The sequence below is a fragment of the Streptomyces sp. TBY4 genome, from assembly GCF_024213195.1.
GTDB lineage: Bacteria > Actinomycetota > Actinomycetes > Streptomycetales > Streptomycetaceae > Streptomyces.
Window position 1 is genome coordinate 224,570 of record NZ_JANAVF010000010.1, and the last position, 57,232, is coordinate 281,801.

Annotated in this window: 47 protein-coding genes, 2 pseudogenes and 2 riboswitches (2 of these 51 cut by a window edge); of the genes and pseudogenes, 23 read left to right on the forward strand and 26 right to left on the reverse strand. The window is 72.1% G+C overall.

Annotation, left to right across the window (positions count from 1 at the left end; all coding sequences use genetic code 11):
* From NLX94_RS24255 to NLX94_RS24270, 4 genes are all read left to right on the forward strand, one after another.
* Positions 1-305, forward strand: partial view of a serine/threonine-protein kinase gene (locus tag NLX94_RS24255; protein WP_254385131.1) — the 3' portion only. Its footprint begins 1,630 nt before the window's first position; the window shows 305 of its 1,935 coding nt (coding positions 1,631-1,935); its start codon lies beyond the left edge, outside the window; the stop codon is at positions 303-305.
* A 150-nt stretch (positions 306-455) separates the two neighbouring features.
* Positions 456-1,004, forward strand: a complete 549-nt coding sequence (locus tag NLX94_RS24260) for a hypothetical protein (RefSeq protein ID WP_254385132.1) — start codon at positions 456-458, stop codon at positions 1,002-1,004.
* Between the two features lie 295 nt (positions 1,005-1,299).
* On the forward strand, positions 1,300-1,812 hold the full coding sequence (locus tag NLX94_RS24265) for a hypothetical protein (RefSeq protein WP_254385133.1): 513 nt from the start codon (positions 1,300-1,302) through the stop codon (positions 1,810-1,812).
* Positions 1,809-2,750, forward strand: a complete 942-nt coding sequence (locus NLX94_RS24270; RefSeq protein ID WP_254385134.1) for a hypothetical protein — start codon at positions 1,809-1,811, stop codon at positions 2,748-2,750. The genes NLX94_RS24265 and NLX94_RS24270 overlap by 4 nt, the downstream gene beginning before the upstream one ends.
* Here NLX94_RS24270 and NLX94_RS24275 read toward each other — a convergent pair.
* From NLX94_RS24275 to NLX94_RS24295, 5 genes are all read right to left on the reverse strand, one after another.
* Positions 2,716-3,519 (reverse strand): phosphatidate cytidylyltransferase, encoded by an 804-nt coding sequence (locus tag NLX94_RS24275; protein WP_254385135.1) that lies wholly within the window; start codon positions 3,517-3,519, stop codon positions 2,716-2,718. The two genes, NLX94_RS24270 and NLX94_RS24275, sit on opposite strands and share 35 nt — an antisense overlap.
* A complete protein-coding gene (locus NLX94_RS24280; RefSeq protein ID WP_254385136.1) occupies positions 3,516-5,297 on the reverse strand; it encodes a histidinol-phosphate aminotransferase family protein in 1,782 nt (593 codons plus the stop codon). Before NLX94_RS24280 ends, NLX94_RS24275 begins: the two co-directional genes overlap by 4 nt.
* 93 nt (positions 5,298-5,390) lie before the next feature.
* On the reverse strand, positions 5,391-6,494 hold the full coding sequence (locus tag NLX94_RS24285) for a hypothetical protein (RefSeq protein ID WP_254385137.1): 1,104 nt from the start codon (positions 6,492-6,494) through the stop codon (positions 5,391-5,393).
* Between the two features lie 184 nt (positions 6,495-6,678).
* Complete coding sequence (locus tag NLX94_RS24290; RefSeq protein ID WP_254385138.1) at positions 6,679-10,068, reverse strand: Ig-like domain-containing protein; 3,390 nt, start codon at positions 10,066-10,068, stop codon at positions 6,679-6,681.
* Between the two features lie 213 nt (positions 10,069-10,281).
* Positions 10,282-10,731, reverse strand: a complete 450-nt coding sequence (locus NLX94_RS24295) for a helix-turn-helix domain-containing protein (RefSeq protein WP_254385139.1) — start codon at positions 10,729-10,731, stop codon at positions 10,282-10,284.
* Between the two features lie 145 nt (positions 10,732-10,876).
* Between NLX94_RS24295 and NLX94_RS24300 the strand changes: the two genes are divergently transcribed.
* Entirely contained in the window at positions 10,877-11,794 is a 918-nt protein-coding gene (locus tag NLX94_RS24300) for an NADP-dependent oxidoreductase (protein WP_254385140.1), read from the forward strand.
* A gap of 79 nt (positions 11,795-11,873) precedes the next feature.
* Positions 11,874-12,266, forward strand: coding sequence for a DUF4267 domain-containing protein (locus NLX94_RS24305; RefSeq protein WP_254385141.1), 393 nt, complete (start codon positions 11,874-11,876; stop codon positions 12,264-12,266).
* Positions 12,267-12,282: 16 nt separating this feature from the next.
* On the opposite strand, the gene NLX94_RS24310 is transcribed toward NLX94_RS24305, so the two are convergent.
* Positions 12,283-12,474 (reverse strand): hypothetical protein, encoded by a 192-nt coding sequence (locus NLX94_RS24310; protein ID WP_254385142.1) that lies wholly within the window; start codon positions 12,472-12,474, stop codon positions 12,283-12,285.
* Between the two features lie 228 nt (positions 12,475-12,702).
* Here NLX94_RS24310 and NLX94_RS24315 point away from each other — a divergent pair, with 228 nt between their 5' ends.
* Positions 12,703-13,578 (forward strand): hypothetical protein, encoded by an 876-nt coding sequence (locus tag NLX94_RS24315; RefSeq protein ID WP_254385143.1) that lies wholly within the window; start codon positions 12,703-12,705, stop codon positions 13,576-13,578.
* Between the two features lie 96 nt (positions 13,579-13,674).
* Here the strand turns inward: NLX94_RS24315 and NLX94_RS24320 are convergent, their stop codons facing one another.
* Complete coding sequence (locus NLX94_RS24320) at positions 13,675-14,280, reverse strand: helix-turn-helix domain-containing protein (RefSeq protein ID WP_308402508.1); 606 nt, start codon at positions 14,278-14,280, stop codon at positions 13,675-13,677.
* A gap of 122 nt (positions 14,281-14,402) precedes the next feature.
* Here NLX94_RS24320 and NLX94_RS24325 point away from each other — a divergent pair, with 122 nt between their 5' ends.
* The 3 genes from NLX94_RS24325 (at position 14,403) to NLX94_RS24335 (ending at position 19,063) form a co-directional block, all read left to right on the forward strand.
* On the forward strand, positions 14,403-15,329 hold the full coding sequence (locus NLX94_RS24325; protein ID WP_254385144.1) for an NmrA/HSCARG family protein: 927 nt from the start codon (positions 14,403-14,405) through the stop codon (positions 15,327-15,329).
* Positions 15,326-16,225, forward strand: coding sequence for a TIGR03620 family F420-dependent LLM class oxidoreductase (locus tag NLX94_RS24330; protein ID WP_254385145.1), 900 nt, complete (start codon positions 15,326-15,328; stop codon positions 16,223-16,225). The genes NLX94_RS24325 and NLX94_RS24330 overlap by 4 nt, the downstream gene beginning before the upstream one ends.
* A gap of 582 nt (positions 16,226-16,807) precedes the next feature.
* Positions 16,808-19,063: a S8 family serine peptidase gene (locus NLX94_RS24335; protein ID WP_308402510.1), complete on the forward strand. Its 2,256-nt coding sequence runs from the start codon at positions 16,808-16,810 to the stop codon at positions 19,061-19,063.
* Positions 19,064-19,353: 290 nt separating this feature from the next.
* On the opposite strand, the pseudogene tnpA reads toward NLX94_RS24335, so the two are convergent.
* Positions 19,354-19,644, reverse strand: a pseudogene (tnpA, locus tag NLX94_RS24340) (IS200/IS605 family transposase); the annotation flags it as partial.
* Positions 19,645-19,708: 64 nt separating this feature from the next.
* On the opposite strand from tnpA, the pseudogene NLX94_RS24345 reads away from it, so the two are divergent.
* The 4 genes and pseudogenes from NLX94_RS24345 to NLX94_RS24360 all read left to right on the forward strand — a co-directional run.
* Positions 19,709-20,911 (forward strand): annotated as a pseudogene (locus tag NLX94_RS24345) (RNA-guided endonuclease InsQ/TnpB family protein); the annotation flags it as partial.
* 34 nt (positions 20,912-20,945) lie between these two features.
* Positions 20,946-22,283 (forward strand): TROVE domain-containing protein, encoded by a 1,338-nt coding sequence (locus NLX94_RS24350; protein WP_374684018.1) that lies wholly within the window; start codon positions 20,946-20,948, stop codon positions 22,281-22,283.
* 62 nt (positions 22,284-22,345) lie between these two features.
* On the forward strand, positions 22,346-22,897 hold the full coding sequence (locus NLX94_RS24355; protein ID WP_254385146.1) for an ABC transporter ATP-binding protein: 552 nt from the start codon (positions 22,346-22,348) through the stop codon (positions 22,895-22,897).
* Positions 22,894-25,095, forward strand: coding sequence for a YhgE/Pip domain-containing protein (locus tag NLX94_RS24360; protein WP_254385147.1), 2,202 nt, complete (start codon positions 22,894-22,896; stop codon positions 25,093-25,095). The genes NLX94_RS24355 and NLX94_RS24360 overlap by 4 nt, the downstream gene beginning before the upstream one ends.
* Positions 25,096-25,138: 43 nt before the next feature.
* Here the strand turns inward: NLX94_RS24360 and NLX94_RS24365 are convergent, their stop codons facing one another.
* Positions 25,139-26,314, reverse strand: coding sequence for a hypothetical protein (locus NLX94_RS24365; protein ID WP_254385148.1), 1,176 nt, complete (start codon positions 26,312-26,314; stop codon positions 25,139-25,141).
* Between the two features lie 116 nt (positions 26,315-26,430).
* Complete coding sequence (locus NLX94_RS39425) at positions 26,431-27,330, reverse strand: helix-turn-helix transcriptional regulator (protein WP_254385149.1); 900 nt, start codon at positions 27,328-27,330, stop codon at positions 26,431-26,433.
* 307 nt (positions 27,331-27,637) lie between these two features.
* Between NLX94_RS39425 and NLX94_RS24375 the strand changes: the two genes are divergently transcribed.
* Positions 27,638-28,228: a hypothetical protein gene (locus tag NLX94_RS24375; protein WP_254385150.1), complete on the forward strand. Its 591-nt coding sequence runs from the start codon at positions 27,638-27,640 to the stop codon at positions 28,226-28,228.
* 173 nt (positions 28,229-28,401) lie between these two features.
* Here NLX94_RS24375 and NLX94_RS24380 read toward each other — a convergent pair whose 3' ends face one another.
* The gene (locus tag NLX94_RS24380; RefSeq protein ID WP_254385151.1) at positions 28,402-29,025 is read right to left on the reverse strand and encodes a DJ-1/PfpI family protein; all 624 of its coding nucleotides are present in this window, start codon (positions 29,023-29,025) and stop codon (positions 28,402-28,404) included.
* Positions 29,026-29,115: 90 nt separating this feature from the next.
* Between NLX94_RS24380 and NLX94_RS24385 the strand changes: the two genes are divergently transcribed.
* Together NLX94_RS24385 and NLX94_RS24390 are read left to right on the forward strand one after the other, a co-directional pair.
* Positions 29,116-30,453, forward strand: a complete 1,338-nt coding sequence (locus tag NLX94_RS24385) for a PLP-dependent aminotransferase family protein (protein WP_254385152.1) — start codon at positions 29,116-29,118, stop codon at positions 30,451-30,453.
* Positions 30,454-30,510: 57 nt separating this feature from the next.
* Positions 30,511-31,272: an isocitrate lyase/phosphoenolpyruvate mutase family protein gene (locus NLX94_RS24390; protein WP_254385153.1), complete on the forward strand. Its 762-nt coding sequence runs from the start codon at positions 30,511-30,513 to the stop codon at positions 31,270-31,272.
* Between the two features lie 10 nt (positions 31,273-31,282).
* Here the strand turns inward: NLX94_RS24390 and NLX94_RS24395 are convergent, their stop codons facing one another.
* The 3 genes from NLX94_RS24395 to NLX94_RS24405 are packed head-to-tail and all read right to left on the reverse strand — an operon-like array spanning position 31,283 to position 34,214.
* Positions 31,283-32,545 (reverse strand): HAMP domain-containing sensor histidine kinase, encoded by a 1,263-nt coding sequence (locus NLX94_RS24395; protein ID WP_254385154.1) that lies wholly within the window; start codon positions 32,543-32,545, stop codon positions 31,283-31,285.
* A 22-nt stretch (positions 32,546-32,567) separates the two neighbouring features.
* A complete protein-coding gene (cseB, locus tag NLX94_RS24400) occupies positions 32,568-33,308 on the reverse strand; it encodes a two-component system response regulator CseB (RefSeq protein WP_254385155.1) in 741 nt (246 codons plus the stop codon).
* Positions 33,309-33,353: 45 nt separating this feature from the next.
* Complete coding sequence (locus NLX94_RS24405; protein ID WP_302170427.1) at positions 33,354-34,214, reverse strand: endonuclease/exonuclease/phosphatase family protein; 861 nt, start codon at positions 34,212-34,214, stop codon at positions 33,354-33,356.
* 444 nt (positions 34,215-34,658) lie between these two features.
* Here NLX94_RS24405 and NLX94_RS24410 point away from each other — a divergent pair, with 444 nt between their 5' ends.
* A complete protein-coding gene (locus NLX94_RS24410; protein WP_254385156.1) occupies positions 34,659-35,855 on the forward strand; it encodes an alpha/beta hydrolase in 1,197 nt (398 codons plus the stop codon).
* Positions 35,856-35,860: 5 nt separating this feature from the next.
* On the opposite strand, the gene NLX94_RS24415 is transcribed toward NLX94_RS24410, so the two are convergent.
* From NLX94_RS24415 to NLX94_RS24430, 4 genes are all read right to left on the reverse strand, one after another.
* Positions 35,861-36,469, reverse strand: coding sequence for a GNAT family N-acetyltransferase (locus NLX94_RS24415; protein WP_254385157.1), 609 nt, complete (start codon positions 36,467-36,469; stop codon positions 35,861-35,863).
* Positions 36,462-37,079 (reverse strand): hypothetical protein, encoded by a 618-nt coding sequence (locus NLX94_RS24420; RefSeq protein WP_254385158.1) that lies wholly within the window; start codon positions 37,077-37,079, stop codon positions 36,462-36,464. Before NLX94_RS24420 ends, NLX94_RS24415 begins: the two co-directional genes overlap by 8 nt.
* Positions 37,069-37,719 (reverse strand): TetR/AcrR family transcriptional regulator, encoded by a 651-nt coding sequence (locus NLX94_RS24425; RefSeq protein ID WP_254385159.1) that lies wholly within the window; start codon positions 37,717-37,719, stop codon positions 37,069-37,071. Before NLX94_RS24425 ends, NLX94_RS24420 begins: the two co-directional genes overlap by 11 nt.
* A 77-nt stretch (positions 37,720-37,796) precedes the next feature.
* A complete protein-coding gene (locus tag NLX94_RS24430) occupies positions 37,797-38,666 on the reverse strand; it encodes an AraC family transcriptional regulator (protein WP_254385160.1) in 870 nt (289 codons plus the stop codon).
* Positions 38,667-38,798: 132 nt separating this feature from the next.
* Between NLX94_RS24430 and NLX94_RS24435 the strand changes: the two genes are divergently transcribed.
* Positions 38,799-39,368, forward strand: coding sequence for a carboxymuconolactone decarboxylase family protein (locus NLX94_RS24435; RefSeq protein WP_254385161.1), 570 nt, complete (start codon positions 38,799-38,801; stop codon positions 39,366-39,368).
* Between the two features lie 70 nt (positions 39,369-39,438).
* Here the strand turns inward: NLX94_RS24435 and NLX94_RS24440 are convergent, their stop codons facing one another.
* Together NLX94_RS24440 and NLX94_RS24445 are read right to left on the reverse strand one after the other, a co-directional pair.
* Positions 39,439-42,912, reverse strand: coding sequence for a S8 family serine peptidase (locus NLX94_RS24440; RefSeq protein ID WP_254385162.1), 3,474 nt, complete (start codon positions 42,910-42,912; stop codon positions 39,439-39,441).
* Positions 42,913-43,138: 226 nt separating this feature from the next.
* Positions 43,139-43,831, reverse strand: coding sequence for an SMI1/KNR4 family protein (locus NLX94_RS24445; protein WP_254385163.1), 693 nt, complete (start codon positions 43,829-43,831; stop codon positions 43,139-43,141).
* Positions 43,832-44,034: 203 nt separating this feature from the next.
* Between NLX94_RS24445 and NLX94_RS24450 the strand changes: the two genes are divergently transcribed.
* Both NLX94_RS24450 and abc-f read left to right on the forward strand, forming a co-directional pair.
* Positions 44,035-45,075, forward strand: coding sequence for a glycoside hydrolase family 26 protein (locus NLX94_RS24450; RefSeq protein ID WP_254385164.1), 1,041 nt, complete (start codon positions 44,035-44,037; stop codon positions 45,073-45,075).
* Positions 45,076-45,304: 229 nt separating this feature from the next.
* Entirely contained in the window at positions 45,305-47,002 is a 1,698-nt protein-coding gene (gene abc-f, locus NLX94_RS24455; RefSeq protein ID WP_254385165.1) for a ribosomal protection-like ABC-F family protein, read from the forward strand.
* Here the strand turns inward: abc-f and eno are convergent.
* Positions 46,969-48,276 carry a phosphopyruvate hydratase gene (eno, locus tag NLX94_RS24460; RefSeq protein ID WP_254385166.1) on the reverse strand — a complete coding sequence of 436 codons (1,308 nt, stop codon included), beginning with the start codon at positions 48,274-48,276 and terminating at the stop codon, positions 46,969-46,971. The two genes, abc-f and eno, sit on opposite strands and share 34 nt — an antisense overlap.
* 161 nt (positions 48,277-48,437) lie before the next feature.
* On the opposite strand from eno, the gene NLX94_RS24465 reads away from it, so the two are divergent.
* Positions 48,438-48,872 carry a MarR family winged helix-turn-helix transcriptional regulator gene (locus tag NLX94_RS24465; protein ID WP_254385167.1) on the forward strand — a complete coding sequence of 145 codons (435 nt, stop codon included), beginning with the start codon at positions 48,438-48,440 and terminating at the stop codon, positions 48,870-48,872.
* Between the two features lie 47 nt (positions 48,873-48,919).
* Here the strand turns inward: NLX94_RS24465 and NLX94_RS24470 are convergent, their stop codons facing one another.
* From NLX94_RS24470 to NLX94_RS24490, 5 genes are read right to left on the reverse strand one after another with little or no spacing between them, the layout of a single operon-like run.
* A complete protein-coding gene (locus tag NLX94_RS24470) occupies positions 48,920-49,774 on the reverse strand; it encodes an ECF transporter S component (protein WP_254385168.1) in 855 nt (284 codons plus the stop codon).
* Positions 49,771-51,423, reverse strand: coding sequence for an ABC transporter ATP-binding protein (locus NLX94_RS24475; RefSeq protein WP_254385169.1), 1,653 nt, complete (start codon positions 51,421-51,423; stop codon positions 49,771-49,773). Before NLX94_RS24475 ends, NLX94_RS24470 begins: the two co-directional genes overlap by 4 nt.
* Entirely contained in the window at positions 51,420-52,607 is a 1,188-nt protein-coding gene (locus NLX94_RS24480; protein ID WP_254385170.1) for an energy-coupling factor transporter transmembrane component T, read from the reverse strand. Before NLX94_RS24480 ends, NLX94_RS24475 begins: the two co-directional genes overlap by 4 nt.
* A 4-nt stretch (positions 52,608-52,611) precedes the next feature.
* Positions 52,612-53,535, reverse strand: coding sequence for a hypothetical protein (locus NLX94_RS24485; RefSeq protein ID WP_254385171.1), 924 nt, complete (start codon positions 53,533-53,535; stop codon positions 52,612-52,614).
* A complete protein-coding gene (locus tag NLX94_RS24490; RefSeq protein WP_254385172.1) occupies positions 53,532-56,279 on the reverse strand; it encodes a prenyltransferase/squalene oxidase repeat-containing protein in 2,748 nt (915 codons plus the stop codon). Before NLX94_RS24490 ends, NLX94_RS24485 begins: the two co-directional genes overlap by 4 nt.
* A 192-nt stretch (positions 56,280-56,471) precedes the next feature.
* Positions 56,472-56,542, reverse strand: a riboswitch (cobalamin riboswitch).
* A 162-nt stretch (positions 56,543-56,704) separates the two neighbouring features.
* Positions 56,705-56,781: riboswitch (cobalamin riboswitch) on the forward strand.
* A 117-nt stretch (positions 56,782-56,898) separates the two neighbouring features.
* On the opposite strand from NLX94_RS24490, the gene NLX94_RS24495 reads away from it, so the two are divergent.
* A protein-coding gene (locus NLX94_RS24495; protein WP_254385173.1) for a hypothetical protein crosses the window boundary here: on the forward strand, positions 56,899-57,232 show its start. Its footprint extends 1,085 nt past the window's final position; the window shows 334 of its 1,419 coding nt (coding positions 1-334); the start codon lies at positions 56,899-56,901; its stop codon lies off the right edge, out of view.

Sequence of the window (57,232 nt, forward strand, 5' to 3'; positions counted from 1 at the left end):
TCGGATTCCCGCAGGCGTGCGTGGAGGCCGTCCAGACGGCGGACCGGCACGGGATGGACACCGAGAAGCTGGCCTACAGCGATCAGATCTTCCTCGCGTGTTCCATGGACCGGGACGAAACCCGGCTCGCCACCGAGAAGCCGGTGTTCCCCGGCAAGGTGAACACCCGCACCCAGGCCCAGTGCCTGACCCTGGTTCACCTGGCGACCGACATTCTCGCCAACCGCCTCTCGGACGCCGAGGTCAAGCGCAAGGCCGCCCTCTACGCACAGAAGCGGAACCTCTGCGACATTCCGCGGGGCTGAGTTCTGACGGTGGGGAATGTTCGGCCTCGCGCCGAAATGCCACGGCCTGAAGACTTTCATCCGCATGCCCTGCTTTGGCATCATGATCATGTCCTGAACAAGCAGGACGTTTTATTCCTGACATTCCTGTCATTCCCTGGGGGGATCCCGATGTCCCGCATGCACCTGCTGGCCGCGCCCGTACTGGCCGCAGGCCTGGCGTTCGCCGCCGCGCCGAGCGCGAGCGCTGCCACCACGGCCACCATCAGCAAGGCCGAGTACGACCTGATCAAGCTCGGTACCACCACGTCCAACATGCACAGCATCGCCGACAAGGGCGCCTGTAAGCTCACGAGCAGCAGCAACACCGGCGGGATGTCCTTCCGGTACTACGAGTGCAAGGGCAACAAGCCCTACAGCAGCGCTTCGTTCGCCTTCACGAACGGCAAGCTGGACATCAAGAGCCAGGTCTTCCTGGACGGTCTGAAGTCCAACGGCAAGATGACCAAGGCCAAGTACGGCAAGGTCCGGGTCGGCAACACGGTCGCCCAGATGCACACGGCCGCCGGCACGGGCACCTGCGTGCGCATCTCTCAGACCCACAGCCGCACCGGCAACATGGCGATCTACAACTGCGAGCAGGCCAGCACCTTCGGCTCCGCGAGCTTCTTCTTCGAGAACGGCAAGATCACCTCGCGCTCCCAGTACGGCCTCCGCTGACCTGACGCGGTGTGACATGAAATGAGGGGGTGGTGGCGCCACGGCGCCACCACCCCCTCACGCATGTGGCGAGCAGGTCTTCCCGGTCCGCGGGTGCACCATGGGGAGGAACGGCGGGACGCCCTGCACGCCGCGGCCGGCCGGTATCGGTTCTTGCGCGCGACAGCAGGTGATGACCCGGGCCGCCTCGGTGGACGTTCCTGGCGGGCCTGGCCTGGGCGTTCGGCCCGAACGCGGGCAGCATCGCGGTGATGAACGTCGTGATGATGGTCGCCACCGCCCCCTGCCCACCGCGATGTCCACCTCGCTCGGCCAGGCGGCCCTGGCCTTCGCCGGCGGCATGGCGCCCGCACTGATGGTCGTCCTGTTCCCGGTCCGGCGCTGGGCCCCGCACCGCGAAGCCCTCGCCGACGCCCTGGCGGCCGAGGCCGACTACGCCCGGCGACTGCGCGAGGACCCGGCCGCGCCCTTCGACCCGAAGCCGTTCGTCCGGGCACGCGCCGCCGCCACCCCGCCCGGCCCGCTCCGGTCCCGCTACCGGCCCACCCAACTCCACGGCCCCCGGTCCCTGGTGGAACGACTGCGCCCGGTCCTGGCCGGCCTCGCGCACCCGGCGCTCACGCCCGCCGCCGACGAGGAGCGTGCCCGCGCCCTGCTGGCCACGGCCGCCACGGTCCTGGACGCGGCCGCCCCATCGAGCTTCCCCCGGGCACCTCGACGACATTCCGCAGTGAGGAGGCCGACATCGCGTTCTCCGCTCCCGCCCCGGACGCCGCAGTCCGACTCGGCGTGTTCCTGCGCGAGTTGACGGAGGCCGTGGACCCCGCCGTCCGCGGACGGGAGGACACCCACACTGCCCGCTCCCGCTCCCGCCCCTCGGACCTGTCGACGGCCGCCCGGTACACGCTCCGGCTCCAGCTGCGGGCCGACCCGCCCGTACTGCGCCACGCCGTCCTGGTCCACCCCCGGCCGGTCCTGGCCGGAATCCTGGCCGCCCTCTGCGCGACGCTGGTCTTCCTCCTCATGGGCTCCGGCTACCTCGTCGCCCAGACCCTCGGCTGCTGCTACGTCGTCCTCACCCTCGGCATGGCCGGCGAACCATGGACCCGCGCCGCACCCGAACGCCTCACCCTCACCCTCACCCTCATCGGCGGGGCCCTCGCCATGCTCGCCTACGCCGCCTACGCCGCCTACGCCGCCTGGGAAACGCCCCGCCTGCGCCTGCGCCTCGCCGACTGGCTCCAGGCAGACCTCGGCTACGCCGCCGCCGTCATCGCACGCTGTGCCGACACCACCCCGAGCGCCGACCGGCAGCTCCGCCAAGCCCTGCTCGCCGCCCGCAGCACACGCATGGCCTGGCAGGAACCAACCCTGCGCGCCGGGAACGAACCCGTACGGTCCGGCGGACTGCCCCGGGAGACGGAGTACGAGGCCCAGCAGGCGCTGGCCGAAGTCGCCCGCGTCGCCCTCCTCCTTGAAGCCCGCCTCCCGCGAACCCCACAGGACGCGGATCCCGCCGCGGCCGCTCTGGCCGGCGCCCTGCGCGACACCGCCGAACGGGCGGCCACCGCACTGCGCGAGCAACGCGTCCCCGACTGGCGGCCGATCGAGGAGGCCCTCGGCGCCCGGACCCCGGACAGCGCCACCGCCCGGACCGTCCAGCACGCCGGACAACTCCTCCTCGCGCCCCTCCGCCGACTCTCCGAGGCCCTCAGCCCAGCACCAGCAGCACCGCCACCGCGATGAGGAGGGAGTCGATCCGGTCCAGCAGACCGCCCGAACCGGCCAGCCAGCTACCGGCGTCCTTCGCGCGGGCCCCCCGCTTGACCATCGATTCCAGCAGGTCCCCGAGCGGACCCCCGACCGCCACGGCCAGCGCCGTCTGCCACGTCAGGGACGACAGCACGGCGAGCGCACCGAGACCGGCCGCAGCCCCCGCCAGCGTGCCGCTCCACCGCTTGGCGGGCGACAGCGGGGAGAGCCGCGGGCCGCCGAGCCGCCGGCCCGCCGCGTAGGCGACGATGTCGGCGATCGACACGGCCACGAACAGGACCAGGCCGACGGCGCCCAACCGTACGAGACCGGCCAGGACGCCCAGCCACACGAGCCCGAGCAGGCCCGCCTGCACACGGCGGAGCCCGTGCTCCGCGTCGCCCGACAGCAGGGGCACCCCGGCGATCGCCAGAGCCCCGGCCGCTGCCGCCCGGAGCACTTCCCCCGGGGCCAGCCATGCGGTCAGTACGAGCCCGACGACCGCCGCGCCGAGCACCACGCGGTCCACCGGGCCCAGCCGCAGCAGCCCGCCGTACTCCGCCACGGCGACCACCCCGACCACGGCCGCGAGGACCGCGATCCCCGGCGGGCCGAGCCAGAACGCGGCGGTGACCAGCGGTACGCCGAGCGCCCACACGCACCACCGCACCATCAGCTCACGCTGCCGGCTCGCCGCCACCGCGAGCCCTCCGGCGGCCAGGGCCCCGCCGAGGTACGGCACGAGACCGCCGACCGTCGTCACCGGGAGACCCGCCGGCCGCCCGGCACACCCGCCGCCCCGGCCTCCGCATCCGCCTCGCGCAGCGCCTCCAGGGCGCTCCGGCACGCCGCCACGATCCGCTCGTTCTCCGCCGTGTCCCGGACGGCGACGCGGAAGGTCCGCCCCTCGTACGCCGGGGACATCGGCGACAGGTCCCGCAGGTACACGTCGTGACGGCGGCACTCGCGCACCAGTCGGGCCGCGCTCGGCCCGTCCGGCGGCAGGGTCACCGTGAGGAAGTTGGCCACCCCCTCGTCCACCGAGGCGAACCCGTCGAGCTCCGCGAGCCCGCCGGCGAGCGACCGGCGCAGCACGGCGGTGCGCGCCCAGCGTTCCGCGTAGTACGCGGGATCGCGCAGCGCCGTCACGGCGGCCAGCTGCGCCGGCAGGCTCACCGGCCACGGCGGAGTCCAGCGGCGCAGCTCCCCGGCCGTGTCCGGGGCGGCCACCAGATAGGCGGCCCGCATCCCCGACAGCGCGTACATCTTCGACAGCGAGGTGCAGACCACCACCCGGGGATCGACGGTGGCGAACCCGGCCAGCGAGTCCGCCGGATCGACGTAGCCCAGGTACGCCTCGTCGATCCACCACCGGGTCCGCGCGGGCGAGGCCTCGATGACCGCGCGCAGGGCGTCGGCGGGAGCGTGGCGGCCGGTCGGGTTGTTCGGGTTGACCACCACCACGAGGTCGTACCGGCCGCCGCGGGTGGCCTCGGCGAGCCGGGCCGGATCGAGGAACCAGTCGTCCTCCGGGCTCAGCCGGAGCCGGTCCACCTGACAGCCGATCACCCGCTCGGTGACGTGGGCGTACTCGCCGTAGCCCGGGTCCAGCAGGAGCACCCGGCTCCCCGGCGTCAGCCACCGCCCGAACGCCCGGAAGATGAGGTCGGACGAGCCCGCCCCGACGACCAGCGACTCCACCGGCAGCCCGCGGACCCCGGCGATCTCCGCGAGCAGCCCTTCCGCGCCGGTCGGCGGCGAGGTCCGCGCCGCCCACCCCGGATCCTGCGACAGGACCGCGCGGACCCCGGGGGCCGGCGGGAACCAGGCGTCCAGGACATCGGCGGCGACCACCTCGTGCCGGCGGTCCAGAGTCCGGAAGTCCGTACCGATCGCCGAGAAGAACGCACCACCGTGCTCGCAGCCGTCCGCGCGCGGTGCGAACGGCACGTCCAACTGCCAGTCGAGCCCCGCCCGCAGCCGCTCCAGGGTCCGACCGTGGCGCTCCGCGACGGTCCTCGTCAGCTCGGCCACGGAACCGGTCAGCACCTCGAAGGAGACGGCGCCGGAGCGGACCGTGCGCCCCACCGGCCGCAGTCCGGCCGCGAGGTACATCCCGAGCAGCTCCGTGCGCCCCATCGCCACGACCCGGCGTCCGCCGCGCGCCGCGGCCCAGCGCAGCGCCGCGTACATGAGGAGCGGCGCCGCCGCCGTCGACCGCCAGCGCTCCTCGACGGTCAGGACGCGGATCTCGAACGGAGCCTCCTCCGTCAGGACCGGCAGCTCCTCGCGCGTCAGGTACTTGTCCAGCGAGTAGCGGCCGACCCACGGCGGGGTGAGGCTGACGAAGCCGATCCGGGCCTCCCCGCGCGCGGCCACGAGATACACGTTCTCGCCGTCGAGCCCGTCGCTCAGCCGCCCGGACGGATCCACCGGATGCTGCCCCAGTTCCTCCGCGTACACGCGATGGCGCAGCTCGTGGATCCAGTCGCGATCGCGAGGCGTGGCAACGCGCAGTTGGAGGGTCAGGGCGTGGTCCATGCATATCCCCTTGAGCTGGTCCGGCTGTCGCGCACCAGCATGGGGGAGTCCGGCGGACGGCACCTGAGTACGCGTACTCACCGGACGGCCCCCCTAGGACCGCGTGGCCCTCCAGCATCCGTCTCCGGAGGAGTCGCCCGACCCGGCCGTGACCGGGATGCTGCGGTCGTACGGGTCCACCTCCGTGCCGCCATGGTCCGCCGGGCGGTCCTTGCCGAAGGGCGGGACGAGGTATCCGGTGGGGGCGCCGCAGCCGCCGTTCGTCATGGTGAAGTTGTAGGAGACGATCGAGAACGTGCCCGGCTCGGTGCGCACCTTGGCAGGGTTTTCCCAGCTCAGGACCATCTCGCGCCGGACGATCGTGCGTACGATCTCGCCGTCGCCGCCGCCCGCACCTGCGCGGGTGACCGGGTAGACGAAGGTGACGTCGGCGGTCACCTGGAGCGCACCGCGCTCGCCCTCCTGGTAGGAGAGCCGGCCCAGGGTCCTCACGTCCTCACCGACCAGCCGGGTCCGGGAGGGCTCGAAGCGGCTGAAGAGCAGGAGGGGGTTGTGCTGCTCGCTCGGGGTGCGGAACGCGGATGCCAGGAGGTCCTGGACGTCCTTCTGGTGCGGGTTGATCTGAGCGATCGGCTTCTCCGGGCGCTCGCCCCGCAGCACCCCCCGGTCCAGGTTGGACGCGACGAGGAAGTCCCGGGTGCCGGCCAGGGCCTGCTCGACCTGGGCCGCGCTCATCCAGCCGACCGCCGCGGCCTCCGGCACGGTGATTCCCGCGGCTCCGCTCGCCCAGTCCGCCGCCGGCGAACCGCGGAACGGCTCGGCCTCGGTGGGGCGTTGGGCGATCTCCGTCGGGGGCGCCCCGGCCGGCCGGGTGGTCTCGGCGACCGGCACGGGGGAGTCGGATCCGGTGAACAGGTCCACTATTCGCTCCGGGGCGAGCGCCACCAGCAGCAGCGCCACCGTGGCCAGCAGGCCGACCACGTACCAGCCCGTCCGCCGCCTGGGCCGTGCGGGCGTGTAACCGCGCCAGGCCGGCGGGCCGCCGGCAGGCTCCGCGCGGAGCCGCCTGGCCACGTCACGGGCCCGCGCCGACGGCTCCTTGGGCGCGTCGGCGGCACCCTCCACCGACTCCCGCAGGAACTGCTCCCATTCGGCGTCCGACCTGGACGAACCGTCCGGCTCCGTACCCGCACCCATCTCCAACCCCCCGTTGCTCATCACTGGATCGCGGCCCACTCCCCTGAGCCACGTCCGAATGGTGGCACAGCAGGCTGACAGTGATCCCCCGGGTCCGGGACGGCGGTTCCGATGACGGCGCCCCCGTACCCGGAGTGCAGGTACGGGGGCGCCGTCGTGGTGCGGACGTGCAGGCGGGTGGGGACTAGTCCTCGCCCTTGCCGTTGCCCTTGTGGTCGCTGCCCTTCAGGGTGATGTCCTCCGTGTCCGTGAAGTCGATGTGCGTCTGGGCGTGCGTGGTGTGCGGGTAGGCGACGAGGACCGAGCCCTGGCCCGACTTGCCGGAGTAGTCCTCCTTCAGCAGGCCCTTGGGAGAGCCGGCGCGGACGATCAGCTCGTCACCCTTCTCGGGCCGGACCTTGGACGGGTCGCCGCCGTCGACGGAGAGGTGGGTGCTGACGGTGTCCTTGACGAGGAAGTCGATCGTGTCCTTGCCGCCGCGGGCGAGGACACCGATCCGCTCCGTCTGCGCCGTGGTGATCCGCAGGCCGAGCAGGGCCACGAGCGGCGCCGGCTTGCGGACCAGCGGCAGGGAGTCGACGTGGAGCGTGGTGAAGGTGTCCACGACGCCCCGGATCCGGTCGCCCCGGGTGGTGCCCACGACGGTGACCTCGTCGTCCCCGCCGTCGGTGCTGATCCCCACGTCACCGGTGACGTTGAAGAAGTTCAGCACCTGAGTGGAGTCCGCGCGGGTCAGCCGCCCGCTGTTGACGCTGAGCGGGGTGAAGGTGAGCCGGTCGTCGCCCGACCCGCCCGTGACCGCCGCGCCACGCCCGTTCGCGTCGAGGTTGACGACCGGGATGTCCTGGATGCCGACGACACCGCCCGGGATGCCCGGGTAGCCCGTCACCCGGCCCTCGGCGAGGTCGACCAGTACGTTCGCCGTGGCGCCGGCGAGGCTGAGCGAGTTGTGGGCGATGGTCACCGCGAGGGAGGGGGAGGCCGGGCTCACGTTGCCGGCGAGGTCCTCCAGGAGTACGTCGACGCCGTACCGGCCGTCGCGCAGCGCGGAGCTGACGACCTCGTACTCACCGGCCGGGGTGACGATGTCCTTGCCGACGACGGCCGCAGTGCCGCCCACCGGGGTGGTCCGCAGCCGGACGAGGGCGTTCGGCTCGACCGACGAGCCCTGGAAGGCGGGCTTGATGATGGTGGTGATGTCGTCGATGTCGACGCCCCCGCTGTCGCTGGAGGCCAGCAGATCGGGCGCGTTGGCCGGCCGGGCCGGCGCGACCGTGTCCAGGGTGATCACCAGTGCGTGCGCGCTCTCCGCGCCCGAACCGGTGACGTGGGCGGTGCCGGCGACGCGGGGGTCGTCGGACGGGTCGACGATGATCACCTCGGCGGTGATCTGGTTCGGTCCCTCCCGCAGGACCGGGTCCAGGCGGATCTGGTACAGCCCCGGCTGGTTCACCGGGTCGACGGGAGTGGCGAAGCCGACGCGCTGACCGTCGCGCTCCACGGCCACCTTGTAGCCGGGGGCGTCGTCGGTGAGGGCGGGGGTGGCGTTCTGCGGGGACAGCGCGATGCCGGCGGAGCGCAGTTCGGCGTCGTCCACGCGGAGGAAGAGCTCCGGCCCGACGACCTTGGTGACGTCGTCGCTGTCGGAACGGCCCGAGTCGGACTGCTGCTTGAGGTCCAGGCTGAAGGGCTCGGGCGCCGCGCGGTTGGCGACGACGAGGTCGTACGTGGCTTGCGGCGGGTCGGTCGGCGAAGCGTCCCCGGGCCGGGTCGGGTCGCTCACGCCGGCGGCGCTGACCACGACGTAGTACGGCTCGTCCTGGACGACCGGGATCGCGAGCCGGCCGGTGGAGGTGCCGGCGCGGGTGGAGACGGTGCCGGTGGCGACGCGGTTGCCGAACTTGTCGTAGGCGCGGACCGCGAGCGGGGCGATCACCTCGTTGAACCGGATCTCGGTGGTGAGGTGGCCGGTGTGGCGGGGGGTGACCCGGAAGAAGTCCACGTCGGTCGCGGTGTGCAGGGTGAGGCCGCGCCGGTTGAACTGCTCGTTCGAACCGAGGTCGGCGGCCACGGCGTGGTCGATCGACTCGTTGGGCTCGTGGCTGTCGGGGAAGGCCCCGAGCATCGAGAAGACGTCGAAGTAGACGTCCTGGTTGCCCGCCGAGGGGGCGGTGGGGGTCGGCGGGGTGGCGTTGCCGGTCCAGCTGGCGTAGCCGATGCCGTTGACCGTCCACAGGCCGTTGTACTCGCCGATGCGAAGGGTCTGGTTGGTGGAGCCGGCGGCGCAGTCGAATCGGCACGGGGCGTTGCGGTCGGGGTCGAAGGGGGCGTCGCTGACCCGGAAGTCCTGGGTCCAGGTCTGCCCGCCGTCCCGGCTGGTGGTGCCGTACAGCTCCAGCAGGAAGTTGTTGCCCCCGTTGGGTCCGGTACCGCCGTTGCGCCGGCCGCTGCGGTTGTCGTACCAGGTGACGACGGCGTTGCCGTCCTGGTCGATGTGGGCGGTGGGGATGACCGCGAAGGTCTGGCCCGGCCCGTGGTCGACCCGGCCGCGGGTGAACGTCTGCCCGTTGTCCGTGGACCGGGCGATCACGACGTCGGCGTCGTCGCTGTTGCCGAAGACGTTGTTCGGGTCGTCGTTGGCGACCACGTAGACGTTCCCGGCGCGGACCGGGTCGGGCAGGATCCACGGCTGCACGGTGCCCTGGAGCCAGAAGTCGGTGCCCGGGATCGTGCCCGCGTCGGACTGCCTGTTGCAGGTGACGGTGGCCTGTCCCGCCGCGAACGCCGCGCTCTTCTGCGGGACGGTGCCGGCCGCGAAGTCGGCGCCGCCGGAACCGTCACGCAGGAGCTGTACGGTGCCCGTCCCCGCAGTGCCGCAGGTGTCGGTGTGGTAGGCGACGTAGAGGTCGCCGTTCTGGGCGACGGCCGCGTGGGAGGGCCAGACGAAGCCCTCGCCGGCCGCGGAGATGGAAGCCGGTGCGGACCAGGTCGCCCCTGCGTTCGTGGACCGGGAGAAAAGGATCCGCGTGCCCGCGCCGAACTCCGTCCAGACGATGTAGAGGTTCCCCGCGTACGGGCTGGTGGGGTTGGCGTCGACGACCAGCCACTGCTTGTCGTGGTCGACGGCGCCGTTGGTGCTCACCCGGACGGGGGTGTAGTTCTGGTTCCCGGTCGTCGTGGTGTCGTTGATCCGGGCGACCCCGACCCCGAGCTGGTTGGGGCTGGTGTTCAGGCTGCGCGACAGGTGGGTGACGAACAGCTGCCCTGTGGCGTCGAAGGCGAGCGACGGGTCGCCGTTGCACGGGGTGACCGTCGACGTCCGGGTGATCGGGAAGCCGTCCCGGCCGTAGTTCAGGTCGATGTGGACAGTGCAGCCCTCCATGACGGCGACGTGTCCGGGCCTGCGGGGATTGGCGGTGGCGTTGTGCGGCTCGTTGAATCCGGCGCCGATCCTCCGGTCGTCGCCCGCCCACGCGGGGGACGCGGCGGGGCCGAGGATCGCGAGCGACTGCAGTACGAGGAGAACGCTGCTGACGGTGGTGAAGGCACGCCTGTAGAGATGGTTGCTCAGCATGCGTCCCGCTCTCTGGCTCTGTACATTCCTCTCCTTCCAGCCCGACGGTCGCACTGACCTGCGACTGCGCGCGGGCTGTTCGAGGGAGGACTCTGGCACTGCGCCGACGGCAGTGCAGGGCGCCATGCGTCGGGCGCGGGGAATTCACCAAGATCCGCGCCAGAACCACCCGCCCGGCGCAAGCCGGTCACCGGCGTTGAGGCCCGAGCAGGCTCACCCTTCGGCTGCGGCGCGCTGGTGTTCCTCGCGGTGGGCGAGTACGTCGGCCATGTGGGCCTCGGCCCAGTCCTTGAGGCCGGCCATCACACGGTTCAGGGACACGCCGAGTTCGGTCAGCTCGTACGTGACGGTGACGGGCACGGTGGGCGTGACGGTCCGGGTCACCAGGCCGTCGCCCTCCAGGGAGCGCAGGGTCTGGGTGAGCATCTTCTGGCTGGCGCCCGCGAGCCGGCGGGACAGCTCGGAGTAGCGCATCGGCCGGGGCCCGTCCCCGTGGTCGACCCCGGGGCGGTGCGGGCCGTCGCTGCCGAGCGCCGCGAGGATCAACGCGACCCATTTGTCCGAGATCCGCTCGAGCAGCTGGCGGCTGGGGCAGCCCGCCATGAACGCGTTGTAGCTCGTCTTCTCCTCGGCCCGTTTCTGCGCCGCCGTCCGCGTCGACATCGATCGCTCCCCCCCCGCCGTGACCCCGCCCGAAACCCCACCCGAGGTGGGCTTACGCACTTTCAAGTGCCTGCTTCCGCACCGAGGTTAACGAATCCAGCATGGAGTCAGGAAGTGATCAACCCCATCGCAGAGGAGCAAGGCCATGAGTGCCGCTACTTTCCGCACCGCCGTCGTCCGCACCCCGAACGGGCCCGACTCGATCGAGATCATCGACGTGCCCGTCGCCGAGCCCGGCCCCGGCCAGATCCGCGTGGCCATCGCCGCCGCGACGGTCAACCCCACCGACCTCGGCGTCGCAGCGGGCTTCTTCCACGCGATCGGGCTGGTACAGCAGCCCGAACACACCGGTCTGGGCTGGGAGTTCTCCGGCGTTGTGGACGCGGCCGGGCCGGGCGTCGACCTGGTCCCCGGCACCCGGGTGGCCGGCCTGGTGACCGGCTTCGACCGCGACTACGGCACCTACGCCGAGCAGATCGTGGTCGCGGCGGCCGACGTCGCCCCCGTCCCCGACGGGCTGGACCTGCTGGCCGCGACCACGGTCCCCCTCAACGGGCTGGCCGCCGCGCAGGTCGTCGACCTCCTCGGCGACGCGCCCGCCGGGGCCGCCCGGCTCCTGGTGACCGGCGCCGCGGGGGCGGTCGGAGCGAACGTCACCGTCCTCGCCCAGGAGCGCGGCTGGCAGGTCACCGGGCTCGCCCGCACCGGCGACGAGGAGTTCGTCCGCGGCCTCGGCGCCGAGTTCACCACGCACGCCGAGCCGCACTGGGACGCGGTCGCCGACCCCGCGCAACTGGGCGACCTGGCCCTCGGACTGGTCCGCGACGGCGGCGCCTACGTAGGCCTGCGGCCCGGCCTCGGTCCGTCAGCCGAACGCGGGATCTCGGTCACCGCCGTGGTCACCGCCTCCGACCGCACACGGCTGGCCGAGCTCCTCACCCGTACCGCCGAGGGCCAACTGCCGGCCCGCGTCCATGCGGTCGTCCCCCTGGACCGGGCCGCCGAGGCTCACCGGGTCACCGCCGAGGGCGGCCTCCGCGGCCGCTACATCATCTGCCCCTGACCAGCCGTGCCCCGCCCTGACCAGCCGTGCCCCGCCCTGCTGCCCCGCCCTGCCGTACGACACCCCCGGGAGACCCCACATGGCCACGAAGCACCTCGCCACCGCCCTCGCCGTCCTCAGCGGCCTCTTCCTCCTCTACACCGGAATCAGCTACCTGCTCGCACCGCAGGCGACGGCCGAAGGGTTCGGTCTGCCGACCTGGCCACAGGACCAGGGGGAGGGATTCCTGGCAGTCAAGGGCATGCGGGACATCGGCTTCGGACTGGTGATACTCGCGCTCCTGCTGACCGGCCAGCGCAAGGCCCTCGGGGTGGCGATGGCGGCCATGGCCGTCGTCCCGGTCGGCGACATGCTGATCGTGCTGAACGCAGGAGGCCCGGCGGCGACCGCGTACGGCGTCCACGGACTGGCTGCCGCGATGGTCGCCCTGACCGGGTTCCTGCTGCTGCGCAAGCAGCCGACAGCGGCGTGAGCCGGCCGCCGTCCGTTCAGAAGATCCAGGACTCGTCCAGGGCGCCCGGTGCGAAGTTCCGCGTAGAGGACGAGTCGTCCATGACGGACAGGCTCTGGAAGCCGTCGGCGTTCGATCCGTCCGTGACGTCGGCGTGAGCGGGGCCGGCCAGCGACAGGGCGGCGCCTGCGAGAGCAAGGGCGGCGAGGGTGCGCAAGGTGGGTTTCATACGCGGCACAACAGCCGGATGGCGCGATGCGTCACGCCCGACCTGTGGGCCGTCAGGGTGAGTTCCGGATCATCTGTCACACGCCTGTGACGCAGACCGGACCGTTCCACCCACACAAGATCACTATTTTTCCTTCTGCAGCCAGCAGCCCGAACTCGAAGGCCTCCACCGGAAGAGACCACGGCATACGGCTCTCCTCAACCCACCGCACAGCTCCCAGGAGTCGTCATGCGCACCACCCTCCGCGCCGCCACCAGCGCCCTCGCCCTCCTCGGCGCGGCGATCGCCGCCCCCGCCACGGCCTTCGCGGCCCCTTCCCCGGCCCAGCAGGGTTCCCCCGCGCGCACCCAGGTGGTCGCCGAGGAGTGCGTCAAGAGCAAGGTCATCCCGTCCCTGCACCCCGGCCTGACGGTCAAGCTGACCCATAGCGCCCACAGCGGTGCCAAGGCGCAGCTGCGCGACGCGAGCGGCAAGGTGCTCGGCACGGTGGACCAGTCCAAGCCGCTGGACCTGGCCAGGGGCCTGCGGATCGACGGAGTGCTGTCCGGCGCGCCCGTCTTCAAGCAGCGCACCCAGGGTGGCGACACGCCGTGGACCGCCACCGCGTTCCCGAAGCTGTCCAAGGACTGCGACACCGCGGGCAGCCTCTACTCCACGACGAAGTACGGCAGCCTGACCGTCAAGACCTACAAGGCCGGCCCGCAGCTCTTCAGCGCGCACATCGTCGAGAACGGCAAGCGCGTGGGCTTCCTGAACCCCGCGCCCAACGCCTACCAGGACGTGGTCAAGATCGGCCAGCGCTACGTCCGCCTCACCGTCGACGGCGAGATCCACAGCTGGACCGGTGCCACGACCGTCTCCCCGAAGCTCGGCGTCTACGAAGTGGCGGGCGGCACGAAGGTCCGCCTGGTGAAGAAGGACGGGCTGTACGGAGTCCAGATGACCTCGCGCGGGGCCTGGAGCAACTGGACCTACTTCGCCAAGGGCAAGTCCGTGATCCTCCAGTCGGACAACACCATCGTCGTGCTGAACGCGAACGGCACCCTCTCCAACTACGTCTACGGCATCGCCCGCCAGACCGCTCCGGTCTGGACCCGCGCCTGATCCACCCGCACCACCCCGTAGGGGGCCGCTCCGGCAGAAGCTCTGCCGGAGCGGCCCCCTTTCGGTCGCTGCTGCACCATGTGCGGATGCGCGGGGTCAGCGCGCGCGGACCCCGTCGATGGCGATCGCGAGCAGGAGGTCGGCCTCGGCGGGACCGTCGGCGTCCTGCTCGGTGGCCAGCGCGATGGCGCCGACGAGCTTCAGCAGCTGGGTGATGGTGATCCCGGGGCGGACCGCGTCTGCCGCCCGGGCGCGCGCGAGGAGGGCGTCCCCGGCACTGGTGATCATGTCGTGGCAGGTCTCGCCCAGGGCCGGGTCCGCCTCGCGCATCAGGGAGGCCCCCAGTCCCCGGTTGGCCACGGCGTGCGCGCTGACGGCGCGAAGCCACGTGTACAGGGCCTGACCGGGGTCGCGCTCGGAGGCGGGGTCGGGTCCGTCGAGAAGAGCGCCGGCCTTCGCGCAGAGAACCTCCACCCGGTCCTTGAAGACCGCTTCCAGGAGTGCCTGGCGGGAGGGGAAGTGGCGGTGGAGGGTGGCCGAGCCGACCCCGGCGCGGCGGGCGACCTCCTCCAAGGAGGCGTCGGCGCCGTTCTCGGCGATCAGGGCCCCGGCGGCGGCCACGATCTTCTCCAGATTGCGGCGTGCGTCGGCGCGCATCGGCCGACCGGGCGGAACGGCGGTGGCGGCGGCGTCCTTGGGCACGGGCACTCCTGACGGGTTGAAAAACGGGGTGGCCCTCCATATCTTAGCGAACAAGAAACGGAGGGCCACCCCACTTAGGGGATGGCTCCTCTTCCGCATGGACGCGATCGATGGAGAAGAACATGAACCTCACGCAGAAGACCGTCGTCGTGGTCGGAGCGACCGGCCTGCAGGGCGGCGCCGTGACGCGGCACCTGCTCCGCGGCGGCTGGCAGGTGCGCGCCCTGACGCGCGACCCGGACGGTGCGCGGGCCGTGGAGCTGGAAGAGGCCGGAGCGCAGGTGGTGCGGGCGCGGATGGAGGACGTCGGCTCGCTGGCCGCCGCGGCCGAGGGGGCCTGGGGCCTGTTCAGCGTCCAGCCCACCATCGGCTCGCCCGGCACCGCGCCGGACTTCAGCGCCGAGGACGAGGTGCGCTGGGGGGTGAACGTCGCCGAGGCCGCGCACGCCGCAGGCATCGGCCACTTCGTCTTCACCTCGGTCGACGGAGCGGGCCGGCACCTTGAGGAGAAGCTGCCGGTGAACCTGGTCAGCAAGTGGCGGATCGAGCAGCACATCGCCGCGCTCGGCCTCCCCGCGACGATCCTCAGGCCGGTGTCCTTCATGGAGAACTTCACCACCGGATACGCGCTGCGCGACGGCAGTCTGTCCACCGGACTCGCCCCGGAAGTCCCGCAGCGGATCATGGCCGTCGACGATGTCGGCGCCGTGGCGGCGCTGGCGTTCTCGCGGCCGAAGGAGTGGATCGGGCGGACGGTTCCCCTGGCGGGGGACGAACTCACGCCGGTCGAGATTGCCGCTGCCATCGGGAAGGCGATCGGCGCACCGCTGCCCTACGTCCAGGTCCCGATCGACGCGATCCGGGCCCTGAGCGAGGACTTCGCCTACGCCAACGTGTGGCTCAACACCCTTGGCTACCGCGCCGACATCGCCGCCACCCGGGAGATCCACCCCGCCGCGATGGACCTCGGCACTTGGCTGGAGCGAGGCGGTGCGGCCCGGATCGCCGCGTTCCTGGACTCCGCCCGCACCACCGGTCAGAGCGCGTGAGCGCCCGCCCCCACCACCGCGATCACCACCACAACCTCGGGCGCATCGGGATCTGGGCGGGAGACTTCGACCGTCTCCCCGCACCCGCGCTCCGTGAGGCCGCCGCCGTGATCGAGGGCCTCGGCTACGGCACCCTGTGGTTTCCCGAGCTCGCGGGACGGGAAGCCGTGGCCCAGGCGGCGATCCTCCTGTCGGCGACCCGGCACATCACCGTGGCCGCCGGCATGACCGACATCTACGCCCGCGACCCGATCACGACCGCCGCCGCGCAGCGCACCCTCCAGGAGGCGTTCCCCGGACGGTTCCTGCTCGGCCTGTGGGAAAGCCATCCCAGCCTGGCCGAAGGAGTCCGCGGCCACCGCCACGGCCCGCCTCTGGCCACCATGCGCTCCTATCTCGACGCGCTGGACACCGCCCCGTTCGGACCGCCCGGCGCGGTTGCGTCGCCGCACCGCGTACTCGCCGCCCTGGATCCCGGCATGCTCGCCCTCGCGGGCGAACGCGCCCGGGGTGCGATGCTGCTGGGCATGCCCGTCGAGTACACCCGGACCGCCAGAACCGTTCTCGCGGACGCCGGCCTCCTGGCCGTCACCCAGCTGTGCGTGCTCACCCACGACCGCACCGCCACCGCCGACCTGGCCCGCACTACGGCCGGGGCGGCTCTGCCGAACCGCCGCGAGCTGCTGCGCGGACTCGGCTACGGGAACCCGGAGACGCTCGACGACCGGCTGGTCGATGCGCTGGTCGCCCACGGCGGTGCCGAGGACATCGCCCACCGCGTCCAAGAGCACCTCGACGCCGGAGCCGACCATGTCAGCCTCCACCTCATGACCACCACACCCGACTCCCCGCCCACCCGGCAATGGGAACAACTCGCCCTGCACCTCCCCGTCTGACGAGCCGTCGGTCATCACCCCGCCCGACCGAAATGGTCGCCCGTCCGGGCGCCCTCTGTCCTGTGCTGGACATGTCGCGTCCAGGACACCCGAGAACCCTGGTTCACCCCCTTCACCTGCGGCAACCTTGATCACGTCAGCAGGAAACGCCGCACAACTCCGGGGGAATCCAGTCATGTTCAGCCGCCTCGAGGCCGCCACGTCCATCACCGTCACGGCCACGCACACCACCGGTGCGGACGACAGACGCCCGGCGGCCGACAGCTGATCACCGGGCCATGATCGGGCGGGATGAGGGTCCGCGAGTCACCGACGGGTGATCGCACCGGCCCGGCCGGAAACACCTTCCCGCACCAGTGATCGTTGCGCCTGTTCTCCCCGCCGCCCCCGCGGCCACGGCACCTGCTCGCCCCCGGCGCGGTCCCGCCCCAAGGGGACGCACCCCCGGCCCTACGACTTCCCTTACGCCGTACCCCCGCGCTCGCGCCGTCGGCTTCGCCCGCCCCTCGCCTTCGCCTGCGCGCCCAGAAGCTACGCCCTTACCCCTCATCCCCTTCCCCCTTTTCTTCCATGGAGTGACCAGTGAAGAGATCCATGCGGGTCGTGCTCGCCGCTTCGGCAGTAGCCGCCGTTCTCACTGCGATACCGGTCGGTTTCAACCCCGTGTCCAGCGCCGGTCCGGCGTTCGCCGCCGAGACCGGGGCGATCGACGCACCGCTGTACGAGGAGACCCAGGACGGCGGCACCGTCCGCGTCAACGTGCTCCTCGATGCCCAGTCGGAACTCTCCTCGGCCTCCGAAGCGGGCGAGGTCCTCGTCTCCTACGAGACCCTGCCGATGGTCACGCTGCGCGTGGACCGGGCGGGCCTGGACTCGCTGAGCACGATGCCGGGTGTCGTCAGCGTGACCGAGGACATCCCGGAGGCGCCGACGCTGAACGAGTCCACCGCCATGATCGGCAGCGACGTGGCAGTCGCCGCCGGGAAGGACGGCGCGGGCAGCGCGATCGCGATCCTCGACACCGGTGTCGCCACCAACCACCCCTTCCTCGCCGGCCGGGTCAAGGCCGAGGCCTGCTTCTCCGTCGTCGACGAGGCCTACGGTGCCACCAGCCTGTGCCCCGACGGCATGACCGAGCAGGAAGGCACCGGCAGCGCCGACGCCGACAGCGGCCCCTGCACCACCGTCGGCGCCGGCTGCTCCCACGGCACCCACGTCGCGGGCATCGCCGCGGGCAACGGAGCCGGCGTGGCCGGAGCCCCGGCACGAGGTGTCGCGCCCGGCGCGGACATCATCGCCATGCAGATCTTCTCCAAGATCACCTCCGATACCCGGTGCGGCACGACCCCCAGCCCCTGCGTCCTGAGCTTCCCCAGCGCGCAGATCAAGGCCCTGGAAAAGGTCTCGGCCCTCAAGAGCGCCGGGACCAACATCATCGCGGCCAACATGTCGCTGGGCGGCGGCTTCTGGGCGGCGGCGTGCAACGCGGATGCACGTAAGCCGATCATCGACACCCTCTTCGCCCAGGGTGTGGCCACCGTCGTCGCGGCCGGTAACAACGGCTGGACGAACGCCGTCAACTCCCCGGGCTGCGTGCCCTCGGCCCTGACCGTCGGCTCGACGACGGACGACGACCAGCTCTCCACCTTCACCAACCGCGGCCCGCTCCTGGACATCCTCGCCCCGGGTACAGCCATCACCTCCTCCGTCCCGGGCGGCGGCTTCGCGTCCAAGAACGGCACCTCGATGGCCGCGCCGCACGTGGCCGGCGCCCTCGCGATCCTGCGCCAGGCCCACCCCGGCAAGACCCTCGCCGAGCTGGAGACCCTCCTGAAGGAGGGCGGCACGCCCATCACCTACAACGGTGCGGTCACCCCCCGCCTCAAGGTGGAGATCTCGTCGACCCCGACCCCGACCCCGACGCCGACCCCGACGCCGACCCCGACTCCGACGCCCACGCCTACGCCCACCCCCACCCCGACGCCCACCCCGACTCCGACGCCCACCCCCACCCCCACCCCGACCCCGACTCCGACGCCCACCCCGACCCCGACGCCCGCCACCCCCGGCGACATGTCCGGAGACCGGAAGCCGGACCTCGTCGCGGTCGACAGCGCCGGCAAGCTGCTCCTGTACCCCGGCATGGGCACGGGTGCCCTCGGAGCGCACACCATCATCGGCACCGGCGGCTGGACGGGAGCGTCCGTGACGCACCGCGGCGACTGGACCGGTGACGCCAAGGAGGACATCGTCGCCCGCGTCGGCTCCGAGCTGCGCGTCTACCCCAACCGCGGCGACGGCACGCTCGGCGCGCCGATCAAGATCGGCACCGGCCTGCCCACCACCGCCCAGGTCGTCGGCGCCGGCGATGTCACGAAGGACGGCCACCCCGACCTCGTCGTCCAGCACTCCAACAAGCTGTACCTGTACGCGGGCAAGTCGGGCCCCGCGCCGTCCGTCGCCGCCCCCGTCGGCATCGGTACCTCCGGCTGGGACGTCATGGACATCAGCGCCCCCGGTGACGCGGACAACGACGGCCACGTCGACCTGCTGGCCCGCGACACCCGGGACGGCATTCTGTACCACTACCTCGGCCAGCCCGACAACCGGACCTTCAGCGACCGCACCGAGTACGGCCGCGGGTACACCACCGACTTCCGGCCGCTGATCGCCGGCGCTGCCGACGCCAACGGTGACGGCACCGCCGACATGTGGGCGACCGTGGACGACGGCACCCTGAGGTTCTACAAGGGCGGCAGCTCGATCCACGGCCCGGTCGACGGACCGAGCATCCAGGTCGGCACCGGCGGCTGGGGCTCCATCAAGTCCATCAGCTGACCCTGCCCCTCCCGTCCGACCTCAGCGCGGGGCCCTCCACCGAACCAGGTGGAGGGCCCCGCGCTCGTACAGGGCCGAGGCCTCCACCACGGGGAGGATCCAGGGGGAGAGCGGCGGGCATTCAATGGACTGGCACGCGGTGCGACGGCGCGACCGCGTCCCCCGATGCGCTCGGCTGCGGCTACCAGGAACTTGGCCAGTGCTCCGCCCTTTAGGGCGGGGGTGAAGGCCATCCTTGGGCCGGAGGCGCGGAGCGCCGGAGTGCTCTGTGCCTCCGTCGTAAGGGTCGGTTAGAGCGGGCGGTTCTGCTGCTCGATGTACTGACGGACTATCGACAGCGGGGCCCCGCCCACCGACCCGGCGAAGTAGGAGCCGGACCACAGGCGCTGTGCCCGCCAGTAGTGCCGGACCAGCTCGGGGTACTCCTGGCGGAGCCTGCGCGAGCTGACGCCCTTGAGCGAGCTGACCAGCTTGGACAGGGCCACCTTCGGTGGGAAGTTCACCAGGAGGTGGACGTGGTTGTTCTCGCCGTTGAACTCGACCAGTTCACATTCGAAGTCCTCGCAGACGTCCCGCATGATCTTTGCCTACCTGTACGAATGTTCTGTATCTCGGCCATAAACCGACTGTCGTAGCGTGATCGACATGCAGCTTCGGTACTCCTTCCGCCTCTACCCGAACGGGCCTCAGCGCAGTGCGCTGGCCCGTGCGTTCGGGTGTGCGCGGGTGGTCTACAACGACGCCCTTCGGGCCCGTGAGACCGCCCGCGCCGGCGGCGAGGCGTTCCCGAAGACCGGGGACCTGTCGAAGCTGCTGATCACCGAGGCGAAGAAGACAGAGGAACGCGCCTGGCTCGGCGAGGTCTCCGCCGTCGTCCTGCAACAGTCCCTCCGGGACCTGGACACCGCCTACAAGAACTTCTTCGACGGTCTCAAGGGCAAGCGCCCGCGCATGGGCGCACCCCGGTTCAAGAGCCGCAAGGACAACCGGCAGGCCGTCCGCTTCACCGCCAACGCCCGCTGGAAGATCACCATCGGCGGAGACCTCTCGCTCCCGAAGATCGGCGACGTGCGGGTGAAGCGGTCCCGCAGCCTGCCGTCCACGCCGTCCACGGTGACCGTGATCAAGGACGCAGCAGGCCGGTACTTCGCCAGCTTCGTCGTGGAGACCGAGCCCGAGGCCCTGCCGGAGACGGACGCCGTAGTCGGCATCGACCTCGGGCTGACGCACTTCGCGATCCTCTCGGATGGCAAGAAGATCGACAGCCCCCGCTTCCTGCGCCGGGCGGAGAAGAAGCTCAAGCGGGAACAGCAGCGCCTGGTCCGTAAGGCGAAGGGCAGCAGCAACCGGACCAAGGCCCGTATCAAGGTCGCCCGCGCTCACGCACGGGTGGCCGACGCGCGGCGCGAGTTCCACCACCAGCTCTCCACACAGATCATTCGCGACAACCAAGCGGTGGCAGTGGAAGACCTGGCGGTCAAGGGACTCGCCCGCACGCGCATGGCCAAGTCCGTCCACGACGCCGGATGGTCGGCGTTCGTCACGATGCTGGAGTACAAGGCCGCAATGTACGGGCGGCAGTTCCTCCGCATCGGACGGTTCGAGCCGACCTCTCAGGTCTGCTCCGCGTGCGGCGTCAAGGACGGTCCCAAGCCCCTCGACATCCGCATGTGGGAATGCGGGGCGTGCGGGTCCGTCCTTGACCGGGACATCAACGCTGCGGTCAACGTCGCCAAGGCCGCCGGACTGGCGGTATCAGCCTGTCGAGCGCGGGTAAGACCGGGAGCGATCCCGGCGCAGCGCGGAGAAGCAGGAACCCACCGAGACGGTCAGCCGACCGTGGTAGGAATCCCCTCCCTTCACGTCGAAGATCTGGTCCGAGATGCTCGTGGCCCCGCACATCGCCGCCGCGGCGGCCCGCACCGGGCACGTTCCCTGGTCCCACCCCCACACCACCTGGGCGGACCCGCTCACTTACGAAGGCGGCCCCGGCTTCGTCCGGGAGCCGCGCGAGGAGCTCTTCCTCCTGGCCGTGGGGAACTTCGTCTCCCAGCGGACCTTCTACGAGAGCGGCCCGGACCGCGACGAACGGTACACCCGCCTCGTGGGGGAACTCGCCCTGGAGGATCCCGCATGGACGGCCGGCCTGCTGCGCTGGCTCCGGGGCGAGGGAAACATGCGCACGGCCTCCCTGACGGGCGCGGCGGCGTACGTCAGGGCGCGGCTCGCCGCCGGCTCCTGCGCGGGGCCGTCCAACCGGTCCGTCATCGACTCCGTGCTCCAACGCGCCGACGAACCGGGTGAGTTGCTCGCCCACTGGATCTCGGCCTACGGGCGGAGCATCCCGCAGCCCGTGAAACGGGGCATCGCCGACGCCGTCCGGAGGCTGTACTCCTCCCGCTCCCTGCTGAAGTACGACACCGCCTCCAAGGCCTTCCGTTTCAGCGACGTCCTCAACCTCGTCCACGCGACGCCCGACCCGGCCAAACCCTGGCAGGGCGAGCTGTTCCGGCACGCCCTGGATCGCCGGCACCACCCGCAGGACGCGGCTCCGCCCCCCCGGCGACCGTCGAACGCCGAAGAGGTCGCCCGGTCCCGGCAGTTCCCCTTCCGCTACCTGGCCGCCCGTCGCCACGCACCCTCGGCGCGCTGGTCGGCGCCGCTGGAGCTGGCGCTGAGCCACTCGCTGGGCAACGTACCGGCCCTGAACGGCCGGACCCTGATCCTGGTGGACCGGTCGGGGTCGATGTTCTTCGACACCGTCTCGGAGCGGTCCACCCTCACCCGGGCGGACGCCGCGGCCGTCTTCGGGACGGCGCTGGCGATGCGCGCCGAGGAGGCGGACCTGGTGGAGTACGGATGGTCGAGCGCGCAGGTTCCGTACCGGTCCGGGGAGCCGGTGCTCGACGTACTCGAAAGGTTCAGGAACCTCGGGGGCACCGACACCACCAAGGCGGTCCGCGCCCATTACCAGGGCCACGACAGGGTCCTGATCGTCACCGACGAGCAGACGCTCCCGAGCCGCCGCGGCCTGGCGGAACCGGTCCCCGCGGACATCCCGGTCTACACCTGGAACCTGGCGGGGTACCAGCCCGCCCACGGCCCCGGCGGCCCAAACCGGCACACCTTCGGCGGCCCGGAAGCGGAGCGAATGCGAAAGGCGGGAATTCCCGCTCAAATAAAAATGAAAAAGCGATTCATCCGAAAGTCGGAGGGTTGATATTGCTTCTGGCGTGTCGCGGTGAATCAAATATGGGCGGGAAATGCCCTTATTGTGTGTGAATGATCTCGCTCAAGGGTTTCTCGCTGGTGGGACCGGAGGGGCCGGTATTCGGTCCCATCGACGCCGAGATCCGAAAGGGTCAGCTGGTCGCTGTCGTGGGCCCGGGAGGTTCCGGCCGGTCCAGCCTCCTGATGGTCCTGGCCGGCCGGCTGAAGGGGGGCCGGGGCGAGGGCCCGGGAGCCGATGCGCGCGACATCACCTCCCTGGCCCGGATCACCGGTGTGGTGGAGACCGACGCGTACCGCAAGGTGGGCCAACTCCTACGGGACCAGGGCCTGAGCGGCGAGCTCCCGGGTGACCAGGACCAGCGGTACAGCGAGTTGTCCGCGGCGGACAGGCTGCGGATCGACGTCGGGCTGGCCCTGGCCTCGGGCGCCGAGGCGGTCTTCGTGGACGACGTGGACGACGGCCTGGTCCCCGCGGACCTCGAACGGGCCTGGAGCTACCTGCGCGAGGTCGCCGGATCCGGTGTGGCCGTCGTGGCGAGCGCCTGCGCGGCTCCGTCCGACGTGGACGCCGTGATCGACCTCGGGCGGGGAGCGGCCGCATGAGCGCACTGAGGCTCGCCGCCGTCGAGCTCGCCCGGTTCACGACCGGGCCCCTGGTGCGCCGCCTGGTCCCCCTCGCCCTGGTGCTGCTGCCGACGCTCTACGGCGGGCTGTACCTGTGGTCCAACTGGGACCCGTACGGCAGGCTGAAGAACGTACCCGTGGCGGTCGTGAACCTGGACGAGCCGGTGACGGCGATGGGCAGGACCGTGGACGCGGGCAACAAGTTCGTCGAGGAACTGACCCAGGACCACACCCTGGGCTGGCGGTTCGTCAGCGAGGACGAGGCGCGGCGCGGCCTCGAGGACGGCACCTACTACTTCATCGTGACCGTGCCCCGGAACTTCAGCGCGGACCTGGCCAGCCCGCTCTCCCTGGAGCCCCGGCGCGCCCACCTCACCTTCACCCTGAACGACGCGCGCGGGTTCACCATCGGAAAGATGGGGGAGTCGGTCGAGCCGGAGCTGCAGCGCCGCGTCAACTCGGCGGCCTTCGCGGCCTACACCCAAGGCGTCCTGGGGAAGCTGCCGGAGCTGCACGACCAGATGGCCAAAGCGGCGGACGGCGCGGCGAAGCTCTCGACGGGCACGGGCACCGCGGTCGGTGGAGCCCAGAAGCTCGCCGACGGCATCACGCAGCTCTCCGACGGCTCGAAAACCCTGGCCGACGGCGCCGGGCAGGTGGCGGACGGCACCCAGCAGCTGGTCGACGCGGTCGACGAGGCCGTGGCGACCTTCGAGGGCGAGGTCGCGCACGTGGCCTCTGCCGTCCGGGAAGGAGCGGGTACGGCGGCCGCGACGGTGGAGGTGCTGACCCGGCTGGCGGACAAGGCGGTCGCCGACACCTCGGCCGTGCTGACGACGGTGAAGCAGCTGTGCGCCGCCGATCCGGGTCCGGTCTGCCGCGACGCGGTCCGGGCGGCGACCACCGCGCACCGGATCACGGTGAAGGTCTCCAAGGACCTGCACGAACTCCAGCGCCTGCTCACCAAGGCGGCCAACGTGCCGCCCACGCTCGACGCGCTCGCGAAACTGCTCGTCACGGGCGAGCACACCGTGCTCACGGTCGCGGACGACCTCACCCGGGCCACCACGAAGGCGGCCCGGGCGGCCGCCGCGGTCCACCGTCACGTCAAGCACAGGTGCGCCGGCGACCCGGGGCCGGTGTGCACCGGCCTCGTCGAGCTGACGAAGGAGGTGAAGCTCGCGGCCGAGTGGGTCAACACCGCCCAGCACCGGATCGACGCCGCCGTACGGCGCCTGGCGGGCATCGTCGACCAGGCCGCAGCCCGCCTTACCGAACTGCCGGGCACCATTGCCGAAGCCCAGTCACAGGTCCAGCTCCTCAACGACGGCGCACACAAGGTCGCGGACGGCGCGAACCAGCTCCGCGACAACCTGGGCAAGGCCGAGGACGGCGCGAACGAGCTGACGTCCGGCCTGGTCAAGCTCAAGACGGGCGCGAACGAGCTGGCGAGCGGGCTCGACGCGGGCGTGAAGAAGATCCCCTCGATCCGGCCGGCCCTGCGGGCCAAGATGGCCGACGTACTGTCCAACCCGGTGGAGATCCGCACCGACGTCGAGAACCCGGCCCACGTCAACGGCCGCGGCCTGGCCCCCTTCTTCTTCGGCATCGCCCTGTGGGTCCTCGGACTCCTCGGCTACCAGATCCTGCGCCCCTTCAACGCCAGGGCACTGGCCGGGGACCTGCCTTCGACGACCGTCGCCCTCGGGGGGTGGCTGCCGATCATGGGCATCGGAGCCCTCGCCGTCGGCGTCCTCTACTCCGCGGTCGACCTGGGCCTCGGCCTCGACCCCCTCCAGCCCGTCCACACCGTCGGCATCATGCTGCTGGGCGCGGCCGCGTTCACGGCGATCTCCTACGCCCTCAGGGCCGCCCTCGGCGTGGTCGGCGGACTGCTCTCCCTCGTGCTCCTGATGCTCCAGCTGACCTCGGGCGGCGGCACGTACCCGGTCCTGACCTCACCTCAGCCCTTCAAGTTCCTGCACCCGGTCCTGCCGATGTCCTACCTGATCGACGGCCTGCGCGTGTCGATCTCCGGCGGCAGGGAGCAGGACTTCTGGTACGACGTCCTGGTGCTGACGGGATACCTGGCGGGCGCACTCGCCCTGGCCGCCCTGGTCGCGCACAAGCAGCGCACCTGGACGTTCGGCAGGATGAAGCCGGCCGTGGAGATGTAGTGCTGCCGGTGCTGCCCCCACTGGGCGGACCTACTGGGCGGACCTACTGAGTGCAGCTGGTGATCGTGGGGTTCGAGGGATCGCAGTTGCCGGGGTTGTTGTTCGCGATGGTGCTGTGGTTGAGGGTGATGTTTCCGCCCTGGTTGTGGAGGCCGGCCGGGGCGTGGGCCGAGGTGTTGCGCGTGACACGGGAGTCGTTGAGCGTCGCGTCGCCCTGGTTGTGAATTCCGGCGCCGGTTCCCTGGGTGACCGCGTTCCCGTCGATGACGGTGTTGCGGGTCTGGAGCGTTCCGAAGTTGTAGATGCCGCCACCGGAGAAACTCGCGGTGTTGCCGCGGATGGCGGTTTGGACATTGATGGTGAGCGTGCCGAAGTTGGCGATGCCCCCGCCGGTTCTGGCGTTGTTGCTCTGGATCTGGGTGCTGGTGATGGTCGCGGAGGAACTGTTGGTGTGGATGGCGCCGCCCAGGCCCTGTGCTTCGTTGCCGGTGAGGATGCTCGCGGTCACGGTGAAGGGCGAGGAGATGCTGTTGTGCGCGATGGCTCCGCCGTTGCCGCCGGTGATGGGGCCGGTGGAGTTGCTGGTGAAGACGCTGAGGTCCACGCGTGTGGTGCCGCTGCTCAGGACCGCGCCGCCGTGGCCGGATTCGGTGCTGTTGTTCTTGAAGTAGGAACCCACGACGCGGAGGGTTCCATTGTTGTTGTTGACGGCGCCGCCGCCGTTTCCGGAGGTATTGCCGGTGAGGCGGACGTTGACAAGGGAAAGAAGGGTGTCGAATCCCAGCTGGACGGCCCCGCCCTGGGCGCTTCCCACGGCTTTGGCGTTGGTGAGGGCCAGGTCCCGGAGCGTCAGGTTCCCGCGGGTGGCAGGGGGGAGGTTGAAGAAGCGGAATTCGTTGTCGGTGTTCTCGTCGCGGGTGAGGGTGGCATTGCGCCCGTTGATGGTGATGGGGCTGGTGATCTGGGGGAGCGCGGCCTGGCCGGGGCCGGGGGACTGCTCGGTGAAGGTGTAGGTGCAGTCCTGCGCGAGGTTGAGGGTGTCGGGGGTGGTGGGGGTGCTGTTGGCGGTGGTGATGGCCTGGACGAGGGCGGCGGGGGAGCAGCCGACGCTGATGGTGGCGGCGTGAGCGGGGGTGGCCGCCAGGCCGGCGCAAGTGAGTGCGAATGCGGGCGTGGCGAGCAGGGCGGCGGCCTGGCGGGGGCGGCGCAGTGGCCTCATTCTCGGACTCCTATTTCGGGGGAGGCGCCGGGAGGCGATCCGCTCATTGTTTACATCAGATAAACATCCATCCTTTTCAGGACACACCGGGCATATGCGTGGAGCTCCCGCATGGGTCAAGCGGCCACGGCGCGGGTGCTGCTGGCCTGCGTACCGGTGGCCCGGGCCAGCGGCGGACCGCTCGCGTGGGCACTGCGGCCGGCGGTGAAATCAAGCGGGCTGCCGCCGGTGAGGAGTCTGAAGTCCCGGTTCAGGTGCGACTGGTCGAAGTAGCCGCAGAGATGGGCCACATGACTCAGTGATGCCGAGGTCTGCAGCAGGTGCAGGGCGTGCTGGAGCCTCATGATCCGGACGGCGGCCTTGGGCGTCAGGCCGATCTGTTCGCGGAAGCGCTGCTGGAGGCGTCGGGTGCTCCAGCCGGTGGCCTCCGCGAGCTCCTGCACGGTGGTGCGTCCTGTCCGTCGGTGCATGTGCCGCCAGACCTGACGGATTTCGGCGGCTCCGGCCGGGGGTTCGCCCACCCGGGCGGCCAGGGTGCGGTCGAGCTGGGCGAAGGCCCGGCACCAGGTGTCCGCGGCGGCCAGGCTCCGGTGGAGGCGGGCGAGCCAGGGGAGGGACAGCTGCTCGGGGACGACCACCGAGTCCGTGAGCTGGTGCATGGGCAGGCGGAACAAGGTGGCCGCCGTCCACGGGGCGAAGGCGATCTCGATGCCGTGGATCCCGCCGTGGTGCGTGCCCAGGCCCGCCTGCTGCTGCGGCCCGCTCAGCAGGGACGTGTGCTGGACGGGAGTGTGCTCCGGGCCGTGCAGCAGCGTCAGGGGTTCGGCGAACCCGAGAACGAGGTACACGCACCCGTCCGGGGTCTCCAGTCGCGCCCGCGCGCTGGGAGCTTCGATGCGGAACCCCCGGTAGCCGAGTACCCCGGGCAGACCGGGTGGTCCGGTGCGCCGGGCCACCTCCCAGCCGGGGCCGCTGCGTAAGTCGATGCCGGGACATGCGGGTGTCACGAGTTGCACGGGTCCCCCTGATGATCAGCGGTGTGGAGGTGCAAGGCGCGGCAGACGGCCGCGTGGTCAGCGGCCAGCCTGCCGCACCCGAGCCGGATGGCACCCCGTGATGACCGTCACGCAACGAGTGGCGGTCCGGTCCACGGCGGTCCGGTCCACCCGTCCGGTCCGAGGCGCACCAGGACTCTGCGGCGGCCCTCAGCGGTGACCCGGGCGCTTCGCGTTTTTCCAAGACGGTGCCGCGCGGTACCGGCATCGTCGTGCCCGGCTCACCCCCCAGCAGGGTCCCCGGATCCTGCCGACAGAAGGAGCACCTGTGAGGACCACTCGATTCACCACCGCAGCGGCGATCGCCCTCGCGCTGGCCGGCTGCCTGGCGACGGCCGGTCAGGCCACCGCGGGCACGGCGTCGGCATCCGGTGCGGGATTCGGTGCCCAGTCCCGCGCCGCCGGCCTCACCGCGGCCCAGTCCCGCACGCTGCAGGCGCAGGTCGACGCGCAGTTGGCCCAGGAGGGGGGCGCGCAAACCGCGGCGAACGAGGTGACGCTGGCCAACGGCACCGAGATCCTCCTGGTGCTGCCGGGCGAAACCTACGCCCGCGACCTCGACGGAACCGCCCCGCGTACGGCGAGCACGCTCGCGGCCCCGGCGAGCTGTGGCTCGTACACCTTCTGTGCCTACACCGGCGCGAACTTCACCGGTACCGTCAAGCGGCAGAGGCTGTGCAGCGAGACCATCGACGTCCGCACCTGGACGGGCACCGGCTCCTGGAGCAACAACCAGTCGTCCGGTACCCGGGCCAGGATGTACGGCAGCGCCGGAGAGCTCCGCTACACGACCCCGGGGGCCTACTCCGAGGACCGCAACGGCTCCTGGAACACGATCCACAAGATCGACGCCTGCTGACCCCCTCGCCCCGGCCCGTCCCGGGCGCGCGCGGATCCCGGACCCGGTTCCCGGCCCGCACGTGCCCGGGACGGCGTGCGTTCGCCCCCGCGCACCTACGGGGCTTGCGTCGCCCCGGGCCGGGGCTGCAGGCCGAGCCGCCTGACCGCCGGGATCCGGCGGTTCAGTGGAGCTCAGGCATGCGCAGCCGCGCGGGCGGGCAGGTAGGGCCTGATGTTGCGCCAGGCGCGCTCGGTGTACTCCTCCTTCTCGCCGACCGGGGCGACGTAGTGCAGCGCGCTTTCGGCGGCCTCGGTTCCCTCGAGGCGGGCGATGATCCACGCGGCGAGGTACTGCGAGGCCAGGCAGCCGCCGGCGGTGGCGATGTTGTCCTTGGCGTAGAAGGGCTGGTTGAGGACCTCGATGCCGGCGGCGACGACCCAGGGCCTGGTGGTGAGGTCGGTGCAGGCGGGGACGTCGTCGAGCAGGCCGAGCCTGGCCAGCACGAGCGCGCCGGAGCACTGAGCCGCGATGAGCTGGCGCGAGGGGTCCAGGCCGCGCAGGACGTTCATGATGGCCGGGTCCTCCGTCACCTCACGGGTGGCGATGCCGCTGCCGATGATGACGGCATCGGCGGCGCAGGCCTCCTCGAGCGTGGACGTCTGCTCGATGGTCACCCCGTTCATCGACGTCACCTTCGGGCTGGGGGTGGCGATGGTGACGCGCCAGCCGTCGGTCTTGATGCGGTTCAGCACGCCGAGGGCGATGAGGGAGTCGAGCTCGTTGTAGCCCTCGAAGGTGAGGATGGCGATGTGCACGACGGCGGTCCTTTCCGGATGACTTGAGAGCACGACCGTAAGGATCCGGTCCAGGACAGCCAAAGAATTGTCATGGATACAATCCGGTGCATGGCGGCCCCGCGGTACAAGAAGCTCGTCGACTCGCTCGCATCCGAGATCCGGAGCGGGAGCCTCGCCCCGGGGGAGCGGCTGGCGACCCACCGCGCTCTCGCCACCCGCGAGGGCATCGCCGTGGTGACCGCGACCCGGGTGTACGCCGAGCTGGAAACGATGGGCCTGGTGAGCCGGGAGCAGGGACGCGGCACGTTCGTGCGCGACCTCGCGGTGCCCGCCGGTCACGGCATCGACCAGCAGGCCGTCGCCGCGGATGCGGTCGACCTCAGCTTCAACAACCCGTCGCTACCCGGCCAGGCCGACCTCCTGCGGCAGGCCCTGCGGGAAGTGGCCGCCTCCGGCGACCTCGACTCGCTGCTGCGCTACCAGCCGCACCGGGGGCGGCCGCAGGACAGGGCCTCCATCGCACGGCATCTCGCTCTCCGGGGCATCACGGCCGACGCGGACCGGCTCCTCATCACCAACGGTGCCCAGCAAGGCCTGGCCGTCACCGTCATGGCCCTGCTGAGCCCCGGCGACGTCGTCGCGGTGGACGCCCTCACCTACCCGGGTTTCAAGGTGCTCGCGCACGCCTTCCACCTCGACCTGGAGCCCGTCCCCACCACACCCGACGGACCGGACCTCGATGCCCTGGAGCGGCTGTGCGCGACCCGCCCGGTGCGCGCGATCTACACCATGCCCACCCTGCACAACCCCCTGGGCTGGGTCATGCCGGCCGCCGACCGCACCCGCCTGATCGGGATCGCACGGCAGTACGGTCCGCTCGTCATCGAGGACGCCTCGTACGCCTACCTGGACGAGAACCCTCCACCGCCCCTGGCCGAGACCGCCCCGGACATCACCGTCTACGTCTCGGGCCTCTCCAAGAGCATCGCCAGCGGCCTGCGGGTCGGCTTCGTCCTCGCCCCGCCGTCCGCCGTGCCCTCGCTCGAACGCGCCGTCCGGGTGAGCACGTGGAACACTCCCGCCCTCACCACCGCCATCGCCTGCCGCTGGCTCGACGACGGCACGGTGGGCCACCTGGAAGCGCGGAAGCGGGACGACGCCAGGGCCCGCCAGGCCATCGTCGGGCAGGAGCTGGCCGGGCTCCCGGTGATCAGCCATCCGGCGTCCTACTTCACCTGGCTGCCCCTGCCCGACGACGCCCGCGCCGACCGCCTGACCGCGAACCTCGCCCGCAGGAACATCTCGATCACCACGGCGGAGCCGTTCAGCACCTCGGCGCACACACCGCAGGCGATCCGCCTGGCCCTGGGCTCGACCGATCTGGACACCCTCAGGTCGACACTCCGTACGGTCCGCCGCGTCGCCGCCGAGGACGCCTGCGTCTGAGTGTCGAGTGGCCCGTCGGCGCGTGGTTCGCGGTGATCCGGGGGTAGCGTCGCCCACATGGACTTCCGTACCACTGGCGAGCGCGCCCGACGCCTCGCGCACCTGCACGCCGAGAACAAGCCGCTCGTACTGCCGACCGTCTGGGACGTGTGGTCCGCGCGGACGGCGGCCGGCGCGGGGTTCCCCGCGCTGACGATCGGCAGCCATCCGCTCGCGGCCTCGCGGGGAGCCGAGGACCAGGAAGGGCAGACCTTCGAAGAGGTCCTCGCCGCCGTCAGGCCGATCATCGCGGCCGTCGACGTCCCCGTGTCCGTGGACCTGGAAGCCGGGTACGGACAGGACCCCGCGGACCTCATCGCCGGACTCACCGAGGTCGGCGGCGCCGGCCTCAACATCGAGGACACCGTCCACTCCGACGGCGGACGCCTGCGCACCCTGCAGGAGCACTCCGACTACATCGCCGGCCTGCGCGCGGCGGCCGACGATGCCGGGATCCCGGTCTGGATCAACGGACGTACCGACCTCTTCGCGCACGCGGAGGACGCCTCCGCCGTCCTCGACGAGGCGATCGAGCGACTGCTGGCCATGGAGCGGGCCGGCGCCGACAGCGTCTACCCGGTGCGCATCCAGGACAACGACGCGGCGCTCGCGGCGGTGACCGGCGCCGTCGCGATTCCGGTGAACTCCACGGCCCACCCCGTCAAGCACGACCTCGAACGCTTCCGCCGCCTCGGCGTCGGCCGGATCACCTACGGCCCCCTGCTGCAACTCGCGATGACGGATGCGATGAAGGGCGCGCTCAGCCCCTGGGCGCCCTGACGCAGCGGGGTTACGGGGGCGTCAGGTCGAGGGTGGCGGCCGCGCCTCCGTCCGGGGCGTTCGCGAACGTCAGCCGGGCGCCGAGGACGGCGGCCTGCCCGAGCGCGATGGTGAGCCCGAGGCCGTGCCCGCGGCCCCGCTCGGGCGATCCCGTACGGAAGCGCTGCGGGCCCTCGTCGAGCAGCGCGGCGGGAAAACCCGGGCCGTGGTCCCGTACGACGATCCGTGCGCCCGTGACGGTGACCTCGACGGGGGCCGCTCCGTGGCGGTGCGCGTTGGTCAGGAGGTTGACCACGATCCTTTCCACCCTGCGCGGGTCGGTCTCGACGACGTGCGCGACCCCGGCCGTGACGACGGTCGGGGCCGGCGTCGGTGTCTGCGTCTGCGTCCGGCGGACGACGTCGGCGACCAGCTCGCCCAGCGGCACCGCGTCGGTCCGGGCCCGTTCGGCCCCGGCGTCGAGCCGGGAGATCTCCAGGAGGTCCTCGACCAGCCCGTTCAGGGCCCGGGCCCGGTCGCGTACGAGTTCGGAGACCTCGTCGTCCTCCGGGAGGAGCCCGGCCGCGGTGGACAGGCCCATCAGCGGGGTGCGCAGTTCGTGCGCGACGTCCGCCGTGAAGCGCCGCTCGTCCTCCAGCTTCCGCTGCAGGACGCCGGCCATCTCGTCCATGGCCGCGGACATCTCGGTGATCTCGTCACGGGCCCGGCCGCCCGGGCCGACCCGGGCGTCGAGGTCGCCGGCGGCGATGGCCCGGGCGGTACGGGAGCCACGGCGCAGCCTGCGGTTCATCGGCTCGGTGGCCAGGGCGGCGAGCGGTACGACGACCAGGAGGGCGGCGAGCACGGCCTTGACGATGCTGCGGTCCAGGAGCTGTAGGCCGCGCACCTCGGCGCTCATGTCCGTCCGGGCGACGAGCACCTTGTCGCCCGCGACGGGCATGGCCGCCCACAGCCAGTACCAGTTGGGGGGTTTGCGGTCGTACCAGGTCGCGTAGAGGCCGGCCGGATCCTTGGCGGCCAGCGCCCGCGCGAGCGGTGGGTCCAGCTGCTCCGGGGTGAGGACCTCGACGTCGAGCGGCGCGCTGCCCGTACGCGCGTACTCGCGCTCCGCGGCGTCGAGCCGCGCGCCGACGCGTTCGAGTCCGGTCCGCTCACTGCGTTCCTCCATCGCCCGGTGGACGAGTACGCCGATCACCGCGGCCACCGCGCAGCAGGCGGCCGCGGTGAGGGCGGCGATCTTCCAGCGCAGGGCGCGCGGGTTGAGCAGGGCCATGTGCCGGTCCGCCCCTTCGGTTTCAGTCGCGGACGAGTTTGTAGCCGAAGCCGCGGACGGTCTCGATCCGGTCGGCGCCGATCTTCTTGCGCAGCCGGAGCACGCACAGGTCCACGACCCGGGTGTCGCCTTCCCAGCCGTAGTCCCAGACGTCGCGCAACAGCCTGCGGCGGTCCAGTACGGCGCCGGGAGACGCGGCGAACTCCAACAGCAGGCGCAGCTCGGTGGGGGTCAGCGGGACGGCCCGCCCGGCCCGGTGGACCTCCAGGCCGAGGGTGTTCACGCTCAGGTCGCCGAAGACCAGTACGCCCTCGGCCGGCTCGGCCGGCTCGGCGGACTCGGGCGGCCGGAAGGTCGCGCGGCGCAGCAGCGTACGGATGCGGGCGACGAGGACAGCGGTGTCGACGGGTTTGACGACGTAGTCGTCGGCGCCCGCCTCCAGCCCGGCGACCACGTCGAGGGCGTCACCGCGCGCGGACATCATCAGGACCGGGACGAGACTCTCCTCGCGGATCCGCCGGCACAGCCCGATGCCGTCGAGCTCGGGCAGCATCACGTCGAGGATCAGCAGATCGTGTGCGCCGGCCCGGAAGGCCTCCAGCCCGGCGAGTCCGTCCGCGGCAACCGCGACCTGGTAGCCGTAGCGCTCCAGGGACAGCTGGACGGCGCGCCGGATGGTGGCGTCGTCCTCGACGACGAGGACGCTGACGGGGTCGGGGACCCGGGTTTCCGACACACAACCTACCTGCTCATAAACGGACATATGCTCCGCCCATCGTAGTCACTGGACGACCGTGCCGTAGTGCGGTCACAGCCGCAGCGAGGCCGCGACGGGGAGGTGGTCGCTGCCGGTGGCCGGCAGGGTCCACGAGGCGACCGGACTCACCCCCTTCACGAGGATCTGGTCGATGCGGACCAGCGGGAACGAGGCGGGCCAGGTGAAACCGAAACCGGCCCCTGCCTCCCGCTGCGCCGAGCGCAGCTGCGATGTCACCGGCCGCAGTGCCGAGTCCTCGGCCGTCCCGTTGAAGTCGCCCATCACGACGACCCGGGGCAGCGGCTCGGCCCGTACGGCCTCGGCCAGCTTCACGGCCGCCTCGTTGCGGCGCGCGGTGGTGAAACCGGCGCTCGGGGTCACCCGCACCGACGCGAGGTGCGCCGCGTACACGGCGACGGGCCCGCCGGGGGTGTCGACCGTCGCCCGTACGGCGCGCGTCCAGGGCATGATCGGCACCGGTTCCACCCCGTGCAGCGGGTACTTGCTCCACAGGCCGACGCCGAGGTGCACCGAGTGGTACGGGTATCCGTCCGCGAGCTCGCGCTCGTACACGGGCGTCGCCCGCGAGGACAGCTCCTCCAGCGCGAGCACGTCCGCGCCCGAGGCCGCGAGGGCTCGCGCGGTCCGCGCGGGATCGGGGTTCTCCTCGTCGACGTTGTGGCTGACCACGGTGAGGTCCCCGCCCGCGGCGCGCTTGTCGGTGAGCATCCCGCCGAAGAGGGAGACCCAGACGACCGCGGGCGCCAGTACGGCGACCGCCGCGAGCCGTGACCGTCGTACCGCCGCCGTCACCAGCAGCGCGGGCACGCTCAGCCCGGCCCAGGGCAGGAACGTCTGGAACAGGCTGCCGAGGTTTCCGAGCCCGTTCGGAACGTGGGCGTGCAACGCCATGACCAGGGCGCTGCACACCGCTGCGGCGGCGACCACCCGGCCGCGCCGGCCCGTGGTGGTACGGGGCCCACGCGCCCCTCCGGCGCCTCGTGGCCCGGCGTCGGGTCGGACACAGGTGGTGGGCCGGACCTCGGCGATGGGCTCGGTACGGTTCGCAGCATTCGGCACGGCAACGGCCTCCCGGCATCACGTACACCGGGAATCGGGTACCACCACACCCTCGGACCGACACGCTTCCAGCAGGTCAGGAAGCCACTGCGAGCACCCGGCGACCGTGTTTCAGCTGCGTATCACCCCGCAGGTGCCCGCGCCGCAACCACCACCCCGGCCTCCCCAACTCTGTTTCTGCTACTACGAGTTGATGGATGCATCAGCCCTGCGGGGTATGCCGCCGCGACCACGGTCTGACGTCTCCTCCCGCTGCCGCTGGCTACCGTCGTGGACATGACCACTTTCTCCAGGGCGGCCACCGCCGCCGCAGTCGTACTGGCCCTGTCCTTCCCGCTGGCCCTCGCCGGCTCGGCCTCGGCCTCGCCGCTCTCCGCCGCGTCCTCAGCGCAACCCGTGGCCGAGGTGTCGGCGGAGAGCCGGGCCGAACTCCCGCGCCCGACCGGCACGTTGCCGGTCGGCAGCTCCGTCCTCCACCTCGTGGACCGCTCGCGCCCCGACCCGTGGATGCCCGACGCCGACGGACGAGAACTGATGGTGACGCTCCACTACCCGGCCGCACACCCCGGAAGGGGGCACACGGCCCCGTACGCGAGCACCGAGGAGACCCAGGCGCTCATCGACGGCTACGGCCTCGGCGAAGCGATCACGGCGGCCGACCTGAGCGCGATGCGCACGTACGCCCGGCGGGACGTGCGCCCGGCACCCGGCCGGTACCCGCTCGTCGTCCTGTCCCCGGGCTTCACGGTCTCCCGCTACACCCTCACCGCCCTCGCCGAGGATCTGGCCAGCCGCGGCTACGTGGTGGCCTCCGTGGACCACGCCTACGAGTCCCTCGGCATCCGCACGCCCGACGGCCGACTGCTGACCTGCGCGGCGTGCGGGCCCATCAGCGAGGGCGAGGTACCGGAAAGCAAGATCACGACCGGCCGGGCCCGCGACGTGTCGTACGTCGTGGACCGGCTGACGGGACGGCACGCGGCCTGGAAGTACGCCGGGACGATCGACCGGCGCAGGATCGCCATGGCCGGTCACTCGATCGGCGGCGCCAGCGCGATGACCGCGATGCTGGGCGACGAGCGGATCCGCGCGGGCATCAACATGGACGGTGCCTTCTACGACTCCGTGCCCGAGGAGGGGCTCGGGGGCCGCCCGTTCATGCTGCTCGGCACCGACGACGAGATGCACCGCCCCGGCGGCCTGGACCACACCTGGGACACCGCGTGGCACCGGTTCGGCGGCTGGAAGCGGTGGCTGACCCTCGCCGGATCCGACCACTTCACCTTCACGGACGGGGCCGTCATCCTGGACCACTTCGGCGTGCCGCGCAGCCCGCTGCCGGCGGATCGGGCCCTGGCCCTCACCCGCGCCTATGTCGCAGCCTTCTTCGACCAGCACCTCAAGGGCATCGCACAGCCGCTGCTCGACGGACCGTCGGCCGCCAACCCGGAAATGATCTTCCACAATCCCTGACGGGGCTACTTCACTCCGCGCTGCATGGACGTGATGTTCAGCGGCCCCAGGGGGGTCGTCCGCAGCGTGGTGAAGCCGAAGTGGTGGTACAGCGGGACGTTCGCCGGATCGGCGGTGGTGAGGTACAGCCCGTGTCCGACGGGTGCGGTCGCGAGGACGTGGTCCAGGAGGAGGCGGCCGGCGCCGCGACCGGTCAGCCCGGGGCGCACGCCGACGAATTCCAGTGTCCAGGCCCCCGGGGGCGCGGCCCCGTCGGTGGCGTCCAGGTAGCGCAGGGTCCGGCCGAGGGCGCGAGGCCCGCACCGCAGTCCGGTACGGGCTGCCCAGAGGGCGCGGGCGCCGGCGGACGGGGTCGCACCCGGCGGGGTGAGGACGGCCGCCGCGAGGAGCCGGCCCTCCCCGTCGACGAGCGCGGTACGACGGGCCCCGGCGAGCCCGGCGTGGGTGCGCAGGGTGGTCCGGAACCAGTGGGTGCGTACGGGGGCCGAGTCGCCGCAGATCCAGGAGACGGCGGGTTCCCGGGCGAACGCGGCGGCCAGCAGCTCGGCGCAGCCGGCCGTCCCGGGGGCGGTGTCGATCCGCCAGGAACTTCCGGCGGCCCCGGCCTCAGGCATCCCGCTTCCCCTCCAGCGGCGCCTCGGGTACGAGGTGACAGACGAGCAGCTTGAGGAAGAACAGCGGTGCGAACCAGGCGAGCGCGGCGGGCACCGGCAGCCAGAACAGGTTCACCAGCACGGCTGCCATCAACAGGGCCATCGCCACGGGCCGTTTGAGGTGCACGGGCGCGAACTCCACGGCCGCGGCCCCGCCGAGCAGCAGCGCGGCGTTGACCAGTGTCCACGCGATGTCCCCGGACAGGACGAACAGTCCGATCGCGCCGAGGTGGAGCAGGTGGGCCGGCACGAACAGCAGCCGGGCGCGCCTGGCCTCGGGGCCGGCGCGGTGGTACCAGCGTTTCGCGGAGTTGGAGGCGTTCGTCAGCACTCCGCCGATCAGGTCGAGCCCCGCCAGGACGACCACGACGAGCTGCGCCGTCGACCAGTCGCGTGCGGCCCCCGAGGTCCACAGGCCGGCGGCCAGGAGCAGGGCGCAGCCGAGGAGGCCGATGGTCTCCACCGCGGACTCGGAACGGGACTTGCCGGGGCCCATGAACCGCTCCAGGCGTCCCGCGAGGCCGGGCGGGGTGGCTGGTACCTCCCACGAGATCCGCAGGTCATCGCGCATCGGACGTACTCCTTCCGGTAGTTGCGGCGCTTTCGGTGACCGCCCCGCCCCACAGGCCGCGCAGCAGGCGCCACAGCTGCGCCGGGACCTCGCCCTCCGGAAGGTCCGCCGCCCCGGTGGGGGCCTCGGTCGTCATGCGGGCCAGGGCCCAGGCGTCGGCCGCCCGGACGACCGCCGCGGTGGCCGACACGAGCAGTCCGTGTTCCACGTCGGTACGGATCACCCCGAGCCGCTGCCCGTCCGTGACCAGGGCGCCGAACCAGTCGAGCCACGGGCCCGCATGGGTACGCCCGATGGCGGATTCGGCGAGGGCCAGGTCCTCGGGGTGGTCCTGCAGATGGGCGGCGAGGGCGGCGGAACCGGCGGCGAACCGGGACCGGAGGTCAGCCTCGTCGCGGGCCGGGAGCCAGGGGCCGAGGGCGCTGAGGAGCCGCCCGAGCACTCCGTCGAGGACCGCGGTGAGCAGGTCCTCGCGGCCGTCGAAGTAGTGGTAGGCCGCGGTCTTGGAGACCCCCGCGGCCTCGATGATCTTGTTGTAGGAGGCGCCTTCGGCGCCGTGCTCGGCGAAGTGGCTGCGCGCCACCCCCAGGATGAGTTCCTGGCGCTCTGCGGGCAGTCGATCGAAACGGGGGAGGGGCATGATTGAAGAGTACCACTGGGGTGTACTAGTGGTACACCCCAGTGGTTCACTCGACGGCGCTCGCCACCCGTACTCGTCTACTCGTCCGTCGCGGAACCGGCGTCCGTAGCCAGCCATGCGCGCGGGGAGTGCCCTGTGCGCTGGGTGAAGGCCCGGGAGAAGGCCGGCGGGTTCGCGTAGCCGAGCTGGGCCGCGGTGTGGGTGACCGAGGAGCCGGAGCGCAGGAGGCCCTTCGCCACGCTGATCCGCCATTCCGCGAGGTAGTCGGCCGGCGGCTGCCCGACCAGTTCCTTGAAGCGGGCTGCGAAGGAGCTGCGGGACATGCGTGCCTCCCGGGCCATCGCGGCCAGGGTCCACGGTCCACCCGGTGCCTCGTGGATCGCCGTGAAGGCCCGGGCGAGGCGCTCGTCCGAGAGGCCCGTCAAGAGGCCGCGGGGGAGGGCGAGTTCGTCCGGGTGGCCGAGCATCCAGCGGTAGAGCTGGATCATGACCACCTCGAACATCCTGTCCGCCAGCACCCGGCTCCCGCAGCGCGCGTTGTCGATCTCCGCGAAGAGGAGATCGAGCGCGGGGCCGAGCGTGGGCACTTCGTCGAGCGGCAGCACGACGACGGGAGGCAGTGTGCGGACCAGGGGGTGGGTGGGCCCGCCGTCGAAATCGAGGGTGGCGCAGGCGAAGTCGGAATCCTCGGTGGGGGCGTTGTGGAACGCGTGCTCAAGGGGGCGCGGGTAGAACAGCAGGCTCGGCCTGTCGATCTGCAACCTCTCGAGGTGTCCGCCGGCGCCCTGGTGGGTCACGCTCATCTCGCCGCGTCTGAGGACGTGCAGAAAGCTCCGGCCGGGCTGTGCGGCGAAGGTGGTCACGCCGCACAGGGGGCCGGTGTGGAACAGCCGCGTACGGACGCGGAACTTTTCCAGCAGGGGCGAGATCCGGTCCAGGGGTGTCATCGCCGCATCGTGTCAGACGATTTGGTAAGAAGTCGAGACTCTACGTACCCCAACGTCCATGACGCCTCGACAGGATGATCTTACTTCGCCTCGACCGATGCGGAGCAGCCTTCCTGAACCCTTGGAGCAGTCATGTCCCACGTCGCCCACGTCGCCCCCGCCGCCCACGTACCCCTCGTCGAGCACGAGTCCGCGACCGGAGCGGTCAAGGAGCAGTTCGATCAGATCCACGCCGCCTTCGGCGCCGTTCCGGCCATGTTCCGCGCCGTGGCCAACTCGCCCGCGACCCTGGCCAGCATGTGGGGTTCGTTCGGCGCGTTCGCCGGCGGCACCCTCGGCGCGGCTCTCGGCGAGCAGATCGCCGTCGCGGTGGCCAACCGGAACGCGTGCGAGTACTGCCTGTCGGCGCACACGGTGCTGGGCCGCAGGGCCGGGGTGTCCCCCGAGGCGCTCCAGGCCGCGCAGAGCGGCTCGTCCGAAGACCCGCGAACCGCCGCGCTGCTCGGCTTCGCCCTCAAGCTGGTCGAGCACCGCGGGCAGGTCACGGCACAGGAGGTACAGGCCGTCCGTGACCAGGGCTGGGGCGACGAGCACCTGGTCGAGGTGATCGGACAGGTCGCGCTCAACCTGTTCACCAACTACATCAACGTCGCCCTCCAGGTACCGGTCGACTTCCCGTCGGTGGCGCTGCGGCGCGGCTGACCCGGGAATCCGGACGGCCCCGCCCTGTGGCGGGGCCGTCCGGTGCTCGCTCACCCCGGGAAGGCCGCTGTCAGTGCGTCAGATAGGCCCGGGTCACCGTGATCTCCGACCGGTTGCCCGTGGCGTCGGTCACCGTGCCCCGGAGGGAGACGTGGCCGCCCTTCGCCGGGTTCCTGACCGTCACCGCACCGTCCGCCAGCGGGACGGTCCGCCAGGTGCGGCCCTCGTCGTAGGAGACCTGGACCGTGAGGGACTTCGGCTTGCCGCCGAGGACGGTGACCGGGATGCGGACCTTCCGGTCGGCCGGCGACGTACCGCTCAGGGACAGTTCCGGGGCGAAGTGCACGGTCGAGACCGGGACGGCGACCTTCGTCTTGCCGTCCGGATCGTCGTCGGCCGGGGTCTTCGACCGGAACCACCAGGTGGCCGTCACCTCGGTCGAAATCCGCGACACCGTCTGCGGCCGGGTGAAGGAGGTGACCAGCTTGTACGAGGCGTTCGCCGCCGGGACGGCGAATCCGTCCGAGCCGGACAGTTCCACGTCGTACCGCCCGATCTCCTTGCCCTTGGAGTACAGGACGGTCTTGCCCTGGCCGACGTGGTCGCGCCCGGGATGCCCGGCGCCGTCCGTCATCAGCGGCGGCCCGCCGAACAGACGGTCGCCCCTGCGGAACAGGGCGTATCCCCCCTCGGGCGCCATGCGCGGGCCGAACACCCCGGCGCCGAAGCGCTCCCGGTAGGTCCGCCCGGCCTGGTAGGCGGCGGTCCCACCCCTGTGCTCGGTCTCGGCGACAGGGGAGCCGTCCGCGTCCAGCGCGGACTGCACCGTGGACAGGTTCCACAGCACCCCGTCCTTCGCCGACAGGTGGAGCTTCACCGAGCCCGGCAGCGGCCTGGCGAGGTAGGAGAGGCTGTCTCCGATGGAGTCGGGCAGCATGCCCCGCGCGACGACCTCGCCCACCTTGCCGGGCGCCGAGGAGCCCTGCTCGACCGTCACCGTCGCCAGCTCGCTCCGCTTGACGTGCTGGACGTGGCCGGTGGCCAGCCGCTGGACCGGACCGCCCGAGACGAGGTGGTACTCCTCGGCCGCGCCGTCCCTCCAGTGCGTGTCCCACTGCTGGAACAGGGTGGTGACGGGGACCGGATCCATGCTCTGCCCCCGACGCTGGAGCGCGGAAGCAGGTCCGGAGCCCACGTCCGGGCCCATGTGCGCCGTGCGCAGCCCGGTGAGGTTCGTGACCCACTTCCCGAAGCCGTGGGACCCCGTGGGCAGCCGCAGCTCGTAGCCGAACGACGCGGACGCGAGGGTGGCGCTCTTGGAGGGGACGGTGATGTCCACCGGCTTGGCGGTGCGCGCGTCCACGTTCAGGGTGGTGTCACCGGTGATGTCGAGGCGCGGCTGCGCCATCCAGTCCACGCCCTTGGCGTCGTCGTCCACCACCATGCGGATGGTGGAGTCGAACATGTAGGAACCGGGAGGCACGCGCAGCTTGTAAGTGTCCGTCCCCGTCTGCCCGTCCGTCGTCCCTCCGCCCCACCAGAACTGCCGGTCGGCCCCGTCGCCCGTCATCCCCTTGAGGACGGCGAAGTAGGACGTGGGCTCCTTGCCGTCCCGTCCGATGTGCTTGACGGTGAGGTCGTACGCCTCCGCCTCGATCTCCACGGCCATGCCGGTGCGGACGCTCTGCCCGCCCGGGCCGCTCGCGACCACGTACCCGCTGTACGTGCCGGGCGCCAGGCCGGCGATCCGGGTGTCGACCGTGACGCCGACCGAGGCGCTGCCGCCCGCGGGGACGGTCACCCGGGCCGTGTCGAAGGAGAGGAAGCCGGCGGGTGCGGCGTCCCCGCCGGGTCCGGTGGCGCCGCCCGACACGTCGAGGACGACCGGGTCGGCGCCCAGGTTCCGGTAGGTCAGCCGCTTCTTCTCCGGGGTGTCGTCCTGGTGCGGCCACGGCTGGGCCGCGTAGGACAGCGACAGGGGCTCGGCGGCCAGCGGCTGGCGCAGCGCGTTGACGACGGAGATCCGGCCGGTGCCCTGCTCGAACGCGGTGTACGCGCCCGGCTTGGTGGAGCCGGTCAGGACGGCCTTGAGGTCGGAACCGGTCCACCCGGGGTGCTGCTGCTTGAGCAGCGCCGCGGCGCCCGCCGCGTGCGGGGTCGCCATCGAGGTGCCGGACATCGAGACGTAGCCGTCCGGATCGCCGCCTTCGCCTCCGCCGGAGACTGCCGCCGCGGCGACGTCGACGCCGGGCGCGGTGACGTCCGGCTTGATCGCCCCGTCGCCGAGCCGGGGGCCCTTGCCCGAGAACGGGGCCAGCACGTCGGAGTCGTCCACCGCGCCCACCGTCAGCGCGGCGTCCGCGCTGCCGGGGGAGTCCACGGTGCGGGATCCCCACTCGCCCGCGTTGCCCGCGGCGACGGCGAACAGCACGCCGCGCTCGCTGAGCCGGTTGACGGCCTCTTCGAGGGGGTCGACGCCGGGGTAATCGGCTGCGGCGAGGCTCATGTTGACGATCTGGGCGCCCTGGGCGACGGCCCACTCCATGCCGGCGATGATCTCGGAGTCGCCGCCGTAGCCCTGGTCGTTGAGGACCTTGCCGTTGAGGATCGAGGCTCCCGGGGCGACCCCCTTGAGCTTCCCGCCCGATTTGGCGCCCGTGCCCGCGGCGATGGAGGAGACGTGGGTGCCGTGCCCGTGGCGGTCCTTCGCGTCCTCGGTGACGGTGAAGTTCTGCTCCGCCACGACCTTCCCGACGAGGTCGGGGTGGGTGGAGTCGACCCCCGTGTCCAGCACGGCGATCTTCACGCCGGTGCCGTCGTACCCGGCCTCCCAGGCACGGTCGGCCCCGATCTGCCCGGTGGTCCTGTCGAGGGTCGCCGAGCGTACGGAGTCCAGCCAGACCTTCGCGACCCCCGGCGCCAGCGACGGGCTCCCGCCGGGGGCCAGGCCGCGCGCCCGCCCGCCGGTCAGCGCCTGCCAGGCGGCGGCCGCCCCCTCGGAGCTCGAGCTGACGGCCTCCGCGCCGAGGAACTCGTACGTACGGTCCACCCGGAGCCCGTCACCGGTGCCCCGCAGGGCCGCCCGTCCGCCGGGTGCGAAGCCCTTCTCGTAGCTGACGATCAGCCGGAGCCGGTCGCCGCCGCCGCGCGCCCGGCGGTACTCGGGCCGGCTGAGCTCGGTGATGTCGAACAGCCGGGCGTCGAGCCGCCCCGCCAGGACGAGCGGCCGTACGTCGGCGGGGACGAGGCTGGTGCGCCCGTTGTCCCGCTCCACGGAAACCGCGATCTTCTCGCGCCCGGGCGCGGGATGGAACCCGACGGGACGCCCGGCGCCGTCCACGGTGACCCGGTCCCCGGTGACGAGGGTCAGCCGGGTGAACCCGTCGGCCCCCGCGGCCTCGGCACCCTCCGCTTCCCCGGCCGGGGAAGCGGGGCCGGCAGCGGCGGCGGGCGTGATGAGACCCGCCACGAGAGCGAAGGCGGCGAGAGCGGCCGCCGAGGCCGCTCTCGCTCCCCTCGGCCTGATCTGAGGTATGCGTCGCACGTCGATCCCCCTGGATGTAGTTGGGCGCCGCCGTCCTCCCCGCAGCCCCCGCACCCAGGATCGCGAAGCGTTCCGCAGATGTGATGGGTCCTCAACTACCTGTTACAGAACGCGCATTGGGCGCGCATCTGTTGCTCATAAACCGTCCGCGGCCCGCGCGCAGAGCGCGGGTCGCGCTCCTCCTGCGGCCACCCGCCGAGAGGGCCGGGTCCGTGCGGGAAGCCGGTCAGCCCTCGACGGGGACGGCGGCGAACACCGGACCGCCGACGGCCCGGTCCAGACGGTACCGCCGCAGCGCCCGGTCGAATCGGGCGCGGCTGCCCGGCAGGGCTCCGCGGAGGTCGGCGATCAGCGAGCCGTCGGGCACACTCGCGGCGAGGCGGGCGACCACCGGGTCCGTGCTGCCGCGGAGTCCGGCCGCGGGGTGCATCGGCAGGTCGGGGCCGTCCAGCTGCAGGAGGTCCCAGAAGTCGTCGGCGTACGGCTGGACGCCCTCTTCGAAACCGGTCTCCTCGACCAGTTCCTCCGCCGTGCCGACGAGCCGGTCGAGCCACTGCGGCAGCGAGTCGGCCTCGACGTGGAGGCCGCCCTCGCGGTACTGCATCAGGACCTGGCCCCACCGGCCGTCGGCCTCGATGTCGACCCAGGTGACCCCGCCGCCCCCGTCGTCGGTGACCAGCCAGTGGGGGTGCGGCAGCCCGTGGTCCCCGCCCTGGCGGGGATGGCCGGTCAGGGTGAACTCCACCGGCGGTACGGCGAAGCCGCCGAGCCGGCCCAGCAGTTCGCGGGCCTCGGCCGGCACCGGGACGGGCCAGCAGCCGAAGTCGGCGGCCGTCGCGCCGGGTTGCACCGCGAGGTCGAAGGGGACCCGGGAGGCCAGCTCCCGCAGTCGCTCGAGAAGGGAGTCACCGGAGATCATCCGGCCACGCTACCGGAGCTGCTCCCGGCAGGCCCGCCCCGGCCCGCCCCGGGGCACGGGCGCGGATTCACCTGGTCGGGTCAAGCGGGGAAGGTCGGCTGCCGCGAATGGCCGAGCGCCGGGGCACCGGACAGGCCGTGCATCCGATGAGATGCCTAAAGTCGCTGCCAGACCCATCGGTGCGGGCAGTTTGTGGAGGCGTCATGTCCCGTCGAGGCAGCTTGCTGGCGGGCGTCTGCGTGGCCACGGCCGCAGTCGGCCTGCTCCTGACCGGGGGCGCCCGGGTGGCCCCGACCACGCCGCCGCATCGCGACTCCGGCAGGAACGCCGGCACCGAGATCGCGGTGGGTGCCTACCTGCACTACGGATCGCCCGGCGTCGAGCGGATGCGCGAGCTCTCGCGCTGGCTCGGCGGTACGGAGCTGCGCGCCGGGCACACCTACCTGCCGGGCGACACCTGGACGAACATCGAGGGGGCACCCGACTCCCTGCGCAGCTGGGCGCGTTGGCGCAACGCGAAGGCCGACCGGCTGTTCGTCCTGAACGTGCCCATGCAGGAGCGCAACGAGGCCCGCCTCCCCGACACCCGGGTCGCCGAGCTGATCCGCACGGGTGCACGGGGCACCTACGACCACCACTTCCGGCGGCTGGCCGAGCGCCTGGTCGACCTCGGCGTGCCGGACACGGTGATCGTGCTCGGCTGGGAGATGAACGGCTTCGACTACACCCACCGGTGCCGGCCCGACCCCGAGAACTGGAAGAAGTACTGGCGGCGCATCGTGGCCGCCATGCGCTCCGTGGAGGGGCAGGACTTCCGCTTCGACTTCGCCCCCAACCGGGGCGGCGACGCGATCGCGTGGACCCGCTGCTACCCGGGTGACGACGTGGTCGACATCGTCGGGATGGACTCGTACGACCAGGAACCCGGCCGGACCTTCGACGAGCAGGTCGCCCAGCCGTACGGACTGCAGCAGCAGGTCGATTTCGCCCGGGCCCACGGCAAGCGGACCTCGTACCCCGAGTGGGGCCTGTTCCGGCACGGCGACAACCCCGAGTACGTGCGGCGCATGCTGGAGTGGATCGAGCAGCACAGGCCGCTCTACCACAGCATCACGGACTTCTGCCCGCACGGCGTGTGGCAGTGCGGCCAGAACCCGCGCTCCTCGCGGGTGTTCCGGGACCACCTCTCCACCGGGCAGCCCCGTCGCTCCGCCCCTGCGCTCGGTCCGGGCGGCCGGGGCTGATCGCGGCCGGGCCGATGCGGAGCGAAACCCGCGAGACGCAACGACTCGCATCGCGTTATCCTGGCCCCATGGGTTCGTACTCGTACTACTTCTTCCGCTGACCGCCGGCGCGGACGCGGCGTGAGGGCATCGCCCCTCCCATGAGGGCATCGCCCTCCGCCGGGCGTCCGCGCTGTCCGCACCCAGAAGGAAACGTGGAAGAAGACCGAGTACCCCGAGGGGATTCCCCATGCGCTCGCGCGCCCATCACCCGTCCCAGTCCAAGTCCCAGCTGACGCTGTCCGCAGTCACCAAGGCCTACGGCGACCGGGTCGTCCTCGACCAGGTGTCGCTGACCGTACGGCCCGGAGAGAAGGCCGCCGTCATCGGCGAGAACGGCTCCGGGAAGTCCACCCTGCTCCGGCTGCTCGCCGGGGCCGAACGGCCCGACGGCGGCGAGGTCACCTCCGTCTTCCCCGGCGGCACCGGACACCTCGCCCAGACCCTCGACCTCGCACCCGGGCGGACCGTCCAGGACGCCGTCGACCTCGCCCTCGCCGACCTGCGGGACCTGGCCGACCGGATCCGCGCCGCCGAGACCGCCCTCGGCACCGGCGGCGAGCCCGACCCCGAACTCCTCGACGCGTACGGGGAACTCCTGACCGCCTACGAGGAACGCGGCGGCTACCAGGCCGACGCCCGCACCGAAGCGGCGCTGCACGGCCTCGGCCTCGCCCACCTCACCCGGGACCGCACCATCGGCTCGCTCTCCGGCGGCGAGAGCTGCCGGCTCGCCCTGGCCTGCGTCCTGGCCGCCTCACCCGAACTGCTGCTCCTGGACGAACCGACCAACCACCTGGACCGGCGGGCCGTCGACTGGCTGACGGAGCGGCTGCGCGCGCACCGGGGCACTCTCGTGGTCGTCACCCACGACCGGGACTTCCTGGAGCGGATCACCAGCACGGTCCTGGAGGTCGACCGAGACCTGCGCACGGTCGTGCGGTACGGGGACGGCTGGACGGGATACCTCGCGGCGAAGGCGGCCGCGCGCGGACGCTGGGCCCAGCGGCACGCGGAGTGGCGGGAGGACCTGGCACGCACCGAGACCCTGGTCGCAGCGGCGGGCAACCGACTCGACCGCACCGGCAAGGACCCGGGGCAGGGCTTCGGCAAGCACCGCCGCTCCTCCGAGGCCAAGCTGTCCGGGCAGGTCAGGGCGGCCCGCCGGCACCTCGAACGGCTCCGGGCCGAGCCGGTGGCACCGCCGCCGGTACCCCTGCGCTTCGGCGCCGGGATCGCCACCACGGAGCGGGGCGGCGCCTTCGAGGGGCCGCTGCTCGAACTCTCCGGAATCCGGGTCGGCGACCGGCTCCACCTCCCCGCGCTGAGCGTGCGGCCGGGGCAGCGGCTGCTGGTCTCGGGGCCGAACGGGGCCGGGAAGACCACTCTGCTGCGGGTCCTGGCCGGCGACCTGACCCCGGACAGCGGCACGGTCCGCCGCGCGGAGCACGTACGACTCGGCTACCTGGCACAGGAGTTGCCGCACTCCCCGGTCCGGCTGCCCCTGCTCTCCGCGTTCGCGGCGGGACTGCCCGGGCTGCCCGAGGAGCACGCGGAGGAACTGCTGACGGTCGGCCTGTTCCGGGAGGAGGACCTGACGGTGCCGGTCGCCGCCCTGTCCGCCGGGCAGCGGCGGCGCCTCGAACTGGCCCGCCTGGTGACCCGGCCCACCGACGTCCTCGTCCTGGACGAACCGACCAACCACGTGTCCCTGGCGCTGGTCGAGGAGGTCGAGCAGGCGCTCGCCGGCTACCCGGGAGCGGTGGTCGCGGTCTCCCACGACCCCCGCTTCCGGGCAGCCTTCCCGGGCGACCGGCTGGAACTACGGCGAGCTCCTTGGTTCCCGCCGGCTGTTCACGCCCGGCGCAGGGCGGAGCGGCCCGCGTAGCGCGCCGAGCCGCCCAGCTCCTCCTCGATGCGGATCAGCTGGTTGTACTTCGCGGTGCGGTCGGAGCGGGAGAGCGATCCGGTCTTGATCTGGCCGCAGCCGGTGGCGACCGCCAGGTCGGCGATGGTGGTGTCCTCGGTCTCGCCCGAGCGGTGGGACATGACGGCCGTCCAGCCCGCCTCGTGGGCCGTGGCCACGGCGGCCAGCGCCTCGGTCAGCGTGCCGATCTGGTTGACCTTGATCAGGATCGAGTTGCCGGCGCCGGTGGCTATGCCTTCGCGCAGCAGGGTCTCGTTGGTGCAGAACAGGTCGTCGCCGGTGAGCTGGCAGCGGTCCCCGACACGGGAGGTCAGCTCGCGCCAGCCGTCCCAGTCGTTCTCCGCCATCGGGTCCTCGATGGAGAGGATGGGGTAGTTGTCGATGAGCTTGACCAGGTAGTCGACGTTCTCGGAGGGGGTGCGGCGCACTCCCTCGCCGGTGTAGTCGTAGACCCCGTCGCGGAAGAACTCCGAGGACGCCGGGTCCATGATCAGGCCGATGTCCGTGCCCGGGCGGTAGCCGGTGCGCTCGATGGCCGCCACCACGAAGTCGAGGGCCTCCTCCGCGGTGCGCAGCGCGGGCGCGAAGCCGCCCTCGTCGCCGACGCCGGTGGAGTGCCCGGCGGCCAGCAGGTCGCGGCGCAGGGTGTGGAAGACCTCGCTGCCCATGCGGACGGCTTCGGCGAAGGTGTCCGCGCCCACGGGGGCGATCATGAACTCCTGGAAGTCCAGCGGATTGTCGGCGTGCGCGCCGCCGTTGACGATGTTCATCATCGGCAGCGGCAGGAGGTTCGCCCCGGCCCCGCCGAGGTAGCGGTAGAGGGGCTGGCGGTGGGCCGCCGCGGCGGCCTTGGCGGCGGCGAGGGAGACGCCGAGGACGGCGTTGGCGCCGAGCCGGGCCTTGGTCGCGGTGCCGTCGAGGGCGATCAGAGCCGCGTCGAGCCCCGCCTGGTCGGCCGCGTCCCGGCCCCGAACGGACGCCGCGATCTCCCCGTTGACGTGGGCCACCGCGCGGTCGACGCCCTTGCCGTGCCAGCGCGCGGAGTCCTGGTCGCGCAGCTCCACGGCCTCGCGGGCGCCGGTGGAGGCGCCGGAGGGGACGGCGGCGCGTCCCAGGGAGCCGTCCGTCAGGACGACGTCGACCTCGACCGTGGGGTTTCCGCGGCTGTCGATGATCCGGCGGGCGGTGACCGTCTCGATGGTGGCGTCGACCGTTCCGACTTCCTTCGCGGACATGTGGGTTCCTCCCCGTTGAACTGTGCCGGGCCCCGGCTGCGGCAACGGTGGCGCTGGACCCGACAGCGCAGACTCTACAGCAAGGCTGAACAGTTCAGCTGTGCAGTATCACTGTGCAGACAAGCTGTGCAGCAGTGCTGCACAGCGGGTTAAAGTGCCCTATGCCCACCTCGGACCCCACCTCGGAAGCCGCCGCCATCGCCGCCGAACTGCGCACAGCGATGGGCAAGCTCACCCGACGCGTCAAACACGAGGACCACATCCCACTGGGCCAGGTCGCCGTCCTCGGTGCACTCGACCGCGACGGCGCCATGACCACCAGCGACCTCGCCGCCGACCAGCGCGTACGCCCGCAGTCGATGGCCCGTGCGGTGGGGCTGCTCATGGACCAGAACCTGATCACGCGACGGGCCCACCCCACGGACGGCCGCAAGTCGCTGGTCGAGCTGACCGACGCGGGCCGGGCGGCGCTCGAAGCGGAGCGCGGCCGCAGGGCCGGCTGGCTCGCACAGGCCATCGAAGCCGAACTCGACGACGAGGAACGGACCCTGCTGGCACGCAGCGCAGCCCTGCTGGACCGGCTCGCGACCCGCTGAGTGCGGGTCGGGCAGGGGGAAGCGAAGGCCCGGCTCACCTGGAGCGCCTACTTGGACACCTGCCGTCCGACGCGATCCTCGAGGGTCGTCCCTGGGGCGAAGCGGATGGGGGCCTGGAAGCGGGCCTTGCGGGCGGCGCGGCGGAAGACGGTGAGGACGGCGGGGCCGGCCAGGCAGATGCAGATGAAGTTGGTGACGGCGCGGCCGGTGTCCCAGCCGAGCGAGGTGGCGAGGTCGAAGGCCAGGTAGCGGTGGAACTGCTCGGTGAAGGGCAGGCCGGGGAGGTAGGCGATCGAGCTGTTGGGGTCGAGGGAGAAGGGCCAGAAGGAGAGGTTGAGGAGGAAGCCGAAGAGGTAGCCGGAGGCCGAGCCGTAGACGGCGAGGAGGGCGACCTCCTTGCGGCCGGTGGCCCTGGGGAGGAAGCCGGCGAGCATGCCGACGAAGGCGCAGCCGAACATCTGGTACGGCATCCAGGGCCCGACCCCGCCCGTGATCAGGGCGGAGGCGAAGAGCGAGGTGCAGCCCAGGGTGAAGCCGAAGCCCGGGCCGTAGACCCGGCCGGCCAGGACGAGGATGAAGAACACCGTCTCGATGCCGGCGGTGCCGGCGCCGAGGGGGCGGATGGCCGCGTTGACTGCGGAGAGGACGCCCAGCATGGCCAGGGCCTTGGAGTTGATGCCGCCTTCGGCGATCTCGGAGATCACCACGCACAGGACGATCACGAGGAGGACGCCGAAGATGAGGGGCGGGGCGTAGTGCGAGCCGAATTTGCCCGGGGCCACGAGGAAGGGCCAGAAGAAGGCGACGACACCGAGGAAGCCCGCCATGGCGATGACGATCCCGGCCCGAGCGTTGATCCGTATGGCGGTAGTGGTGGCGGTGGAGCGTGCGGTGGCGGTCATGAGCCCGGGTCCGTCCCGTCGTCGGGGAGGGTGGCGGTCGCTTGGGCGACGGTGAGGTAGGGGAGCGGGGCGAGGATCTTCGCGGTCTGGGGGGCGAAGACGGGTGAGGCGACGATGACTTCGGTCGTGGGGCCGTCCGCGACGATGTCGCCCTCGGCCATGACGACGACCCGGTCGGCGGCGCGGGCGACGAACTCCACGTCGTGGGTGGAGATCACGACGGCGCGGCCCTCCGCGGCAAGGGCGTCGACGATCCGGACCAGCTCGCTCTTGGCCCGGTAGTCCAGGCCGCGCGTGGGCTCGTCGAGGAGCAGGACGCGCGGGGCGGCCGCGAGTTGAATGGCCAGGACCAGGGCCAGCTTCTGGCCTTCGGAAAGGTCACGGGGGTGGCTGGTGTCGGGGATGCCGGGGGCGAGCCGGTCCAGGATGGCGCGCGACCCGCCGCCGGCGGCCTCCGACTCGGCGTCGGCCTGGTCGAGTTCCTGCTTGACCGATTCGAGGTAGAGGAGGTCGGTGGGGGTCTGCGGGACCAGGCCGACCAGCCGCCGTGCCTCGGCGGCCGGGAGCTTCTTCGGATCCCGGCGTTTCGTGCCCCCGGCGGCAGGCGCGACGGCTACCGTACCGGCCTTGCGGGGGCCGGAGCCCTGGAGCGCCCAGAGGAGCGAGGACTTGCCGGAGCCGTTGCGGCCCATGAGTGCGGTGATCTCCGCGCCGTGCAGATCGAGGTCGAGCTCCCGTACGGCCGGGACGCCGTGGTACGTCACGGTGACACCGCGGGCGCTGAGCAACTGTGGGCGGTCGGCCGGCGGCGCCGGGCGTACCGGCGGCGGAGGGACGTCGGCCAGCCGGGTGCGCAGGGGCGCGGCGGCGCGGCGGGCGTCGCGGATGGAGAGCGGGAGCGGGGACCAGCCCGCGGCACGGCCCAGCTCCACGATGGGCGGCGCGATGGTGGACGTACGGAAGATCTCCGCGGGCGGGCCGGACACCACGTGGCCGTCTCCGGGGAGGTGGATGACCCGGTCGGCGTACTGGACCACGCGCTCCAGGCGGTGTTCGGCGAGGAGGACGGTGACGCCGAGGTCGTGGACGAGGCGCGTGACCGCGGCCAGGACCTCCTCGGCGGCCGTGGGGTCGAGGGCGGAGGTGGGCTCGTCCAGGACGAGGATGCGGGGGTGCGCGGTGAGGACGGAGCCGATGGCGACGCGTTGCTGCTGGCCGCCGGAGAGTTCGTGCAGGGCGCGGTGGCGCAGGTCGGCGAGGCCGAGGAGGTCGAGGGTCTCCTCGACGCGTTTGCGCATGGTGGCGGGCGGGACCGCCAACTGTTCCATGGCGTAGGCGAGTTCCTCCTCGACGGTGTCGGTGACGAAGCCGTCGAGCGGGTCCTGGCCCACGACACCCACGACGTCGGCGAGTTCGCGGGGCGGGTGGTCGGCGGTGTCGCGGCCGTCGACCAGGACGCGGCCGTAGAGGGTGCCGCCGGTGAAGTGCGGGACGAGGCCGTTGACGGCGCCGAGGAGGGTGGACTTGCCGACGCCGGTGTGGCCGACGACCAGGCAGAGTTCGCCCTCTTCGACGGTGAGGTTCACGTCTTGCAGGACCGGTCCGGCCGTGTCCTCGTACTGGACGGTGACCTGGTCGAAGGTGATCACTTGGGTTCCTCGGTGCGCTGTACGGGGACGGTGGGCCGGGCAGGTGGCGCCGGCGGTGGTGCCAGGAACCCGGCGGTCCCCGCCAGGAGGATGGCTGCGGCCGGTACCGGGGGCAGGGTCGGCCAGCTGAGCGGATAGATGGACGGGTTGAGCTCGGCGGCGTCGAACCCGACGTTGGCGAAGAGCAGGACGGCGGAGAACACCCCGCAGCCGGCGACGGCCCATTCGGCGAATCGCCAGGGGTCGGGCCGGTAGGTGGTCCGGGTGATGCGGCGACCGCCGAGGCGGAGCCCGCCGAAGCACAACAGCGCGCCCGCGCCCATGGCGGGCAGGCCCAGCAGCTTCGGAGCGGTGGCGTCCAGGAGCCCGTACGCACCGGCGCACAGACCGCACATACCGAGCAGCATCAGGGCCCCGGTGGCCCGGCGGGAGCGGCGGGTGGCGCTGCCGGCGCGGCCGTACCCGCGCGAGTCCATGGCCGCGGCCAGCCGCAGGGAACGCTCCAGGGCGTCTTCGAGGACGGGGACGATGATGCCGCGCAGGGCGCGCAGTCCCTTGGACCGCCCTGCGCGCAGCCGCTTGGCCCGGTGCACGCGCTGCACACTCTGCACGAGTTGGGGGGCGACGCTGATGGAGACGGTGACCGCGACGCCCAGTTCGTAGAGGGCGCCGGGCAGGACGCGCAGGGCGCGTTTGGGGTTGGCGAGGGTGTTGGCGGCGCCGATGCAGCAGAGCATGCAGGCCAGGCGCAGCCCGTCGGTGGCGGCGGAGAGGAGGGCTTCCAGCGAGACGGGGCCGCCGAGTTGGATGCCCGCGTACCAGTCGGGGGTCGGGATGTGGGGCAGGGAGAAGAGGAAGTGGTCGCGCGGGGTGATCCCGGTGGCGAAGACGGCGCGGAACAGCACGCGGAGGGCCACCACGGTGAGGGCCAGGTAGAGGTAGTACTTGAAGCCGCGCGCCCAGGGGGCCTCGGTGCGGCGCATCGTGATGACGTAGCCGAGGACCGCGAGGACGAGGAACAGCAGCAGCGGGTTGTTGGTGCGGCTGACGGCGGTGGCCAGGGCGAGTGCCCAGATCCACCAGGCGACGGGGTGCAGGGTACGGGGCAGGCGGCGGCCGCCCGTGTCCGGCGCGGGGCCGGACCGGGGCGGCGTCACCGGTGCCGCGGGGAGGGTGCGTGCCACGCGGCTACTCCGTACGGCGGCGGCGCTTGGCCGCGTATCCGGCGGCAGCGCCGATCAGCAGCACCAGCGCTCCGGTGACGAGGACGGGCAGGTACGAGCCCGCGTGGTGCTCGGCGTCCGCGGCGGGAGCCGCCTCCACGACCTGGGGCCCGGGGGCCGGCGCCGCCACCGCGGGGGCACTGGCCGACGGGGGCGCGGTCGCGCTCTCGGAGGGGCTCGCCGAGGGTGGGGGGCTCTCCGGGGCCGTGGGGCTGGGCGGCGGGGGCGTCGTGGACGGATCAGCAGGGGGAAGGTTCTCCGGCTTGGGACCCGTGCTGACGTTCGGCGGGAGCGGCGTGGCCGTGCGGGTGTCCTGGGGGGCCGGGCCGCCTGTGGGCTTGGTGTTGTGGGCGCGGAGCTGATCGGGGGTGACGGTGGGCTTGCCCTGGGTGCCCTCGATGTTCGTGCCGCCGAAGATCCACAGGTCGACGCTGCCCGGCTTGGGCTTGTAGAGCATGGCGCCGAGCTGGCTGTACTGCCAGGTGTTCTGCCCGGGATCGGCGTGCCAGTAGGACCAGTACGCCGAGGCCGGCGGGGTCAGTACGCAGTCGTCCTGCTGCGGGGTCGGGTACTGCTTGCCGCCCCGGTGGCCGCTGTAGCCGATGCGGCAGATGAAGGCGGGGCCGTCGTGGCCGGTGCCGGTGGTGGCCCAGCCGCCCTGGTTGAGGAGCTCGTAGCCGGTGGTGGGTGTCGTACCGCAGGAGCGGTAGACGGGCCCGCCCCAATGGCTGAAGTCCACCGCGAGGACGACTCCCGCGGAGGTGGTGCACTGGCCCATCGGCTTCGGCGCAGCACCGGCCGGGGCCGCCGTGGCGGCGAACGCCGCCACCGTCAGCCCCGTCGCGGCGGCGGTCCTGGCGAGGGCCCGCACGACACGGTTGAAGCTCATGCTCCGCCCTCCGCCCGGCGGCGGCGCTTCGCGGCGTGGATGAGGCCCCAGCCCCCGAGGCTCAGGATCAGCGCCGCGGTGGCGAGCGTGCCGACCTGCGCTCCGGTGGAGGCGAGGGGACCGCGGCCCGAGCCCGACCCGCCGCCGGAGCCCGAGCCGCCGCCGTTCTCGCCCGGGGTCACGATGACGGGCGAGCCGCCTCCGGAGGTGCCGCCGGGCGTGCCGCCGGACGTTCCTCCGGTCGGGCTGGGGACGGGCTCGGGGGTGGTGCCGGTCAGGTCGCGCTTCAGCAGGCCGAAGGAGATCCCGGCGGCGCCGCCGACGGCCTGGGTGGTGGCGCGCAGGTCGGAGCCGGTCTGCCCGCCCTTGGCGACGTTGAAGCCGCCGTCGGCGTTCTGCTGGCTCGCCAGGAACTTCAGGGCCTTCGCGATCTGGGCGCCGTACTTGGGTGCGTCCAGGGAGAGCCCCTGGACGGCGAGGGCCGCCGAGTTGACGGAGTTCCCGGAGGCACCGGGGAAACCGCCGTCCTCCTTCTGCTGGGCCGCGAGCCAGACGAGTGCCTTGTCCACCGCGGCCTGGGAGCCGGCATCCGGGAGGAGGTCCACGGTCATGGCGGCCATGGCGGTGGAGTCCACTTCGGGGCCGCTGGGCTCGCCGATCAGGCTGACCCAGGCACCGGAGGAGGTCTGAAGGCTCTTGAGGTACGCGGCGGGCTCGGCCGCCGCGTCCTCCTCGCCGGCGCGGAGCTGGGCCATGACGCCCAGGGACTGCTTGAAGACGGACGTGGCGTAGGCGTAGTTGCCCCCGGCCGCACACTCCTGGCGGGTCGGGGTCTTCGCCCGGCAGGTGATCCGGGCGAGTGCGGCGATCAGGTCCTGGCCGCCGAAGTTCCGGGGGTCGCGGCCCACGGCCTCGGCGAGTACGGCCGCCTTGCCGATGGAGCCGCCGTTCGCGTACTTGGTGCCGACGAGGGTCCAGTCGTGGATGCCGCGCTGCTGCCCGTCCTTCCCGCCCCTGTCCATGAAGTCGACGATGTTGCGCAGGACCGCGTTGTCCCCGCCGGTGGCGGCGAGGGCGTACGCGCCGTCGATGGTCAGGCCGTAGTCGGCGAAGCCGCTGCCGGGCCGGCTCTCGTAGAAGCGGCCCTGGACCAGTCGCGACGGGGCCGTCAGGTACGTGACCCCCTTCTTCGGGTCGGGCCCCTCACCGGCTGGCGGCGTGGTCGGGGTCGGCGGCATGGTCGGGGTCGGGGTCGGGCTCGGGGTCGGCGGTTCGGCCGGCTCGGCGGTCAGGGCGGCGAGATCGGTGCCGGCGCCCGCGATCGCGGCCGTCGCGGTGGGGTACAGGCGGGAGTCGGTGTCGTCCTCGGCGAAGCCGAAGCCGCCTGCCGGGAGCTGGCGCCCGGAGAGCCAGGACACTCCGGCGTCCGCGAAGGCCTCGTCGCCGAGGGCGCGCAGCGCCTGCGCGGCCCAGCCGGTGGCGGCGGGGTTGCCGGTCGTCTCGTAGGAGACGGCGGGCCATGCACCGGTAGCCAGCTGCGACCTCTTCAGGTAGCCGCGGGCCTTCTGGAGCACCGCCTCGTGGCCGCCGGCCCGCTCCAGGGCCAGAGTGATCAGTCCGGTGGCGCCGGCCTCGCTCTCGCACCCGGGGCTTCCGGGCCGGATGAGGACGCTGGTGAACCCGCCGTCCTCGCACTGGAGGAGGGTCAGCCGGGCCACGGAGTGGGGCGGGGGTGTCACACCGGCGTTGACCAGGGCGATGACCACCATGGCCTGCGCGTCGGCCTGTCCGGTGGTACGGAAGTCGCCCTTGGTGAAGCAGCCTTCGGTCGTCTCGCCGTCGCCGATGTCGCGGGGGCAGGCGTACTTCACCAGGTCGCCGAGCAGGTCGTGCCCGCCGAAGGCACGGGGATCCTTGCCCGTGGCCTCGGCGACCAGCGCGAGCCTTGCGGCGGCGGTGGCGTCCGGGATGCCGTCCCTGCCCGCCGGGTAGGCGTACGCGTCGGTCTGCGCGGGCGCTGCGAGGAAATCGGCGATCTTCCTCGCCACCGGGCTCTTGCGGTCGGCCGCCGCGAGGGCGAACACGGCCTCCGTGGAGAGGAAGTGGTTCGGGGTTGTGGAGCCCTCGTCGACGACGCGCTCCCCGTCCGTCAGCGTCCCGGTGACCCAGCGGGTGGCCGCGGGTACGTCGACCGAACCGGCGGGCACCTTGGGCGGGTTCGCGGGGATGGTCGGGTCGGGGGTGGAGAAGCCCCGGACGTCGTCGGGGGAGAAGGAGGGCTTGCCCTTGGTGCCGGCGATGTCGGTGCCGCCGTAGATCCAGGCCTCCACGTCGCCGGGCTTCGGGTTCCGGGCCATGGCTCCCTGCTGGCTGTAGGACCACTTCCGCTGCCCGGGCGAGGCCGTCCAGTACGACCAGTAGGCGGTGGCCTGCGGCGTGAGGACACAGGCCTCCTCGTCCGGCGTGGGGTACCGCGTGCCGGAGCCCTTGCCGATGCGGCAGATGAAGGCGGGGCCGTCGTGGACGGTGCCCTCCATGGTGAACCCGGCGCTCTGCAGCAACTCGTAGCCGGTGGTGGGGGTGGTGTCGCAGCCCTTCTCCACCGTGCCGCCGAACGGGCCGAAGTCCACAGCGACGAGCGCCCCATTGGTGGCCGTGCACTGCTCGATCGGGTCGGCCGAGGCGGGCGCCGGCGCGCCGGCGAAGGCCACGCTCGCGGCGAAGGTCAGCAGCGCCGCCGACATGAGCGACAGCAGCCCCTTGCTCCCCGGGTGTCGCTCTGATTGCTGTGCGGTCCCCACCACGGCCCCTCGTGTCGGCCGGGCGGACCAGTGCGTGGCAAAAGGGCTTCCGCAAGCCGTATGGGGACACGGGGAAGCCGTTCGAACCACGCCGTAGTCCGCGACGGCGCTTCTCGCTGCAAAAACCTGGCTCCAGGCATTCCGACTCGCCCGGACGGAACCGGGCCTACGGTTGCGGGTCAGCGCCGGATTTCGACCGGCTTCCCCTGGAGCTGAGTGCTTATCAGTCGGAGTGGAACACGTGGACAAAGACACCGTCAAGGTGGTCCGAGTCTCACGCGGACCGGCTCCAGCCGTCCTCGAGCGATCGAGCCGGCGACTGCTGGCGGACCCTTGATCACTCGGGTAGCGTCCTGGGCTGCCACATGGGGGAACCTGGTGCGAATCCGGGGCTGACGCGCAGCGGTGTGGGACGGCAGGGGGCCGTCTCCGAGCCCGAATGCCCATGTGGCGAGGCACATCACAAGCCGTACCACGCGTTCGGACGGCCGCCACCGCGCTCCGGGCTGTCCGCCCGCACGAGCTCCGGTCGGGCCGGCGTCCCCCATTCCAGGAGCAGGTCATGACCCGTACCCGTACCCGTACCTCCCGTCGACTCGTGCTCGCGGTGCCCGCAGCACTCGGAGCCCTCGCCCTCACGGTGCTGCCCGCCTTCGCCACCTCCTCGCCCGCGCAGATGGCCACGTCCAAGGCGAACGGTGTGACCTATCTCAAGTCCCTCCAGGCCGCGGACGGTTCGTACGCGGGCGCCGGACTCTCCAACGAGTGGGCGTTCAGCGCGTTCGCGGCCACCGGCACGGCCGTGGTCGACGTCTACCCGGGCGGCAACACCGCCAAGAACGCGCGCACCGTCTACCGCAACCTCCTGTCGACGGCGGGCTGGCCGCAGGCCTCCC

Coding starts and splice junctions, on each gene's coding strand:
- NLX94_RS24430 (WP_254385160.1), bottom strand. CDS start 38,666: ATGACACCCCTGGACCGGATCTCGCCCCTGCTGGAAAAGTTCCGCGTC.
- NLX94_RS24435 (WP_254385161.1), top strand. CDS start 38,799: ATGTCCCACGTCGCCCACGTCGCCCCCGCCGCCCACGTACCCCTCGTC.
- NLX94_RS24425 (WP_254385159.1), bottom strand. CDS start 37,719: ATGCCCCTCCCCCGTTTCGATCGACTGCCCGCAGAGCGCCAGGAACTC.
- NLX94_RS24490 (WP_254385172.1), bottom strand. CDS start 56,279: ATGTCGGCGGCGCTGCTGACCTTCGCCGCGAGCGTGGCCTTCGCCGGC.
- NLX94_RS24465 (WP_254385167.1), top strand. CDS start 48,438: ATGCCCACCTCGGACCCCACCTCGGAAGCCGCCGCCATCGCCGCCGAA.
- NLX94_RS24420 (WP_254385158.1), bottom strand. CDS start 37,079: ATGCGCGATGACCTGCGGATCTCGTGGGAGGTACCAGCCACCCCGCCC.
- cseB (WP_254385155.1), bottom strand. CDS start 33,308: ATGTCCGTTTATGAGCAGGTAGGTTGTGTGTCGGAAACCCGGGTCCCC.
- NLX94_RS24265 (WP_254385133.1), top strand. CDS start 1,300: ATGTCCACCTCGCTCGGCCAGGCGGCCCTGGCCTTCGCCGGCGGCATG.
- NLX94_RS24300 (WP_254385140.1), top strand. CDS start 10,877: ATGAGTGCCGCTACTTTCCGCACCGCCGTCGTCCGCACCCCGAACGGG.
- eno (WP_254385166.1), bottom strand. CDS start 48,276: ATGTCCGCGAAGGAAGTCGGAACGGTCGACGCCACCATCGAGACGGTC.
- NLX94_RS24445 (WP_254385163.1), bottom strand. CDS start 43,831: ATGATCTCCGGTGACTCCCTTCTCGAGCGACTGCGGGAGCTGGCCTCC.
- NLX94_RS24415 (WP_254385157.1), bottom strand. CDS start 36,469: ATGCCTGAGGCCGGGGCCGCCGGAAGTTCCTGGCGGATCGACACCGCC.
- NLX94_RS24355 (WP_254385146.1), top strand. CDS start 22,346: ATGATCTCGCTCAAGGGTTTCTCGCTGGTGGGACCGGAGGGGCCGGTA.
- NLX94_RS24310 (WP_254385142.1), bottom strand. CDS start 12,474: ATGAAACCCACCTTGCGCACCCTCGCCGCCCTTGCTCTCGCAGGCGCC.
- NLX94_RS24290 (WP_254385138.1), bottom strand. CDS start 10,068: ATGCTGAGCAACCATCTCTACAGGCGTGCCTTCACCACCGTCAGCAGC.
- NLX94_RS24315 (WP_254385143.1), top strand. CDS start 12,703: ATGCGCACCACCCTCCGCGCCGCCACCAGCGCCCTCGCCCTCCTCGGC.
- NLX94_RS24405 (WP_302170427.1), bottom strand. CDS start 34,214: ATGGCGTTGCACGCCCACGTTCCGAACGGGCTCGGAAACCTCGGCAGC.
- NLX94_RS24350 (WP_374684018.1), top strand. CDS start 20,946: ATGCTCGTGGCCCCGCACATCGCCGCCGCGGCGGCCCGCACCGGGCAC.
- abc-f (WP_254385165.1), top strand. CDS start 45,305: ATGCGCTCGCGCGCCCATCACCCGTCCCAGTCCAAGTCCCAGCTGACG.
- NLX94_RS24410 (WP_254385156.1), top strand. CDS start 34,659: ATGACCACTTTCTCCAGGGCGGCCACCGCCGCCGCAGTCGTACTGGCC.
- NLX94_RS24305 (WP_254385141.1), top strand. CDS start 11,874: ATGGCCACGAAGCACCTCGCCACCGCCCTCGCCGTCCTCAGCGGCCTC.
- NLX94_RS24395 (WP_254385154.1), bottom strand. CDS start 32,545: ATGGCCCTGCTCAACCCGCGCGCCCTGCGCTGGAAGATCGCCGCCCTC.
- NLX94_RS24260 (WP_254385132.1), top strand. CDS start 456: ATGTCCCGCATGCACCTGCTGGCCGCGCCCGTACTGGCCGCAGGCCTG.
- NLX94_RS24280 (WP_254385136.1), bottom strand. CDS start 5,297: ATGGACCACGCCCTGACCCTCCAACTGCGCGTTGCCACGCCTCGCGAT.
- NLX94_RS24360 (WP_254385147.1), top strand. CDS start 22,894: ATGAGCGCACTGAGGCTCGCCGCCGTCGAGCTCGCCCGGTTCACGACC.
- NLX94_RS24485 (WP_254385171.1), bottom strand. CDS start 53,535: ATGAGCTTCAACCGTGTCGTGCGGGCCCTCGCCAGGACCGCCGCCGCG.
- NLX94_RS24385 (WP_254385152.1), top strand. CDS start 29,116: ATGGCGGCCCCGCGGTACAAGAAGCTCGTCGACTCGCTCGCATCCGAG.
- NLX94_RS24285 (WP_254385137.1), bottom strand. CDS start 6,494: ATGGGTGCGGGTACGGAGCCGGACGGTTCGTCCAGGTCGGACGCCGAA.
- NLX94_RS24450 (WP_254385164.1), top strand. CDS start 44,035: ATGTCCCGTCGAGGCAGCTTGCTGGCGGGCGTCTGCGTGGCCACGGCC.
- NLX94_RS24325 (WP_254385144.1), top strand. CDS start 14,403: ATGAACCTCACGCAGAAGACCGTCGTCGTGGTCGGAGCGACCGGCCTG.
- NLX94_RS24470 (WP_254385168.1), bottom strand. CDS start 49,774: ATGACCGCCACCGCACGCTCCACCGCCACCACTACCGCCATACGGATC.
- NLX94_RS24390 (WP_254385153.1), top strand. CDS start 30,511: ATGGACTTCCGTACCACTGGCGAGCGCGCCCGACGCCTCGCGCACCTG.
- NLX94_RS24295 (WP_254385139.1), bottom strand. CDS start 10,731: ATGTCGACGCGGACGGCGGCGCAGAAACGGGCCGAGGAGAAGACGAGC.
- NLX94_RS24365 (WP_254385148.1), bottom strand. CDS start 26,314: ATGAGGCCACTGCGCCGCCCCCGCCAGGCCGCCGCCCTGCTCGCCACG.